The 57,671-nt window shown below is 37.4% G+C and carries 33 protein-coding genes, 1 tRNA gene and 6 pseudogenes (1 of these 40 running past the window's edge); 22 read left to right on the forward strand and 18 right to left on the reverse strand.

Annotation, left to right across the window (positions count from 1 at the left end; translation table 11 throughout):
• Window positions 1–311: 311 nt before the first annotated feature.
• Window positions 312–2,327 (reverse strand): RNA polymerase sigma factor RpoD, encoded by a 2,016-nt coding sequence (gene rpoD / locus BTR_RS07750; RefSeq protein ID WP_012232079.1) that lies wholly within the window; start codon window positions 2,325–2,327, stop codon window positions 312–314.
• A 392-nt stretch (window positions 2,328–2,719) separates the two neighbouring features.
• Window positions 2,720–4,657 (reverse strand): DNA primase, encoded by a 1,938-nt coding sequence (gene dnaG / locus BTR_RS07755; protein WP_012232080.1) that lies wholly within the window; start codon window positions 4,655–4,657, stop codon window positions 2,720–2,722.
• A 136-nt stretch (window positions 4,658–4,793) separates the two neighbouring features.
• On the opposite strand from dnaG, the gene BTR_RS07760 reads away from it, so the two are divergent.
• Window positions 4,794–6,011, forward strand: coding sequence for a mechanosensitive ion channel family protein (locus BTR_RS07760; RefSeq protein ID WP_012232081.1), 1,218 nt, complete (start codon window positions 4,794–4,796; stop codon window positions 6,009–6,011).
• Between the two features lie 68 nt (window positions 6,012–6,079).
• A complete protein-coding gene (locus BTR_RS07765; RefSeq protein WP_012232082.1) occupies window positions 6,080–7,756 on the forward strand; it encodes a Na/Pi cotransporter family protein in 1,677 nt (558 codons plus the stop codon).
• Between the two features lie 98 nt (window positions 7,757–7,854).
• On the opposite strand, the gene BTR_RS13655 is transcribed toward BTR_RS07765, so the two are convergent.
• Entirely contained in the window at window positions 7,855–7,986 is a 132-nt protein-coding gene (locus BTR_RS13655) for a hypothetical protein (RefSeq protein WP_280109576.1), read from the reverse strand.
• A gap of 1,031 nt (window positions 7,987–9,017) precedes the next feature.
• On the opposite strand from BTR_RS13655, the gene BTR_RS07770 reads away from it, so the two are divergent.
• Together BTR_RS07770 and ubiC are read left to right on the forward strand one after the other, a co-directional pair.
• Window positions 9,018–9,269 (forward strand): GlsB/YeaQ/YmgE family stress response membrane protein, encoded by a 252-nt coding sequence (locus tag BTR_RS07770; protein WP_012232083.1) that lies wholly within the window; start codon window positions 9,018–9,020, stop codon window positions 9,267–9,269.
• 1,213 nt (window positions 9,270–10,482) lie between these two features.
• Window positions 10,483–10,992, forward strand: a complete 510-nt coding sequence (ubiC, locus tag BTR_RS07775) for a chorismate lyase (protein ID WP_038473768.1) — start codon at window positions 10,483–10,485, stop codon at window positions 10,990–10,992.
• Between the two features lie 679 nt (window positions 10,993–11,671).
• Here the strand turns inward: ubiC and BTR_RS07780 are convergent.
• Window positions 11,672–12,124 carry a GatB/YqeY domain-containing protein gene (locus BTR_RS07780; protein WP_012232085.1) on the reverse strand — a complete coding sequence of 151 codons (453 nt, stop codon included), beginning with the start codon at window positions 12,122–12,124 and terminating at the stop codon, window positions 11,672–11,674.
• Window positions 12,125–12,382: 258 nt separating this feature from the next.
• Here BTR_RS07780 and carA point away from each other — a divergent pair, with 258 nt between their 5' ends.
• The gene (carA, locus tag BTR_RS07785) at window positions 12,383–13,579 is read left to right on the forward strand and encodes a glutamine-hydrolyzing carbamoyl-phosphate synthase small subunit (protein ID WP_012232086.1); all 1,197 of its coding nucleotides are present in this window, start codon (window positions 12,383–12,385) and stop codon (window positions 13,577–13,579) included.
• Between the two features lie 998 nt (window positions 13,580–14,577).
• Here the strand turns inward: carA and BTR_RS07790 are convergent.
• Window positions 14,578–15,807 (reverse strand): annotated as a pseudogene (locus BTR_RS07790) (MFS transporter).
• A gap of 576 nt (window positions 15,808–16,383) precedes the next feature.
• On the opposite strand from BTR_RS07790, the gene BTR_RS07795 reads away from it, so the two are divergent.
• Complete coding sequence (locus tag BTR_RS07795) at window positions 16,384–17,223, forward strand: DUF1460 domain-containing protein (RefSeq protein WP_012232087.1); 840 nt, start codon at window positions 16,384–16,386, stop codon at window positions 17,221–17,223.
• Window positions 17,224–17,942: 719 nt separating this feature from the next.
• Here the strand turns inward: BTR_RS07795 and BTR_RS07800 are convergent.
• A complete protein-coding gene (locus tag BTR_RS07800) occupies window positions 17,943–18,851 on the reverse strand; it encodes a cation diffusion facilitator family transporter (protein ID WP_038473772.1) in 909 nt (302 codons plus the stop codon).
• 781 nt (window positions 18,852–19,632) lie between these two features.
• On the opposite strand from BTR_RS07800, the gene BTR_RS07810 reads away from it, so the two are divergent.
• Window positions 19,633–20,448, forward strand: a complete 816-nt coding sequence (locus BTR_RS07810; RefSeq protein ID WP_012232089.1) for a TrmH family RNA methyltransferase — start codon at window positions 19,633–19,635, stop codon at window positions 20,446–20,448.
• Window positions 20,449–20,702: 254 nt separating this feature from the next.
• Here BTR_RS07810 and mnmA read toward each other — a convergent pair whose 3' ends face one another.
• Window positions 20,703–21,926, reverse strand: a complete 1,224-nt coding sequence (mnmA, locus tag BTR_RS07815) for a tRNA 2-thiouridine(34) synthase MnmA (protein ID WP_012232090.1) — start codon at window positions 21,924–21,926, stop codon at window positions 20,703–20,705.
• 394 nt (window positions 21,927–22,320) lie between these two features.
• On the opposite strand from mnmA, the gene sciP reads away from it, so the two are divergent.
• The gene (gene sciP, locus BTR_RS07820; RefSeq protein ID WP_012232091.1) at window positions 22,321–22,596 is read left to right on the forward strand and encodes a CtrA inhibitor SciP; all 276 of its coding nucleotides are present in this window, start codon (window positions 22,321–22,323) and stop codon (window positions 22,594–22,596) included.
• A 154-nt stretch (window positions 22,597–22,750) separates the two neighbouring features.
• Here sciP and BTR_RS07825 read toward each other — a convergent pair whose 3' ends face one another.
• Window positions 22,751–23,137, reverse strand: coding sequence for a hypothetical protein (locus tag BTR_RS07825; RefSeq protein WP_012232092.1), 387 nt, complete (start codon window positions 23,135–23,137; stop codon window positions 22,751–22,753).
• 564 nt (window positions 23,138–23,701) lie between these two features.
• Here BTR_RS07825 and ctrA point away from each other — a divergent pair.
• Window positions 23,702–24,403, forward strand: coding sequence for a response regulator transcription factor CtrA (ctrA, locus tag BTR_RS07830; RefSeq protein WP_012232093.1), 702 nt, complete (start codon window positions 23,702–23,704; stop codon window positions 24,401–24,403).
• A 220-nt stretch (window positions 24,404–24,623) separates the two neighbouring features.
• On the opposite strand, the gene chpT is transcribed toward ctrA, so the two are convergent.
• Window positions 24,624–25,262 carry a histidine phosphotransferase ChpT gene (chpT, locus tag BTR_RS07835; RefSeq protein WP_012232094.1) on the reverse strand — a complete coding sequence of 213 codons (639 nt, stop codon included), beginning with the start codon at window positions 25,260–25,262 and terminating at the stop codon, window positions 24,624–24,626.
• Between the two features lie 215 nt (window positions 25,263–25,477).
• On the opposite strand from chpT, the gene BTR_RS07840 reads away from it, so the two are divergent.
• Both BTR_RS07840 and BTR_RS13480 read left to right on the forward strand, forming a co-directional pair.
• Complete coding sequence (locus BTR_RS07840) at window positions 25,478–26,074, forward strand: DUF1134 domain-containing protein (RefSeq protein WP_012232095.1); 597 nt, start codon at window positions 25,478–25,480, stop codon at window positions 26,072–26,074.
• A 26-nt stretch (window positions 26,075–26,100) separates the two neighbouring features.
• Window positions 26,101–26,743, forward strand: a pseudogene (locus BTR_RS13480) (hypothetical protein).
• 304 nt (window positions 26,744–27,047) lie between these two features.
• Here BTR_RS13480 and BTR_RS07855 read toward each other — a convergent pair.
• Together BTR_RS07855 and BTR_RS07860 are read right to left on the reverse strand one after the other, a co-directional pair.
• Entirely contained in the window at window positions 27,048–28,166 is a 1,119-nt protein-coding gene (locus BTR_RS07855; protein WP_012232096.1) for a DegT/DnrJ/EryC1/StrS family aminotransferase, read from the reverse strand.
• A 49-nt stretch (window positions 28,167–28,215) separates the two neighbouring features.
• Window positions 28,216–29,172, reverse strand: a complete 957-nt coding sequence (locus BTR_RS07860; RefSeq protein ID WP_012232097.1) for a Gfo/Idh/MocA family protein — start codon at window positions 29,170–29,172, stop codon at window positions 28,216–28,218.
• Between the two features lie 161 nt (window positions 29,173–29,333).
• Between BTR_RS07860 and BTR_RS07865 the strand changes: the two genes are divergently transcribed.
• Window positions 29,334–29,410 (forward strand) — tRNA-Met (locus BTR_RS07865).
• Between the two features lie 202 nt (window positions 29,411–29,612).
• Here the strand turns inward: BTR_RS07865 and BTR_RS07870 are convergent.
• The 5 genes and pseudogenes from BTR_RS07870 to BTR_RS07890 form a co-directional block, all read right to left on the reverse strand.
• A pseudogene (locus BTR_RS07870) lies at window positions 29,613–31,117 on the reverse strand (replicative DNA helicase).
• Window positions 31,096–32,094, reverse strand: coding sequence for a phage late control D family protein (locus BTR_RS07875; RefSeq protein ID WP_038474635.1), 999 nt, complete (start codon window positions 32,092–32,094; stop codon window positions 31,096–31,098). The pseudogene BTR_RS07870 and the gene BTR_RS07875 overlap by 22 nt, the downstream one beginning before the upstream one ends.
• Complete coding sequence (locus BTR_RS07880) at window positions 32,094–32,348, reverse strand: tail protein X (protein ID WP_012232099.1); 255 nt, start codon at window positions 32,346–32,348, stop codon at window positions 32,094–32,096. Before BTR_RS07880 ends, BTR_RS07875 begins: the two co-directional genes overlap by 1 nt.
• The gene (locus BTR_RS07885; RefSeq protein ID WP_012231550.1) at window positions 32,345–32,830 is read right to left on the reverse strand and encodes a phage tail protein; all 486 of its coding nucleotides are present in this window, start codon (window positions 32,828–32,830) and stop codon (window positions 32,345–32,347) included. Before BTR_RS07885 ends, BTR_RS07880 begins: the two co-directional genes overlap by 4 nt.
• A gap of 160 nt (window positions 32,831–32,990) precedes the next feature.
• Window positions 32,991–34,820 (reverse strand): annotated as a pseudogene (locus BTR_RS07890) (phage tail tape measure protein); the annotation flags it as partial.
• Between BTR_RS07890 and BTR_RS11945 the strand changes: the two are divergent.
• From BTR_RS11945 to BTR_RS07915, 5 genes are all read left to right on the forward strand, one after another.
• The gene (locus BTR_RS11945) at window positions 34,813–35,010 is read left to right on the forward strand and encodes a hypothetical protein (protein ID WP_049776846.1); all 198 of its coding nucleotides are present in this window, start codon (window positions 34,813–34,815) and stop codon (window positions 35,008–35,010) included. The pseudogene BTR_RS07890 and the gene BTR_RS11945 overlap by 8 nt on opposite strands.
• Before the next feature lie 1,739 nt (window positions 35,011–36,749).
• Window positions 36,750–39,971: an autotransporter outer membrane beta-barrel domain-containing protein gene (locus BTR_RS07900; protein WP_482758272.1), complete on the forward strand. Its 3,222-nt coding sequence runs from the start codon at window positions 36,750–36,752 to the stop codon at window positions 39,969–39,971.
• A gap of 1,257 nt (window positions 39,972–41,228) precedes the next feature.
• Window positions 41,229–41,369, forward strand: coding sequence for a hypothetical protein (locus tag BTR_RS12900; RefSeq protein WP_158305293.1), 141 nt, complete (start codon window positions 41,229–41,231; stop codon window positions 41,367–41,369).
• 158 nt (window positions 41,370–41,527) lie between these two features.
• Window positions 41,528–41,734, forward strand: a complete 207-nt coding sequence (locus BTR_RS07910; RefSeq protein ID WP_038473785.1) for a hypothetical protein — start codon at window positions 41,528–41,530, stop codon at window positions 41,732–41,734.
• 438 nt (window positions 41,735–42,172) lie between these two features.
• The gene (locus tag BTR_RS07915) at window positions 42,173–44,650 is read left to right on the forward strand and encodes an autotransporter outer membrane beta-barrel domain-containing protein (RefSeq protein ID WP_012232103.1); all 2,478 of its coding nucleotides are present in this window, start codon (window positions 42,173–42,175) and stop codon (window positions 44,648–44,650) included.
• Window positions 44,651–44,786: 136 nt separating this feature from the next.
• On the opposite strand, the gene BTR_RS07920 is transcribed toward BTR_RS07915, so the two are convergent.
• Entirely contained in the window at window positions 44,787–45,116 is a 330-nt protein-coding gene (locus BTR_RS07920) for a hypothetical protein (RefSeq protein ID WP_038473788.1), read from the reverse strand.
• Window positions 45,117–45,303: 187 nt separating this feature from the next.
• Between BTR_RS07920 and BTR_RS07925 the strand changes: the two genes are divergently transcribed.
• The 5 genes and pseudogenes from BTR_RS07925 to BTR_RS12665 form a co-directional block, all read left to right on the forward strand.
• Complete coding sequence (locus BTR_RS07925) at window positions 45,304–47,727, forward strand: autotransporter outer membrane beta-barrel domain-containing protein (protein ID WP_012232104.1); 2,424 nt, start codon at window positions 45,304–45,306, stop codon at window positions 47,725–47,727.
• 146 nt (window positions 47,728–47,873) lie between these two features.
• On the forward strand, window positions 47,874–49,532 hold the full coding sequence (locus tag BTR_RS07930) for an autotransporter outer membrane beta-barrel domain-containing protein (RefSeq protein WP_012232105.1): 1,659 nt from the start codon (window positions 47,874–47,876) through the stop codon (window positions 49,530–49,532).
• A gap of 131 nt (window positions 49,533–49,663) precedes the next feature.
• On the forward strand, window positions 49,664–52,975 hold the full coding sequence (locus BTR_RS07935; protein WP_012232106.1) for an autotransporter outer membrane beta-barrel domain-containing protein: 3,312 nt from the start codon (window positions 49,664–49,666) through the stop codon (window positions 52,973–52,975).
• 1,060 nt (window positions 52,976–54,035) lie between these two features.
• Window positions 54,036–54,396 (forward strand): annotated as a pseudogene (locus tag BTR_RS07940) (helix-turn-helix domain-containing protein).
• 2,596 nt (window positions 54,397–56,992) lie between these two features.
• Window positions 56,993–57,242: pseudogene (locus BTR_RS12665) on the forward strand (Arm DNA-binding domain-containing protein); the annotation flags it as partial.
• A 369-nt stretch (window positions 57,243–57,611) separates the two neighbouring features.
• On the opposite strand, the gene BTR_RS07960 reads toward BTR_RS12665, so the two are convergent.
• On the reverse strand, window positions 57,612–57,671 hold the 3' portion of the coding sequence (locus BTR_RS07960; RefSeq protein WP_012232107.1) for a hypothetical protein. Its footprint extends 345 nt past the window's final position; 60 of the gene's 405 nt are visible here — the last part of the coding sequence; its start codon lies off the right edge, out of view — the gene reads right to left on this strand; its stop codon occupies window positions 57,612–57,614.

The raw sequence follows: 57,671 nt of genomic DNA on the forward strand, positions 1-57,671 counted from the left end.
TATGAAGTGCAAATGAGTGGTTTTGATTGATGCAAGATAGGCAGATTTGAAATGAGAGAATCTTACGGTATTCGGGTTTCTCATTCAATATGAATAACGCTATATTATCATTATAAATCAATGCCTTATTTTTTAATACAAAGAGATACAAAGCTCCAAAGCTACGAAAAACGTTAAATACCGTAAACTTTTTAGATTATTCAAAGTGTTCCATATTTTTCTTAAAAAACCACCCAAGTATACGGTCACACCCCCTGCCCTCCTCCATGAAGAAAAAAGAGAGAACGATTAAAATACACCAATTCCCTTATTTAAGAATCGAGAAAACTGCGTAATTTTCGCGAGCGGCTAGGATGCTTTAATTTACGAAGTGCCTTTGCCTCAATTTGACGAATACGTTCTCTTGTAACTGAGAACTGTTGTCCCACTTCTTCCAAGGTGTGATCAGTATTCATCCCTATCCCAAAACGCATCCGCAAAACACGTTCTTCCCGTGGTGTTAATGAAGCAAGAACACGTGTTGTCGTATCTCGAAGATTAGCCTGAATAGCTGCATCAATGGGTAATAATGCATTCCTATCCTCAATAAAATCACCCAAATGGGAATCATCTTCATCACCAACAGGCGTTTCAAGTGAAATAGGTTCTTTTGCAATTTTAAGAACCTTTCTCACTTTTTCTAACGGCATAGAAAGCTTGCTAGACAATTCTTCTGGTGTTGGCTCTCGCCCAATTTCATGGAGAATCTGACGTGAGGTACGCACAATTTTGTTAATTGTTTCAATCATATGAACAGGGATACGAATAGTGCGTGCCTGATCTGCAATTGAACGCGTAATGGCCTGACGAATCCACCATGTTGCATAAGTTGAAAATTTGTAGCCACGCCGATATTCAAACTTATCTACAGCCTTCATCAAACCGATATTGCCCTCTTGAATAAGATCAAGAAACTGCAAGCCACGATTAGTGTATTTTTTGGCAATTGAAATAACAAGACGTAAATTAGATTCGACCATCTCTTTTTTTGCAATTGTTGATTCGCGTTCACCTTTCTGCACCTGCATAACAATCCGGCGAAACTCACCAATCGAAATAGCCGTTGCTTGCGCAAGATTTTGTATTTCACTCCGCAATTTTTGAATTTCTTTTGCTTCACGCATTGAAAATTCTTTCCAACCCGGAGCTGGTAAAGTGGCAATATAATTCATCCAATCTGCATCTAATTCACGACCTTGATATTCTCTTAAAAAATCGTCATGACCAATGCCATAACTGTTAGCGATTCGTTTCAGCTTACCTTCATTATGAATCAATCTCTTATTGATATCATAAAGCTGTTCAACCAACGCTTCGATACGATTTTGGTTCAAAGAAAGAGATTTTACCGCTTGAATCAACTCGCCTTTTAATTGAATATATTTTTTCTTTTGAGAAGCTGTAAGAGCTCCCTCTTTACGCTCTGCCAAACTGCTTTCAACATGTTGATCTTGTAATTTGCGTAATTTTACATAGGTTTGAGCAATAAAATCCAATGTTTCCATAACTTGAGGACAAAGCTCATTTTCCATTGCAGCAAGAGATAAGTTAACATCATCATCGTCTTCTTCATCATCTTCTTCAATGCCTCTTTCTCCTATATCTTCTCCTATATTACGTATACCAGAAGATATATCTTCTCCTTTTATCTTATCAACTTCACTTCGCTCAATAACAGGGGCCTGCTTTGCTTCTGGACCAGCGTAAGTGGTTTCGAGATCAATAATTTCACGAAGAAGAATACGCTGTTCTTTTAACTCATCACGCCAGATAATCAGAGCCTGAAAAGTCAAAGGACTCTCACAAAGTCCTGCAATCATTGTTTCACGCCCTGCTTCAATACGCTTGGCAATAGCAATTTCACCTTCCCGTGAAAGAAGCTCAACAGCTCCCATCTCACGTAAATACATACGCACCGGATCATCCGTACGATCTGTTACTTCGCGCTTATTCGTTGTCGTTGCAATTGCGTGGCTAGAAGCCTCGACTAAGTCTCCACCCTCTACCGTAATTTCTTCTTCATAATTTTCAGACTCAACTTCATTCTCATCATCGACAACATTAACCCCCATCTCAGAGAACATCGCCAAGATATCTTCAATTTGTTCAGATGTAACCTCGTCGGAAGGAAGAACAGCATTGAGTTCATCCATCGTTACGTAACCATTTTTTTTGGCAAGTTTAATCATTTTCTTGATGGCATCATCAGAAAAATCAAGAAGAGGACCATCCAAACTCGCTTGGCTTGTTACTTCCGCATTATCTTTCTGTTTAACCTTTGTTGCCATACCATAACTCCACTCGATCACTTCATAGTTTCCATGTAATCATAGTTTCCATGTGACCAGCTTTTTTGCTCTCACTTATAATCAACCAATAGTTTCTCATATATACTTCCTTTTAAGAGATTGCTATTGGAAAGAATACATTTCGTATATGCCCTGATATCCTTATAAACCTGACATCCAGACAAAAACGCGGGAAAACTCCAGAAGTTTCCCCGACACCTCTCAGCCCTTCTGAGATAATCTCTGTACCCTATCGTAAGAACCAATTTCCCGCTTTTCCTAAAATTTATATTGTCATCTTTATGAATTAATCGTTATCCTTATAAAAATGTCACTCTACATAAACTTCCTCATCTAAAACTTAAGTGACTGATTCGCATTAAAAAAGCGAATCATTTTATCGTATCTTGTGTATTCCCGTCTATTTTTTCATCCAACCAACTTCCAAACCCTTCAATTAATGCTTCTGTTGCCTGCATCTGCTCCAGCTCATTTTTTATCTCCCGAAGCAGATCAAAAACCTCACTCTTAGGATTTTCTACAAGTTGCTCTTCAATATCCTGTAACCTCTTATGTAGGTGGTGTTCCTGAAGATGCAAGTAGACAGCTTGTTTTAATATAGCACGTGCATCTTCGATAGAAGCTCCCCCAAAGATAATACGCATACCAATATTTCGCACAAGATGTTTCATACGCTCTAATAGAGCCTTTTGCCCTCTTTTTTCTAAGAACGCAACCATTGTCTCTTTATCATGGAGCGTCTGCTCTCCAAGAATTTCCAACATCGTTTGGTGAAAACAGATCAATTGTGTATTTTTTAATTCTAATTCAGAGAGAATCTCAAAATTTTCATGCCATAACTCAGGATAGTAAGCTAAAGTGAGTAAAATTACAGCTTCACGCAACGGAATAGCTTGCGAAGAATTTCGTACTATTTCAGAATTTGCTAACAAAGAGAAGGATTGATCTTTAAAGATCCTATTGGGTGAAGTCTGTCCATATCGCCCTCCCCCTTTCTTTTTTGAAAAAGGGGGACGAAAAAAATCAAAAAGGCGTTTTTTTACATCTTGCAAATAATAACGACGGATATCTTCATCCTTAATCATAAAAATTTGTTGTTTGAGTTGTTTTTCTAGTGCTGCTCGTGCCTCTGGAGTTTCAAACTGCTTTCCATAAGTAGCACGCCACCATAAAAGCTCAATCAATGGGATTGCTTTTTGCAAAAAAGAAGAAAAAAGCTGCGCACCACCAGCACAAACAATTTCATCAGGATCTTTTCCTTGTGGTAACAACACAAAGCGGACACAAACCCCAACCTTTAAAAGAGGCAACACCCGATCAGCAACGCGAAAGGCAGCCTTTAAACCAGCATCATCTCCATCAAAACACAAAATGGGCTCCTTGCCCATCTGCCATAAAAGCTCAATTTGTGCTTCCGTTAATGCTGTCCCTAAGGGCGCAACAACCCCCTCAAAACCAACTTTAGTCAATGCAATGACATCCATATACCCCTCGACAACAAGAAGTGAATGAATTTTTTCATCGCCAACAAAGCGACTATTTTTGCGCGCTGCTGCCGCGTTATAAAGTATATTTCCTTTATGAAATAGCACTGTTTCAGGGCTGTTGAGATATTTTGCGCGTGTTTCTTTCTCTAACGCACGCCCTCCGAAAGCCACCACACGTCCACGCAAATCTTCAATAGGAAACATAATACGATTTCTAAATCGGTCATAAGAATCTACACTCTCCTCATGCACTGTGAGAAGTCCACATTCTTCCATTTGCTTTATTGAAATACCGCGGGTACTCAAAGCTTCTTTCAAAGCTGTACGCTTTACCGGCGCAAAACCAATTCGAAAACGCTCTATAAGTTTTTGCGTAACACCACGCTCCTCCAGATAACGACGAGCCTGCGCCCCTCCTTTATCGCGTAAATGATATTGAAAAAAGTCTGTTGCAATTTTCATCACATCATAAAGGTCAGCTTTTTCCATTTGACGTTGATGATTTTGAGGATCTTCAATAGGGAGTTTCATTCCTGCAAAATCAGCCAAACGCTCAACACTTTCTGAAAAGTGTAATCCATCAAGCTCGCACAGGAAGGTAAAAATATCTCCGCTTACCCCACAACCAAAACAATAATAACGCCCTTTATGATCATCACAATGAAAACTGGGCGTTTTCTCACCGTGAAATGGACAACAACACCAAAAATCTCCCCGTGAAGGTTTACTTTTTCGCATGTCAAAATCCACCCGTTGACCAATCACTGTTGAAATTGGGAGTCTGCTACGCAGTTCATTCAGGAAATCAGGCGGAAAACGCATTATCTCTCACAGAGTTTGAAAATTCTTTTTTGCATATTTAACGACTTTAGAGCATAATTCCAAGACTTCCTCTTAAAGCAGTTGTAAAATTTTAATCTCTCGACTGCCTATCATTTCAGAAATGGAGAGCAAAAAAGTGATCGAATTTATTGTTCAATATCCGTGGTTAGAAGTTATTTCTTGGTTTATTATTCTCACTATATTTGCCCTTTTAATCAACTTTGTAGGACGAAAATTACTCATTCACGGAGCAAAAAAACTCTCTTCTTTCCTCCCCAAAAATACAACGACCGATATTCACAATGCTATTCAATACCTAGCGAATATCATTTCAGCTTTTATTCTTTCAGTCGGTGTTAATTTTATATCCACATTGCCCGATGCATTCGGAACTGTCATCAATAATCTCGCCAATGCCTTCATTATCTTTTTTGTTGTTCTGACAATTTCTGCCTGCCTCAATATCATTAACATCCTTTACGAACAACGACCAACAGCACGACTAAAACCAATAAAAGGGTATATTCAAATTGCTAAAATTGCCCTTTTTGCCATTGCAGCAGTTTTAATGGTCGCCACGTTAATTGACCGCTCCCCTCTTATTCTTTTCTCCGGTCTTGGTGCAATGGCCGCAGTTCTCATGTTAATTTTTCAAGATACACTTCTTTCTCTCGTTGCCGGTATTCAAATTTCATCCACCGATATGGTTCGTGTTGGTGATTGGATTGAAATTCCCAATCTCGGTGCTGATGGCGATGTTATCGAAATTGCCCTTCATACTGTTAAAGTTCAAAATTTCGACAACACCATCACCTCAGTTCCTATCCGTAAACTTGTGACCGACCCTTTTAAAAATTGGCGTGGAATGCAAGAATCAGGTGGCAGACGCATCAAACGCTCCCTTTTTATTGATCAATCCAGTATCCATTTTCTCACAGAAGAAGAACAAAAATATCTTTCCCGATTTAATTTATTAGAAAATTATTTTACACAAAAAATAGCAGAAATCGATCAATGGAACGCTCAATTAGATAAAAATCATGATGTTGTAGCCAATACGCGCCGTTTAACCAACATTGGAACTTTTCGTGCTTATGTTTTTGCTTATCTACAACAGCATCTCAACATCAATCCCAATATGACCTTTATGGCCCGACAATTACCCCCTACAGAAAATGGTTTACCCTTGGAAATCTATTGCTTTACGAACACCACCGTTTGGATAGACTATGAACAAATTCAAGGTGATATTTTTGACCATCTTTATTCCATTCTTCCTTTTTTTGGTCTAAAGGTTTTTCAAAACCCAAGCGGTTATGATTTTAATCAAGTATTAAAAGTAAAAGCAAAGTAAAAACAATAAACTTCAATTTATCAATTTTGAGTTAACCATATTCATAAACAAGAGAAAGAAAAAGTGTCATGAATGGTTCATTGGTACTCCTCCATCTTGCTGGCGCTGTTTCTTTACTTCTCTGGGCTACACGCATGGTACGCACAGGAATTGAACGCGCCTATGGTGACAGACTTAAATATAACATGCGCCACGTCATTTCAAAACCATTGTTTGCTGTAAGTTTTGGGCTTTTTACAGCAATGATTTTACAGAGCTCTACAGCCGTAACGCTCCTCGTTGGTTCTTTCGTTGAATCTGGTTTTGTCTCTGGAATAGCAGGGCTTATGGCAGTACGTGGAGGAGAATTAGGATCAGCACTCGTTATTAAAATTCTCACCTACGATCTCACACTTGTTGTACCCCTTTGTCTTTTAATGGGCACTTGTATCTTCATGACAACGGAAAAACGTGAATGGCGCCAAATAGGACGTATTGTCATTGGTATTGGCCTTTTGATTTTGTCTTTACAAATGATAAGTACCGCAACAGAACCTTTACGGGATAGTGAAATTTTACCGAGCATCATTCGTTATCTTTCAACCGATCCTGTCTCAACTTTTTTGTTGGCTGCAGCTTTAACCTACTTCTTACATTCATCCATTGCAGGAATCATTTTGCTGATTAATTTTGCCAACTACGACCTTATCCACACACAACTTTGTGTTGTCATGGTTCTTGGTGTTAACTTTGGTTCTTCTCTGATAGCCCCCCTTTTAACACGCAACGCTTCTCCGAATACCCGCCTCGTTCCCTTGGGGAATTTACTCATGCGTGGAGCCGGTTCAATTCTTGTGCTGATCTTATTTCTGTTTTTTCAACCACCCATCACATGGCTTGGCAATAACGCCCCCACGCAAGTGATCAACGCCCATATCGTTTTTAATGTTTTCATTCTCCTAGCTGGAATACCGCTTTCAAAATGGGTTTTAAAATTGACCACTCAAATCGTTCATATGAGTACAAAAAAAACGCAAGCCGATAAAACGCTTAATTTATCGGATCAAACAGCTCTTGATGATAGCGTTCTTGAACGCCCAGCTTTAGCGCTCTCGAATGTCATGCGTGAAGTTATTCATATTTGTGATCTTGTCGACATCATGCTAGAAAAAATCATGGGACTTTATGAAAAACCCGATCCCACTATTATTGCTGAACTCAATCAACTAAATACCATATTAGACAAAAAACATATCGCCATAAAACTTTATCTTGCACGATTAGCAGGACAAAAATTATCGAATGAAGAAGCTCTTCAAACGCAAGAACTTCTAGATGCCTGTATAAAATTAGACCAAGCAGGCGATATCATTATTCACAATATGCTGATGCTGGTTAAAAAGAAACAACAAAAAGGTCTAAAATTCAGCAGTGAGGGCTGGAGTGATCTCCTTCATTTCCATGCCATTGTACTGGCCAACGCGCATATCGCATTTAATGTTCTCGTCTCCCGTGACACCCACACTGCACATCTCTTGGTCCAAAAAAAGGATCAACTACGAAACTTAGAAAAAGAGATGAGTTTAAAACATTTTAAACGCTTACGTGAGGGGGATCTCAAAAATGTAGAATCATCCAGTCTTCATCTGGATACTGTCCGCGACCTCAAACAAATTAACTCTCTGTTGACCTCAATGATCTACCCTATTTTAGAACAACAGGGACTTCTTCAAAGTTCGCGCCTACGCAATCCTGCTGAAGAATAGACAGAAAAGCCTTAAACTTTTAAAATAAATCAAATAAAAAATACATCGCATCAATTATTTAATTTTGAACATTTAAATATCTTGCGTAAAATATTGATTTAATAAAATACTTTATTATTGGATGATTTAAATGAACTCTCTTCAATAGCGTCAATTTCTTTCATTTTTAATCTATTCATAATGAATTTCTCAAAACCATCCGCTTGCACTTCTACAAGCGGTTTCGCCATAGAGAATAAAACTCTTGAAGAAAAAATATCTCCCCATCTCAAAGAAAAAACTGTGTGCAATTCAAGGTAACATATTGATTTATAAAGATAATTTACTTATTTATATTACCCCCCTGAATATCGTAAGATTCTCTCATTCCAAACCTGTTCCATGTTAAATCAATTAAAGCCCTTCGCTTTTACGATAAGAGCAGAGAATCCTGCGTGAGTGAAACTATACAAGAAATATATAAGAAGGGACTTAAAAACACCTCTTATGAACCGTCTGAAAACCCAAGAACTTGTCGCAACATTCTAGGCAAGTGTGTAATGGTATTAGCTTGCTTTTTTATGAAACCTAAAGACGGAGATGCTCAATGAATTGACTACCCCTCACGGGCGTCATTGAAAAATGAAGCTTGGGAAAACCTTGAGAGAGAGAGCAATAAGAAGAAGACACCTAAAAGTATGATACTACCAGCCTAAATTTATCTTTTAAAAAGGCTACCACTTAACAGTGCCAGAAAAATAAAGAAATATCCGATAAGAAATGCAAAACTCCACCTGATTGCAACGTTTATATCAATATCTGTAGAGATTGAACTTATACAGCATTTTATAATGCATTAACAAAATAGTTTTAATCTCATTTCAAATAATATTGATATCGATTGGCAAGCTTCCAATCTCTAGATATCCATTTGACGTATTATTTTAGTCACAATTATTTTTTTCAAAACTTGGGAGAAAATATTCGTTTTAAAAAATATGATAATTATACTTTATACGTTCTTAAAATAGTTTTATAAATATTTTCTTTTTTAATTTATATTTTTCAAAAAATAATTTATTTATAACTTAAAATCTTTATATAAATTAAAAATTATTATATATTATACTGATATATATATGAATATTATTTTAATATATAGGAAAGTAATAAGTAAAACCTCTAATAAAAATATCCTTTCCACTGGGTAAAAAAGGAATAAACCTTGATCTTTACAAAGTTTACTCTAGTTACAATCTAAATTCAGGCAAAGGAGAGTATCATGGAAAATGCAAACATCGGTTGGATTGCGGCTATTATTATCGGCGGAATTGCAGGTTGGGCTGCACAATATATTATGAAAAGCCAAACAGGGATATTGTTAAATATTATCTTAGGAATTATTGGCGCTGCGTTAGCGAGCTTCCTTTTTAGTCTTTTAGGCGTAAGTTTTGCTGGTTGGCTTGGTTATCTTATTTCAGGTTTTATAGGAGCCTGTATTCTTATATGGATAGGACGGAAAATTCGATCATAGGGCATTTATTGATTCAATCACCTTTTGGTGTTCAATAAAACAACTGGAATATTTTTAAATATTTCCCCATAACGCGTTAATACCATTTTTGGTATGATGGTGAGATGCTTAAACTACGATTTCTGGCATACACCATCATGTATCTTAACCGAAAAAGAATAAAGACTTCTATAATACCCCCTTCCGGATCGATATAACTCTATACAGAGCAGGAGGGGTAAGCGCGTTATTTTGATGAAATACAAATTTATTTTTGTACCGTATTTTGGAGCGAATGCGCAAACCTAATTCATCGCACTATCATAGCAATATACAAGGTTACAAAACCAATCATGATGATTAAAGATCCTACCGCGTAACACTTAATGCTATACACTTCATCAATAAGCCCATTTTACTGAAAAAAACCGAAGAATTCTTTTGTATTCTTAAAAGATAAAGATAAGAAGTAGGTGCAAAATAATAAAAATATTTTCTAGCATACAAAATAAAGAATATAACTTAAATATAGTAAATTTTTATTTTTATATTTTATAAATTAAATTTTTTAAAGCATTTAATATAAATATATTAAATGATAATACATTACTTTACATTTATTTTTAACAAAAAACATATTAATAACTACTATTATATTTTATAATTATATCTAAATACTGTTAATATAAGATAGTTTTATTATTCTATAAACGAAATAATATAAGCTATTTTCCCCAAAATGTATTCCTATACAAGTCTATCTTATAAAAAATACGACAACTTTTCCATCTCTATTCAAAAGGTTTGAGTATCCCACTTTCTAAGCTGTAATATTAAGGGTTATTATAATATAAGGGTTTTGCTCCTCTTAAAATTTCCTCTTTATACCATCTGACATAGATGAATTCTTCATTCCTTTTTCGTATGCGTTACAAAAAAGTTTAAAGCTGGAAATACCCCATCCATTCCCCTCGCACTATCAAGAAGATTCTATAACGCATTATGGGAAAGCTCTTTAGATAAAGCATAATAGATTAATTTTGCTCTTTTAATGAAAATAACTCTATAATCTATTTCCATCTATCTTCTTTTAAAGATCTTTGCTTTCGATTTTCCCTTTGATATTTTCCTGTTAAAATCTTGCTGCTTTTATATGCCTGTATTACAATAGAGCCATCTCTTTAGCCCACTCAGCATAACATATGGAATAGGATTTTAGATGTGGAGTAAAACGATGTCTGATCTTGAAGATTCCATCTTACCACCTTTGAAGTGGCTCTTTGATCAAAATCCTCCCATACCAGAAAACATTCGCGATTGGCTCATGGAATCGGGCTCGATGACGCTTCGATTAAAAAAATATTGCACCTGCTTCCAAGTTCAACGACAACGCGAATGTTTTATTATGCGAGATAAATTAAAAGAAGAAGCAGAACATCTCCCCAAAAGTGCGCGGTATTGGCTACGCGAAGTCATATTGATGGGAGATAATAAACCTTGGCTCCTCGGACGCACCGTCATCCCACAAGAAACCCTTCTGCATAATCAGTCCTTGATGCATCTAGGAACGACCCCCTTAGGACACTATTTATTTAACAATGATAAACTAACCCGCGATTACATTCATATCGGTCAACAAGGCGTGCTATGGGCACGCCGTTCCCGTTTGCGGCTAAGGGATAAGCCGTTGTTGCTAACTGAACTTTTTTTACCAGATTCACCACTGTACCTCCACCATAAATAGAGGATATTCATTTTATTCTGCATAATATCTAGATTTTTCATAACTTTCAAAGAAGTATCTGAGAAAATAATTTTCAAAATCGTTTCAAAATAAATTACAAACAAAGGCTTCTTTTCGAAATATCTCTTTATCCCAGCTTTAAAAATACTCCCCATAAAAAATCGTTTTCAAGTTCTGCTTTTCTTATCATAATCATGAAAACCAATGCTTGAATTAAGCAGAGACACACCATATTGATAAGATCATCTGCATTTAAACTTCTTGCCGAATAATCACCACTCTTGAAAAATAACGGCAATTCTCTATCAAAGAAACGCTTTGAATCATCAAAAAAGATGACAATACACGCCTACAAAAAGTTTGAAATTTTTATGAGTTAGCTTTTTCTCATCATCCTATTTTTTATCTCTAACAGTGAAAATAATAAATCCTTTTAAAAGTAAAAATTCCTATAATCTTTTTTCTAATGGTGTAACAGCTTTGAAGAACAACAAAATATAAGATAGAAAAAATATTTTATTACTCCATGAACCTCAAAAAACAGGTTTGTTCATTTCAAAGGATTATTTTTTTAATAAGAGCTTTATGTACAAGATAAATATCATTAACCAAATATTCAGCTTACGGACAAAGCCCTCGTACAATAAAAAAAATTCCAATTCCTTTGAATGGATAAGATCTATTGCAATTTTTTACGAAGACTATTGCAGACTTTAGAAAAATTCATTTGCCCCGCATACCGTTCTTTAAGCCAAGCCATCACCTTACCGATATCGCGTAATTTTTCAGCTTTCGTTTGTTCCAAAGCTTCACAAATAACCTGTTCTACTTCCATCTCCTTAAGCTGATAGGGAAGAAATTCACGAATAACGTCTATTTCGGCTTGTTCTTTCTCTGCTAATTCCAAGCAACCAGACTCTTTATAGGCACGCATTAACGCTTCACGCTGTTGAAGCATTTTAGTGAAAACAGACTGAATCTGCTGATCATCGACTTCCCGCTTCCCTTCATCACAATAAAGAATATAACGATCTCTAACCGCAGCATTCATTAAACGAAGTGTAGCAAGACGTGTACTATCTTGTACTTTCAAAGCAGCTTTAAGAGCTCCATCAATCTGGTCACGCACCATAAATTCATCCAATTTTGTTCAAACGGGAGATGCTTTTAACTAATCTTTATCTATCTTGCAATGGAAGATAAAAAAATAATTGAAGTCTCGATCTTAGAAAAGATAAAAACAAGACTTTACCTCTTCATGGAATATCCTTATACTTTCTGCTTTAGGAAAAACATCACGAGAATAATAGATACAGCATCTGTTAGAGCTATGATTTTTGTGTAAATTTAATCATTATACCTTTCAGAAAATAAATTGTGGATACACACTATGATACAAACAATTTCATCGAGCAGACCTTGGAGTGTCAACACCCCTACAGCCCTCTTAGTCTTAGCTGATGGAACTGTTATCGAAGGAAAAGGAGCCGGTGCAACGGGTATTGCTGAAGCTGAATTGTGTTTTAATACCGCCATCACAGGCTATGAAGAAATCCTCACCGACCCATCATACACACAACAAATCGTTAATTTTACTTTTCCTCATATAGGAAATGTAGGAGCAAATAGTGAAGATATCGAATCTCTCACACCTCTCAGCTGTCACGGTGCTGTTGGCGCTATTTTTAAGGCCGATATTACGCATCCTTCAAATTATCGTGCCAGTGAAAACCTTCATCAATGGCTTAAAGCCCGTAAAATTATTGCACTTTGTGGTATTGATACACGCGCACTTACAATTCTTATTCGTGAAAAGGGTACACAAAATGCTGTCATTGCGCATAATTCTGATGGAAACTTTGATATTCCCTCTTTAAAAAAACGTGCGCAAAAATGGCACGGTCTCGTTAATCTTGACCTTACGGAAGAAGTGACATCTCCATCATCAATAGAATGGGATGAAGAACCATGGTGCTGGAATAAAGGGTATGGCACAAACAATGTGCACAATCTTCATATCGTTGCCATTGACTATGGTATTAAACGCAATATTCTTCGCCTTATGGCAACACAAAAAGCACGCATTACTGTTGTACCTGCCCACACAACAGCAAAAGAAATTTTAGCAATGACCCCTGATGGTGTTTTTCTTTCTAATGGACCAGGAGATCCTGCGGCGACAGCTCAATATGCCATTCCAACAATCAACACATTGATTGATCATAATTTACCAATTTTTGGAATATGTCTTGGCCATCAACTTCTCGCTCTTGCTGTTGGCGCAAAAACCGTAAAAATGCACCAAGGACATCATGGTGCAAACCACCCCGTTAAAGACCTTAATAGTGGAAAAGTGGAAATTGTATCGATGAATCACGGTTTTGCTGTAGATGCTGCTACCTTACCAAAACATGTTCAAGAAACCCATATCTCTCTCTTTGATGGCTCTAACTGTGGTATTCGAATCATTGGAAAACCAGTTTTTTCTGTTCAATATCACCCCGAAGCCTCTCCTGGACCACAAGATAGCCACTACCTCTTTCAGCATTTCTGTGATCTGATTATGAATCACAAAAAAATATCTTAAGACAAAATGCCTCACCTTTTGGCCTCTTTTCTTTGAAGAAGATCATTTTCCTACCCATAATGGTAGTGTTCCCGACAACTTATGGAATAAATATTATTTTCATTATTTTGTAACTTAAATGAGAGTGCTAAATAACGTCAAGTTTTCTCACTTTCCTCCTTGTTCGTTCTCTCATGCCCCTCCTTTTAGGATTATACCATATCAATCAAAATTACTGGCTGCCCCCCCAAGCAAAATGAGTATGTCAATATTTTGAATGCCTAACTAAGCACTATCGTAAGTAACATTGGAAACTGGCAAAGTGAATGATAATGCTACATCTCTTTATAAATAAAGAGAAGTGTGTATTGTGGATCTTATGCCATTTATAGAAATTGTTCCCTTCTATTCTTCGTCGGCACTATCACGAAATTGGGGCAACCCCATTGAAAACTATTCCCTCAAAACAAGTGCTTGATTCACAAGATAGTAGTTCTGAGCATTCTACTATGCATCAGAAGCACCATTCCCATTAAAGGACGAAACAAATAAAAAGTGTGAAACAAGGCAACCAATCTGTACTCTTTAAAAAATATTAGTGTCAATAATAGTTTTGAAAACGGTAAAGCCGAATGAAAAAGGAAAACCTAAAAATGGCTTTACAACTTTATATTCTTCCCAAATGAGATTTTCTTTCGATTCCAGAAATGATGCAAATAAACATACGCAATATTTTACTTCCAATTTGGGTATAAAAAATCTGAAATTATTAGCACAACACTAGTGCATCTAACACTGAAGCATTTTTTTCAACATACTATTTCATGAACACGGGGTGTTGATAAGCAAAAAAACACGAGCTTTATGATGTATAACAATATTCGCAATAAATAAAAAGGATATATCGGTATTTTATATGATATTTTATAAAACAAATCACAAAAAAACTTTCTGCCTATCAAATGTCATTTTTGGTGCATTCTCGAACAAGATATTCTTAACCTGCCCTCTTCAACCAATTAACGTACCCGCAAAGCAAAAATAGCCATTGCAACAACAAGAAGCAAAAAACCTCCAACAAAAGGAGCACCAGAAAAATAAAACAGTGCATTTTTATCTGTAAAACATTCAAAGAGAAAAACATAAAAAACAGAACCAAATATCAAACTCAATGAAACAACAGATGTCATGGCTCCTTGTAGCTCTCCTTGTACATTTGTCGGTACCTGCGCTGAAGCAATAGCACGGATAGGGGCATGAACAAGATATTCAAGCATTGTACACGAACAAACCATATAAACCATCCACCCCTTTGTTGCGAATGTATAACCCAGCATAGCAACGGCTGCAAACAAAAGCCCCACTATAGTTATACGCCAATCACTCCATCGCTTAGAAAAATAAGGCAAAATAAGAACAACGACAATAAATTGGCCTATCCCAAAAACACTATAGGATAGCCCAATAGAAAATGAACTCCAATCATAGCATTCTTTCGCAATGAATGCCCAAATACTTAGCCATATGGATTCCGCAAACCAATAAAGAAAAAAGACCAACAACACCCAAAGAACCATCGGATATTGCTTCAATTGCCAAAAAGCACCTAAGGGATTTGCCCGTTTAATATCAAAAAAGCGCCTATTCCATAAAGAAAGAGTTTCAGGAAGCATAACCCAAGCAAAAATAAAATTAATGAATGAAAAACCAGCAGCAAAATAAAATGGAATACGCGGACCAAACTAACCTAAAAAACCACCAATAAACGAGCCTAAAATAAACCCTAATGCAGATGCAACCTCTAATAGACCAAAATTGCGTGTACGATTTTTTTCATCCGATATATCAGCAAGATAAGCTGTACAAGTTGCAAAACTAGCACCACTTATCCCTGACAAAAGACGCCCGATAAACAACATAGAATAGCTCCATGCTATAGCACATATTAGATTATCAAGAGCAAAGCAGATAATAGAGACAAGCAAAATAGGACGACGACCATAACGATCAGAAAGATTACCAATAACAGGAGCAAACAAAAACTACATCACTGAATAAGCAGCAAGTAATTTTCCTCTTTCTACAAAAGATGTACTAACATCTTTTCCAGTTAAATGAGAAAAATATTCAGGCAAAACAGGACAAATAATTGCAATGCCAAGAATATCTAACAATAAAGTGATGAACACTAAAATAAGCCCCCGCCGAAGAAATTTCGGATTGAGCATGTGATCTTGCATAACATACATACTATTTTACACTCAGTTACTCATTTTACATACACAGTTACGCCCCCGCTCTCTTTTACCCTCCCATCTTTTTTAAGTACTCTATATCGTATAATTTTCACATACAAAATAATAACAAAATAAAAATTACAAAAATATTCAATATAAAAATATAAAATTATTTTTTATATTAAATAAACAAATATTTATGAAAATAAATCATGAATAATTTCTCATAGAATATAGAACATTCCAACAATTTTAGAGAAATTATGATTTATTTTATCAGACATTATTGTCATTTATCGTACCACTACTTTTAAAAAAAACAATTCTATTGAATACATCAAATATCCTATAATAATTAAAACCTTTAAAAAGATAAGCTCTTAAAATTTTTTTCATCTTCAGAATATACGATAAGGTTCAAGAAGCATCACCAGAATAGCTTACCACTGTAAAAACTGATCATATTTATTGAGGACATCAATGATTATATGCTATTATGAAATCCAATAATGATCTAATAAGCATGAGAAAATACCACCTTTAGTGAGGGTTGTGTGTGGTCTGTTAAATTCAAAAATGATGTATAAAATGCAAAAAATATCCCTATTCATTCTCGCTTTAATGTTCGTAACAGGATGTGATGTTCAAAATTCTGATTCACAAGAGAGTGTTTTAAAGAATAAAATAGAAACACAACAAACAACCAACGTAGAGCTAGATCCCTATACTTTAAATAAATTAAATGCTCTTCTCAAAAAACGTTCAGAAACAAATGATCACGAAAAGGGAACTTTGATTGGCTTTCTTTCTGAAGCTTTTTTAGGGACACCTTACCAAGCAAATATGTTACATGGCTCAGAAAAGACGCCAGAAAAACTCATCATTGATTTTAGAGGCTTAGATTGCTTCACTTATCTGGATTATGTTGAAGCATTGCGCAAATCAACATCCCCAAAAGAATTCATAAATAACGTCATAAAAACGCGTTACATTAAGGGTAATATTCATTTTTTAAATCGAAAACATTTTTTTACAGACTGGGCTTATAGAGAATATAAACTCGCCACTGATATTACTGCTGAAATAAGTCCTCATGCAGTCAGCATAGAAAAATATCTCAATAAAAAAGCTGATGGTGGAAACTACCTTCTTGGACTTCCAGTTGTGAAGCGCACAATAACGTATATTCCAAGTAACTTTATTAATGAAGAGGTTATAAGCCGTTTAAAATCAGGGGATTTCATTGGTATTTATACAAAACTTGCTGGATTGGATGTGACACATGTGGGTTTCTTTATCATGACCGATAAAGGACCAATGTTACGAAATGCTTCTTCACGAAAAGAAAATGAAAAAGTCGTCGATTCCCCTTTTATGGATTATGTTATGAAAACGCCAGGAATCATTGTTTTAAGAGCCCTTAAATAACATTGAATAACATCATAGCGATATGAAAGAGCTTTCTATTCTTAATAGATGTACTAAAGTTGTTCAGATAAACATCCACTTCGTATAGGCTACACGAATAAAATCATATTTGGAGAAATGACGGTTATAATTAACTTTACTAACTGAAAGCTGAAAGCAAGAAAAACTCTGTTGCCGTATCACGCTTTCTTTTCATATTCTCAAGCCAAAAATTATCTATAGGCTACCACCACTCTAATCTTTATGAATATGAAAGATTTTTTTTAAGAATAAGTAAAGCCAGTTATGTTATGAGTGTTGTCTCACAAAGTATTTTATATAAAATTTATAATTACGCTTCATGTTTCCTTGCTCTCACAAACAAGAGATCTATTCCTGACAGCCCCATAAACAGTCCATCTTCTTAAGCTAATTTCAGCAGCTCACTATTTCATGTGATTTACTTAAGCTTCATCGACAAGCCTTACTGCTCAATATTGACCGCGCACTCTAAAAACAGTTAATAGATCAAATTTTATAGGCCTTATCTCACTACACCTTAAATGACAGTGTACAGCAACAGAATAGATCTTGCCTGAGAATACTCAGTTTAACCTTTGACTTTATTGATGCAAAAATAAAAGCAACGAAAGAGCATCATTGTATTTTCAAGAAATATGAATTTCCTCACCGTAAAAGATTAGCGTTTGTAACATGATAGCCAATTTGAAAAAATCTTTTTATATAAAAGGTATCATCGTTGTACCGGGAGGCAATTTGGCCTCATCTTCAGGCTCGACATGAATAGAAATACGCACATTATCAAATTCTTTTTGAAGAACAGCTTCAATTTTATCACAAATTTTATGAGCTTCTCCGACCTGCATGACAGCCGGCACAACCAAATGAAACTCTATAAAAGTAACCCTACCAGCAACACGGGTCCGTAAATCATGGATCTCAAGTGCACCATCTGCATTTGCAGAAATCAACTCCCGAATCCGCATAGTTTCATTCAATTCAACGCCAACATCCATTAAGCCTTGAACAGCATTCCTAATTACCTTCCAGCCTTGTAAGAGAATATTAACAGCAACGATTATCGCTAAAATAGGATCTAAAACGCCCCATCCCCCTACAAAACCAGCAATCAGACCAATTAAAATTGCAAGCGAGGTAAAAACATCCGTTATGAAATGCACACCATCAGCTTTAAGAGCCGGGGAGCGATGGCTTTTTCCCTGCCCGATAAGAATCATTCCCCACATGCAATTTATAACAGTTGCAACAAGATGAATAACAAGCCATATCCCAGGTTTCTGCAATACTTTAATAATAGAAAGCGCTATCCATGCTTCTCTTAAAATAACAATTGCCGCAATAATAATGAGGATCCCTTCAAGAATCGCAGAAAAATATTCCGCTTTATGATGTCCAAAGGGATGATCATCATCTGCTGGCTTCATACTCACTTTAACAGCCCACCATGCTGCCAATGACGCAAGGATATTGACGATTGATTCCAATGCATCAGAATAAAGAGCAACCGACCCTGTAATGTGATATGCCCAATATTTCAAAGCAAAAACAATACACGCAATAAAAATAGAGTATAAAGTTAAGCTTTCTATATTGATTTTCACATTCATGAACCCCATCCTTTTCCTCACAAAACAAGGAATAATATCTTCAGCCCTATAATGATATTTTTGGCATACCACCAATATTTTCTCAATATTACAAAAGCTTCATCATACACGAAACGTCTCAATTCACCATTGTTATCGCAGAAACTGCTCAAGTTACACGAACATCAGCAATAAAGGATGAAGAAAACAAGTCATAAACAAACAGCTTTCCCGAGAGAAATATACAGATCAGAAATCAAATACATCCCCCTCTATTAAACATTTTCTGAATAACGTAAAGCCGTCTCACATCTTATGAACGAAAAGCTTGGTTTTTGCTCAAATATATCATGATCATGCATTATTTTTCACATCTTATGATGTGCATTACAACCCATCTATAAACATCTTTTCACCTTAGAAAAAATGACTGAGCGCTCTCCTGTAACCTCACAGCTTAAGGAAATTTCAAAATATGATTGCTAAAAAACCGAGAAAAGATTTACGCCCCAAAAAAGAATCTGGGCATTGGGGACCCAGATTCTTTTCCCTTAATAATTTAAGGGCATACAGAACTTGGGAAATAGCGGGGACCCAAGATACTGCACCCGATACGAAAAAAACACTTATTATCCCGCATCAGTATTTGCACAATACACCTATTAATATATGTTGTCAACATAAATTCTACCATAAGTTTTAAAAAATAATATTTTTTATCTCTCTTTTTAAAAATAAAGCTTAAAACTAAAGCAAATTCTAACATCTGGAAATTGAAAGAAAAAAACATTAAAAATCTCGCATGCATTTGAATATCATAACAATCGACGAAACGAATGACCCACGTCTGAGAGACTATCATAATATCCGTGAAAAAGATCTCGTTGGACGACAACAGCAATTTATTGCTGAAGGTAAAATAACATTGTCCGCATTATTGCATTCGAAAGAGTTCTCTGCTCTCTCGCTGCTTATTGTCGCAAAACGCCTCCCTGGACTTCTACCGCTTTTAGAAAAAACACAGCCTCCATGTCCCATTTATTGCGTTCCACAAAAAGTTATGGATGATATCACCGGTTTCCATGTTCATCGTGGTATTCTGGGTATCGGTAAACGCAAAACGCTCCCATCATTACAAAGTTTTTTAAAAAATCTTCCAGAAAAAGCTTTGATTCTGGTTTTATGTGGTATCTCGAATCACGATAATATGGGATCAATTTTTCGTAATGCAGCAGCCTTTGCCAGTCACGGCATTATTGTTGATAAAACCTCATGCGATCCACTTTATCGCAAATCAATCAGGGTTTCTGCCGGTGCTGCTCTAAAAGTGCCCTATACGCAAAACGCTGATATCAATGACATTATAGCTGCTTTACACGATGAAAATTTTCATCTTTACGCACTCTCCCCTTCTGCCCCGCACACGCTCAGACAAGCACACAAAACCAAAAGAACGGCACTTATTTTTGGAACAGAAGGTGATGGCTTACCACCCCATGTACTACAACAATCAACAGCCTTACGAATTCCCATGACTGACGGCTTTGACAGCCTCAATGTTGCCACAGCCTCAGGGATTGCTCTCGTCCATTTTACCGACTTTGACCACTCAAGATGATAATCCTTTAAGTTGCAACAAATATCCGATGATATATGTTCTTCACCAACCCCAAAGGTTGCTATCCCCTAGCATTTGAGAGCATATAAAGACATTTTTTTAGTTCCCCCACCATCATCCCACTTATAGTGTGTAAGAGACATGGTTTTAATGGATTTGATCATAAAACAAATCTGCAATGAGAAAATCTTACAGAAATCTCTCATTCAAGTTGGAGAATAAAAGTTATCATTATAAATTAATTCACTTTCCCTTTATGAAGCCGTTGTTTTAAGTTGAGAGGAAACAGAATCTTTTGTTTCAAGATTGCATAAAACACGCTTCAACATCACTTCAATGTCAGCCGCACGTTCTGAATGCGTTACAAATCCGCCCCCCAGAATACGCGCCTCATGACCATTTCCATCATAAAGAACGCAAGCTTGCCCTGGTGCCACACCATTTTCACATTCCAACAGATCAACAGAAAAAACACCTTCTTTATAATGCAAGCATGCAAGGTGGGGAGGACGCGTTGAACGCACCTTTACAGCCACCTCAATACCTTGAGAAGGGAAATTATCCAACGACTCATCACCAAGCCAATTCACATCACGTAAAAAAAGCTTATGCGTTTCTAACATTTCACGCGGGCCAACAATAACACGGGCATTTTCCACATCGAGATAAACCACATAAAGCGCTTCACCCGTTGACACCCCAATACCACGACGTTGACCAACAGTATAATTAACAATTCCTGAATGTTTACCTAAAATCTTTCCATCGATATGGACAATAAAGCCCGGATTAGCAGCTTCTGGACGCAGTTTTGCGATAACATCTGAATATTTTCCTTGTGGAACAAAACAAATATCCTGACTATCATGCTTATTGGCAACCACAAGTCCCATTTCTGCAGCTATTTCACGAACACGCGCTTTTGGAAGGTCGCCAAGTGGAAAACGCAAATAATCAATCTGTTCTTGTGTCGTTGCAAAGAGAAAATAACTCTGATCACGATCGTTATCGAGAGGACGAAAGAGTGCTCGATGTGCCCCATGAGAACGCGAACGAATATAATGTCCCGTTGCCAAAGCATCTGCCCCCAATTCACGCGCTGTTGCTAATAAATCAGCAAACTTAACCGTCTGATTGCACGCAATACATGGCACTGGTGTCTCTCCATGAGCATAACTTTCTGCAAAAGGATCAATAACAGCTTCGCGAAAGCGTTTTTCATAATCAAGAACATAATGCGGTATTCCCAACATTTCTGCAACACGGCGCGCATCTTCAATATCTTGTCCTGCACAACACGCTCCCACCCGATGCGTTGCAGCCCCATGATCATAAAGCTGCAATGTAATGCCAATGACATTATACCCTTCCCTTTTCAAAAGGCCTGCAACAACCGATGAATCAACACCTCCCGACATTGCAACAACAATGCGAGAATCCTCAGGTTGTCCTGGTAAATCAAGACTATTTAAAAACATGTACTCATTCTCTATTTCGTGCTCTCTTAATCGATACCCATATGTTAACATCCTAATGCACGCTTCTTCACCACTTTTGTGCTATTGTCTTTATATTGTTTTTTTATCCTTTCCACAACCATAGCATCACTTTCTTAAAAGCAGCTGTAAATAAAAAAGAGTGATAGAAATAAGGCACAATAGTAATCATTAAAAAAAACTTTGTTCTCTTGTTTCAAATCTAGCAAAATAAAATCTAGTAAAATGTTGCAAAAGGCGCTTCTAAACAGTTTTCTCGAGACTCTTTTACACGCTCAATAACTTTATTAATTTTTCCTTTCAACACGCTTAGCTCTTTTTTAAATTTCATGCTTTATAAACGAATCAAGTCCTTGGCGAAAGGTAGAGGATACGAATGACCAATTGGATAAAAACACAAATGAAATATGTTATTGGGCCAGATGGAAGTCCACTTACAATTGCCGACCTACCGCCACAAACAACACGACGCTGGGTGATACGTCGCAAAGCTGAAGTTGTTGCGGCTGTCAGAGGCGGATTGTTAAGTCTTGACGAAGCATGTCAACGTTATACTTTGACTGTGGAAGAATTTCTTTCATGGCAAAGTTTGATCGATGAACACGGCTTAGCAGGGTTACGAACGACCAAGATTCAACACTACAGGCATTAAGCTGCCATTGATTATGATTCGATAACATAAAGCACTTTATGAAAACAGCTAAACTTTATAAAAGTCTAGCTGTTTTTATATTATATTTTCAAAAGATAAATCTGAAAGAATTAATTTGACTTTTCAATAATTTTTTGATCACCCAACCACTGAATTAACTAGCCATTGAATTAGATTGAATCAAGATATCTTCATCATCTGCGGTCGTCTTTTTTTCTCGTGCCTCCAAAAGCTGTGCATGTTGCAACTCTTTATTAGCTTCATGGAGAGCAATTTCAGCATTTGTTTTTTGAAGCTGTAAGTCACGAATGGAATTGAGCAGATTATCACGTCTTTGCCGTGCTGCACGCGCAAAAGCAGAATAAGCAAAATGGTGAACATTATTATTTCCGGATTTACGTTCTTCATGAGAAATCTGTGTTTCCAGTTCTAACACCATTCGTTCAAATTCTGCAATCATCATCTCAAGCTGCGCAATTTCGCGGCGCTTTCCGCGCACTTGAAACATCCTCAATCTCACCATATTTTCCCGTGGCTTCATACTCACTACTCCTTGATTGTGCCAACTCAAAACGCGCATTCATACTCAATTCATATCGTTTAGTTATATGTCTAGCCGAAAAAATAGTCCTTACTTAAGACTATAACTTCGCCCTTCCTTAAAGCATCTGCAAACACAACCTTCTTTAAAGAGCCATAACTATATTCTTTATTTTTCCCTCCCACTATAAAATGAAGAGGTTTAAAGCTCCGTAAATAAACACTAAAATTGTAAAAAAGTAATTTATAAGGCTTTTTTACAAAAATTTTTTTAGCTTAAAATTTATAGAAAAAGCCCTTCATTTCTTATTATGTTAAAAAATATGGGATTTTTTTTAAATAATTTTATAGCCTCTTCCAAAAATAACAATATTTTGTTAACCACTATCATGGATAGTGGGGAATTTGGTAGTGATTGTTACGCGTACTACTGAAATATTCATAAACGCTTTATTACTAAGCGTTTGATTTCATGAATTGTTTTTATCAACAGTGGTTTGACCAACTGTTTATAAAATAGAAATGCTCCTTGTGATTCGGAGAGGAGCGAAGTGAGGGATCTAAAATGCGCGTATTATTAATTGAAGATGATAGAGCGGTTACTCAAAGCATTGAGTTGATGCTAAAGTCAGCCAATTTTAATGTTTATATCACTGATCTAGGTGAAGAAGGCATCGATTTAGGAAAACTCTATGATTATGATATCATTTTGCTTGATCTGAATTTGCCCGATATGTCAGGGTACGATGTCTTGAAAACTCTAAGGTTGGCAAAAATAAAAACACCTGTCCTTATCCTTTCCGGTATGAATGCCATTGAGGACAAGGTCCGTGGTTTTGGCTCTGGGGCAGACGACTATATGACAAAACCTTTTCATAAAGATGAGCTTATTGCGCGTATTCATGCAGTTGTTCGTCGTTCTAAAGGACATGCACAATCAGTTATTGTTACCGGTGATCTCACCGTTAACCTTGACGCAAAAACCGTCGAAGTTGCAGGACGCCCTGTTCACTTAACAGGTAAAGAGTACCAAATGCTAGAGCTTCTCTCTTTGCGCAAAGGCACAACACTGACCAAGGAAATGTTTCTCAATCATCTCTATGGTGGAATGGATGAGCCAGAACTGAAAATTATCGATGTTTTTATCTGTAAATTACGGAAAAAATTGGAAGCGGTTTCTTCGAATGTCAATTACATTGATACCGTTTGGGGACGTGGTTATGTATTGCGTGATCCAATTGAAGAAAACGTAAGAAAAACCGCTTAAGCAGTGAAAATACACATTGTAAAATCTCGGGGTGTAGCGGGCCGAGATTTTTCCCAGATTTTTTTTGTTACAAATAAAAAACTCACATAAAAAAATCTCATATGGAAAGCGCTTAAATCTTAAGAAATAACCACACCCTATTCACAAATATAATCTTATCGCTCGTAAATTTGATCGAAGTTTTTTTCCCCAACACCGACCTTAAGCGCTTCTCTCTTATTCAAAGCTTTTTCACGCTTTCTAAAACAATACAATGATCCTTTTCATCAATATTGATTTTCATCTCTGTCCTCTGAGAAAGTAACATTGTGTAATAAAATTGGATGACATGTGCATCAATAAGCTCTTCTTTAACTTCTCCATGATATAACGCAAGAAAATGAGGAGGTATACGAAGAGTTTTACCGAAAATCTCAAATCGAAAAGAACGTTTATTTTCCTGTTGTACAATCATAAAAACAATTTCACCACCACGAGAAACTGTTGCATTTGCAATCAATAACAAATTAAGCAAAAGTTTAACTTCATCTTTTTGTAACAAAAAGGAGGGAGCCTGCCATTTTAAAGTTGCTTTTTCTTGCTGCATATATTGTTGAGCAACCTGCTCTGCTGCACGTGTATCTATTTGTCCTCCACTTGCACCAGCAAAACCAAAAGCCAATCGCGCAAACTGTAGACGCGCAGAAGCACTCACAACAGATAAACGCACCAATTGCAAAGCCTCTTCTTCAGCACCTCCATCGTCATAAAGCTCCATTGCATTTTGAATAGCCCCCACAGGTGAAATCAAATCATGGCAAATACGACTACAAAGCAAAGCAGCAAGATCCATAGGCTTCAAAGAAACAGCGAACGTCATAACGATTGAAAACTCCTAAATTCAAAAAAAACAAACTTTATTTTAAAGAAAAACTCTTAACATCTAATGCATAAGAGAAAACATTAACAATCATGCTAAAAATTTTCAGAAATAAATTCAAGAATTTAAATAACCTTACATTTTATTTTTATTTGAATAGAATGAAAATTCTAATATTATCTTTTTGTTTGTCACTAATAAAAGGAGAAAACTCCATGGCTCTCTCTCTGCTAAAATACTGGTACAAAAATATTATATCTTTAATTTTCCTTTTATTCGTCACCATAAACACTGCATATGCTCAACTAAAACCAATAGAGCAAAACGAACCCCATTATTCACTTCAAGAAATTATTGATTCTGGTCATATTTTTTTTGGAAAAACAGCCAGTGGTCTGGCAATCGCCATTCAAAATATTTTTTCAAAATACGGTTATCCAAATGCCTATATTTTAGGAGAAGAAGCTTCTGGTGCCTTTTTTGCTGGCTTAACCTATGGCGAAGGAAAAGTTTTTACAAAAAATTATGGTCAGCATAAAGTTTTTTGGCAAGGTCCATCGGTAGGATGGGATTTTGGCGGACAAGGTTCCCGTCTCATGATCTTGGTTTACAATCTTAAAAGCATAAATAATTTATGGAGGCGCTATGGTGGTGTTTCAGGTTCGGCCTATTTAATTGCAGGTGTTGGTTTTCATGTGCTTAAATACCATGATACCTTGTTAATCCCAATACGGACAGGAATCGGTGCGCGCCTTGGTATCAACATAGGGTATTTAAAATTAACACCGAAACCAACATGGAATCCGTTTTAAACGGTTTTTTATTTGAAAGGGGTATTATGCTTATTCAATCGTTTCTTTTTTTTATTCTTGGCGTTGCCTCAATTTCTTGGTTACTGGTGCTTTTATCTCCTTTTATTTGGCGTAAAGCCGTTTATTTTGCATATAAAAATGTTTGTGCGCAAATTCCATTATCACTCACGGAAATACAAGCCAACCATGATTTTATCCGTGCAAAACATGCTGTAGAATTAGCAAAAAACCAACAAAAATACGAATCTTTGCAAAAAAAATACGCCCAACAGAAAATACACCTAAGCCAATTAAAAGAACAAGTTTATCAGCTATATCTCTCAGCACAAAATACTTTTCCCAAAGAAACAGTCACAATCAAACAAAATATCGTCGCAACAAACACCTTCAAGGAAAAGCAAAATGATGCGTGAAAAAATCACACACTATCAGCAATGTTTACAAAAAATCCAAACGCATGGGCTTGACACAAATGCTAAACAGCAACTGCTGGAAGAACTGCGTGAAGAAACAAAAGAACTTGCCGCAACATTAGCCGCTCAAATAGCGCTAGAAGAGGGAAATATATCCCCTATCAACACCCTCATTCAAAACTCAAAAAATAAAAATGACCTAGCATCACGTATTCGCAAAAAAATAACTTGTCTCTCCAACCTCCCCCTTAAATAAGTTGTATTTCAAAAAAACTTTAAAATCAAAAAAGCTTTATTGTAACTTTTATAACTCAAATAATTTTTATTAAATGTAACTTTCTTGTTCAGTTAAAGAAAAGATTTCTTATCCTAAACCGATTTGAAAAAATCCATCTTCTTATCTAGCGATTCCATTTGCTTGTCATATCGACGCCCTAAAGGACAGCATCCCCTGAATCCTAGAAGCAAATATATGCATCACACACTTTAACAAAAAATATCTTCTAAGATAGATCAACTACAAAGCTTTTACCATAAGTTTTAAAGATAAAAGCACATGCTCAAGAATGATAAAAATCTCTTATTTTTTGGATAATCATATCCTGATCTGTTTGCGTCAAATAAGGATGCATTGGCAAACTTAAAACACACTCCCCTAAAGACTCTGAAACGGTAAGGGAATCTTTCACATAAGAAAAGTGTTTATAAGCGGGCTGTTGATGTAAAGGTGTTTTATAATAAATCATTGTAGGGACAGAATTTTTTTGTAAAAAATCTTTTAATTTATCACGCTCTTTGACCTTAATCGTATATTGTGCATAAGCAGAACGAATATTTTCTCCTATTTCTGGAACTGTAACAACATCTCTTAAACCATTGGAATAACGTTGAGCAATTTTTACACGCTTTTCCATTTCATCTTCAAAAATCACAAACTTTTCGAGTAAAATTGCAGCCTGAATACTATCAAGACGCGAATTCATACCAATCCGTACATTATCATATTGTGTTTCACCTTTACCATGAAACAAAATAGAGCGTAAAAGTTCTGCCAAATAATCATCATTGGTCATCATAGCGCCTCCATCACCATAACAGCCTAATGGTTTTGCAGGATAAAAACTTGTGGCGGCCACATCACCAAAAGCACCGCACATAGTATTACCACTTCTTCCACCCATAGATTGAGCAGCATCTTCAATGACAAAAAGATTTTCCTTTGCGGCGACTTGAGCAATTTGCCCATAGTCAGCAGAAAGCCCAAATAAATCAACAGCAATAATAGCCTTTGGCTTTAGCCGTCCCTCTTTTTTAACCATTTTGATAGCGTGAGAAAGTTTTTCAACATCAATATTAAATGTATTGGGTAAAACATCAACAAAAACAGGCTCAGCCCCCACCAAAGCAACCACTTCGGCCGTTGCCGAAAATGTAAAGCTAGGACAAAACACAGCATCCCCTGGACCAATATTTTTAGCCATGAGAGGCATCTTCAAAGCATCCGTTCCATTAGCACATGCAATCACATGTTTAACACCAAGATACTCTGCCAATTTCTCTTCAAATTCTGTTACCTTCGGCCCCAAAATATACTTACCACTCGCGACCACATGCGCAATTGCAGAATTAATTTTATCTTCAATACGCGCACGCTGCGCCCCAAGGTCGATGAATTGCATATTAGCTCCATTGATTATCACAAGAGTGCAAAAACGCTACCTGTCTCTTTTATCTATCATAATTGACACCAGCAGCTGTTAAAATCCGTAAAATCGCAATAGCATCACCACCATTTGTACAAGGTGATTGACGCGTTTCAATACAATGAAGAAAGTGCCGTAATTCGCGAGTAAGCGGCAAATCTTCACAAACATCAATGTAATTCAGCTCATCCATGCTAAAAGCCCACTCTTGATTCTCTTTCCAAATGGCAAAGTGGTGCATTGCCAATTTACGGCTCCACGGTTCCATATCATCAAAAACGAGCATAGCCTTTGTTCCAACAACAGTTAAACGCCTTTCACGATAAGGACTCAAGCGTGAAGCAAAAAGATGACTCTGTACACCATTTGGAAAAGTCATATGAATATGGGAAAAATCGGAAATCTGATCAACGACAGCAGCCCCCTCACCGAGAATTTTGGAGGGTTCACATCCTGTCAATGCCAAAATCATTGAGAGATCATGAGGGGCAAGATCCCATAAAGCATCACTGTGTGTATGAAATTTTCCAAAGCCTAACCGATGAGAATAAATATATCGCACCTCCCCCAATTCCCCCTTTTTCACCAATTCATACATTTTTTCAAAAGTCGGATGAAACCGTAAAATATGGCCCACCATAAAAATCCGCCCATAGGCATCTGCTTCCTGAACCTGGCGTTTAGCATCAGCAACATTTAGAGCTATTGGCTTTTCCACCAAAACATCTTTACCATTTTTAACAGCACGCAGCACATTTTGTGTATGAAATTGTGGAGGCAACGCTAGCACTAGCGCATCAATATCTTGCTGAGCAAAAAGATCATCTGGTGCAACAACCTCTACATCATACATCGTGGCAAAACGAACAGCACGATCGCTATCAATATCAGAAACTGCTGCTAAAGCCCCAAGAGAATGGAGTGTCTTTATATGATTTCCACCCCAATGGCCGCATCCTAAAACCGCTACACGTGGCACCATTTTTATGCCTTACCTTACTTTGATCTATAAAATTACACTTTTACATATCGAGGATAAAATAGAATGACAAGAGAAAAGCTTAAAAACGATGCTTGACATCTCACTATTCTACCCCTTATATCCGCAGAAGATGTAATTATTTGCAATTATAATTTTATTTTGGCGGAGTAGCTCAGTAGGTTAGAGCAGAGGAATCATAATCCTTGTGTCGGGGGTTCAAATCCCTCCTTCGCTACCATTTTTTCAGAATTGTATGTGTATGTATGTAGCTTGTCATCGGGTTTTGCACAATTTGACAGCAGGTTTTGCATCAATTTATTTTTTTTCAAAGGATTTTTAAGAGGTTCTCAAAGGGGTTTCAAAGACCTTTCAAAGGCTGTTTTAAGATTCGTAATTTTGAATGTGAATCTATGGGATTTTACGCCTCTACATCTTTTATCCTACAAAGCATGATAATCACGCGTATTCTCTAAGACGCTCCCATTGTCTTCTAGATCGCTAAAGCGTGTAAAATCGGCTTGAAAGGCAAGAGGAACTATTCCTGTTGAACCATGGCGTTGTTTAGCTATAATAACCACAGCTTTGCCCTTGGCTTTCTCCATTGTCTCTTGCCATCTGCTATACTCAGCACTGCCTTCTTTTGGTTCTTCCTTTTTGAGATAATATTCTTCACGATAAACAAAAAGCACAATATCGGCATCTTGTTCAATGGAACCTGATTCTCGTAGATCGGAGAGCTGTGGACGTTTATCTGTTCGGTTTTCAACTTGGCGTGAGAGTTGTGAAAGAGCAATGATGGGAATATTAAGTTCTTTGGCCAAAGCTTTAAGCCCCATGGTAATCGCTGTCATTTCTTGAACGCGGTTCTCTGAAGAATGCTTTGAACCGCTTGTCATGAGTTGAATATAATCAATAATCAAAACATCTAGACCATGTTGTCGTTTGAGACGCCTTGCACGAGCGGCTAATTGGGCAAGGGATATCCCCCCGTTTGATCGATGTAAAGGGGGGCGGTTTGTAACTGATGCGTTGTATGGATAATTTTTGCAAATTGTTCTTCTGAGAGATTTCCTCGTCGAATATCAGAGGAAGAAACCTCTGTTTGTTCAGAGATAATGCGGGTTGCAAGTTGTTCGGATGACATTTCTAATGAGAAAAAGCCAATGATTCCTCCTTCATTTTGTTGTGTATTGGTATCACGCTTGCAAGCATTGGCGATGTTAAAGGCAATATTGGTAGCCAGTGCGGTTTTTCCCATACTAGGGCGCCCCGCTAGAATAATCAAATCGGATGGCTGCAACCCTCCCATTTTTTCATCCAATGTGTTTATATGGGTCGCTAACCCTGAAAGCTGTGAGGAACGCTTTTTGGCAGCACTTGCCATGTCCAGTGCTTTTGCAATGGCTGTATCAAAGTTTTCAAACCCACCCCCATATTTGCCTTTGTCGGCGAGTTCAAACAATTGATGTTCAATCGTTTCAATTTGTTGTGTTGGTGTAAGCTCTAAGGGAGCCTCAAAGGCTGTATTGACAACTTGATTGCCAAGATTAATCAAAGAGCGTCGGATAAAAAGATCATAGATGACCTGCCCATAATCTTCAGCATTAATGATTGTCACCGCTTCTTTGGCTAAACGAACAACGTAATGGAAGATGGTGATATCGCCAATTTTTTCTTCGGCTGGAATAAAGGATTTAAGGGTAACAGGGTTTGCAACTTTACCTTTTTTGATCATATGCAAAATAGTAGAAAAGATCTTTTGATGGAGAGTTTCAAAAAAATGTTCTGCTTTGAGAAAATCAGAAACGCTCTCAAGTGCATCATTATTAATCAGAATTGCTCCAAGCAATGCTTGTTCGGCTTCTATATTATGCGGGAGTTGGCGAACAGAAGGGGAGAAGCCGTCTTTTGGATTTTCCATTTTTAGTCGGTTTCCTTTTTCCATGTTTCTTTTCCCTCGATCGGTGCCTCAAAGGTAATTTCTGTTGTGTAACCGCTTTGCTTTTCATAGCGGTGGGTGACGGTAGCGGCTTTCCATGACCCATTAATTTCTTTACGGAACCCTTGAAGCAGCAACGGTTGATCCGCCATGATTTCAGGGCGTCCCGCAAGAGTTAAGGAGCCACTGCCTACAGCACGGCATAAGCGATCCGACTCGGAAGCCGCCGCCGCTTGTGCTTCTTCTTGACTTGGATAACAACTGCGCAGACGACGTACGGGACCGCTAAAACCTGTTTGATGCTTGACTTGGCATTGTTGCCCTGTTGAGCGATCAAAATAAGAAGTTTCAATGGTGCCGTATTGGGTGCGCGGCTCTAGGGTAAATTCCCAGCTGGAACAGTCATGCTTATGGAGGGTGAGGGCTGGTAAATTGTCACCGCTTAAAAATAAAAACTTATTGTCCTTGATTAAAAAACGTGCCCGCATGCGGTCGGCAAGGCGGGTTAAAAAGTCAACCGCCGATTGATCGGTGCGCACCACATAAGGCAAGGTTTGTTTGGTAAATTGTGGACTGACCTTTGCTTGATAACCATGGCGTTTGGCAAGGGCCTCAACAATCTCAGCAATGGTTTTGTGGTCAAAATGTTCACTCGCTTGTTCTTTAAGTTCTTTACGCATCGAAGCACTTTTGCCACAAAGCCGTAAAATCTCTCCATCACTGCCCCCAATACTCACCACCGACTCAACAACAAAACGCCCCATAAAGGCTCGGATGCTGTTTTGATAGCCAAAGGTGACATGGAGTGCGCTGTTACTGGAGGGAATCTCTAAATCATTGCCACTATCATCAAACTCCGCTTCAAATGTATCGGCTTCATTGCCCGCATGGTCCGTAATGGTTGCCGTTAAAAGACGCTGGTAAAAAACCTCATGGACAAGATTCTCCCCCACCCTCACCTCAATAAAAGGATGTGTGCGCATTAATCCCATAGCCTTTTGACCACGCTGTTCTTTTCACATGATACAAATTCAGGCAGAATGACCTTTAAGCCCCGCGGCAACAGAGCACCATACCCTGCAATACCTGGATTGGCTTGCAAAGTAGCCTCACAATACCCTTTGATCGCTCCAACTTGAAAACGATCCCCTAACACAGCCATAGCATGTTGAAAGCAGATTAGATCAAGACTCATATCCTCTAGCTCTACCACGAGATGCTTTTCTGGTATCTTCATGGCGTTTCTCCTCCTTGGGAATATTGATCATATCCCTCTTGATATTGTCCCACCTGATATTGACCTTGTGGTTTTCCACCATCGAAAAACGGTAACAAGCTAATGGCATAGCGAATACGCCCCGATTGACCAGAGCGACTGATGTAATCATGGTCTTTCGTCACACTGGTGATCACTACAGATCCATGGAGAATGGCACTATAGCCGTTGTCACTCATCCAACGAATCATCTGAACGGGCTTGGCTGCACGAATGGTTCTGGTGATAGCATCTATCGCTACCCGGTCCCCAAACTCTTCTGGAAACAACACCCCGTGAATGGTCTTGGGATCATTGCCATAACCGGTAAATTGCAAACCGGGCGCCTCTCCAAAACGCTCTAGGCAAACCCAGGAGGCAGAGAACTCTTCCTCAAACGATTGGAAATTAAGCCAGTCTACATAAAAGAGATGTGGACCTAACATCAGCAAAGGATCTCTCATAGACGCCCTCCCATTGATTGTATCCCTTCCAGCACGTCATTTCTTTCGAAACGTATCATTGCATCTCTCCTACCATTGCGCCATCCTAGCACTTCATCCCTCCCCTCATTGAGAGTATCCCTTCCAGCACGTCGTCTCTTCCCTTATTCTGTCGTCCTTATCATTCTGTGCCACCATGCAGCGCATTGGCGCGTGCCCGTTGCAAAGCATGAGCAACCGCACGACCGGTGGCCATGGGGTCACGCGCCCCATTAACATGCACTGTGACATTTTGATTGTGGGTGATGGGGGAACGGTCTTTGTCTCTTGGTTCTCTGGCAGATGAATTTACAGGAGAAGCCCCCGCAAATTGTACTATGGGTTGGATGGACGTTTTGCCTCCTAAAAAACTTGGCAAAAACTCTCTTACATCAATCGACCCAATCCACCCCTTTATGCGGTGAGGTAAAGATTTACAATAATCCATCAATTGTGAGATGGACGACATAAAACCATCAACAATCCAACTCGCTAAATCTTCACCGGCTTGTTCCATACCAACCTTGGCACTCTCTGTGAGCTTTTCGCGGACAAAAAAGCTTCCCAACCATTGCCAAAAGTTGGAAAAGCTTTGTTTAACACCCTCCCACAAACCAGCAAAGCTTTGAGAAACAGAGGAAAGTCCTTGTTTAAACTTTTGCCAATGGGAAGAGAGATCAAAAGCAGCAGCAATGATATTTTTCCATTTGGTGATGGTTGCCGTATCGGCACCAAAAAAGCGCATGACGGCTTCAAAGGCTTGGCCCCAAGCCCGTGTTATCCCCCGTGCAAAACCTTTGACAAAAGAAGAAAAACGATCCCAATATTTCCACAAAGCAAAACCAGCAACAAGAATGACAGCCACAACAGCAGCAATGAGAGCCCCTATTGGGGTAAAAATCCCCCCCACAACAGAGGCAATAGCTGCCCCAACCACTTCGATGACTGTCCCAATAAAGCCAAAAGAGGCAGAAAATGCCGCCCCTGAAACGGCTATCCCTCGTAAAGCCCCCACCAGTAAAGTCATGGGGTGAAGAAGACGCAGCGCACTCCCACCAAGCCCTGCTGCCATTAAACCCAATGAGCGCCCTGAAGCGACTAATCCGCGCCAACTTGCCTTCAGCGTGCGGCTCACAACCCTCATCTTGATAAAAGAGCCCATCAATTGAAGAAGCCCAAGGCGGGTTCCCGCCAGGGTAAAACGTACAACCCGCAAAGCAATATTAAAAGCCATCAGGGCGGCAATGGTTTTGATGATCACACCGGTTAAAACAGGGTGTTCATTAGCCCACGCCATCAAACCATTGACAAATCCCCCAACACTTTCCATGAGACTGTTCACATGGGGCAGGAGCACTTCACCAATGGTGATACCCAGAGCTACAATACGGTTTTGCAACAGTTCAAATTGCCGCATGGCACCGGTTGCTTGTTTGTCAGCCTCTTGTTCTACAGAACCTTTAAAGACTTGTGGATCTTTCACATAATCTAAAGCTTGCCCTAACAATTGGGGGTTCCCCACCAATTTGGCAAAATCACCGGTAAAATCCCGCCCTGCAATGGCAATCAGAGAGCGCATTCCCTGTTCGGATTGACCCAACACATTAAAAAAGCGCACCAAGGTACCGGTGGCATCTTTCTCCAAATCTTCTATAAATTTTTCGCGGGAAAGACCAATATTGCTAAAGGCATCTTCAATATGTTTGCCCCCTGCTTGAATACGCGCACTCATCGCATTAAACCCACGCGCTGCACTCTCTGGTACAATACCAGCAGAAATCATCGCCGTACCAAAGGCTGCTGTTTCACGCGCAGTCAGCTTAAACATGGTTGCCGCACCGGTGGCACGATTGGTAAAATCAGACACCTCACTTGCCTTTGCTGCCATGTGGTTAGAGAGATGATTGATCGCATCCCCTAGATCTTCAATACCTGCTTGATTAAGCTTAAAGACATTGCGTAATTTGCAAAAAACACTTGCAAATTATGAGCTCGGTGTAAGTGAACCATTCACCTCTATCATAATTTCCTATTACACAATTTATAGTGTAGAGTTACATTGGATTCTCTCTGCTAAAAAAGAAATGTTTACAGACATGGGAAAAGCAACGGATTTAAAAACACCTACCATTCCTACTGATCTCATGAAAAAACTTGGATAAATAATCTATACGAACCTATCATGATGCAAAAATAACCCCCTCTTCTGAAAATATAGCGAAATTCGCGACGAAACTTATAGAAAAGTGCAAGAGCTTATTCAAAACATCAACGATAGCGAAGAAATAGAGCTTACCTTGCCTCTTTAAAATTGCATTTAAAACATCAAATCGAGGCTAAAAAAGAACCCTCAACAACTACAAAAAATCCAACCTAACCATTATTTACAATGAAAAATGAAGGCATATGCCTCCTTATATTAAGAACTTTTATTTAATAATTTATTTTTATATTTATTTGATAATAAGTAATATTATTGGATGTGTAATAAATCATTATGTATTTTATTATAAAATTTATAATTATACTTTACATGAAAATAAAAACAATCTATTCGTCTCACAGCAGAAAACCATTCATTTAATGTCCTTCTTATAAGCGGGGGAGGAATGTATGGGGCTTATAAGTTAAGGAAAAATCAATGTATAAAAAATCTCTGTTACTCTGTACAGCGGCTATAGCTGTTACGCTGTTTGGCACCCATTTCAACGCATATGCTGAAAATCTTGAAGTCGCTGATGGGAAAGTAGAAAAAATATCCCAAAAAACTTATGAGACTATTCATGCAAAACCAGGTGGAAAAATTACTGGTGAAAAGTTAACAATAACCGGAAATAAAGACACGAACAAAGATACCTATGTTGTAAAAGCTGAAGGCGATAACAGTGAAATTACATTAACTGGTTCGACCATTAAAAGTAATGATAACGATTCTGATATTCACTTAGGTATTAAAGCCAAAGATGGAGCTAAAATTAAAATGACAGGAGGACGCATTACAGCTATTGAAAGCGGTGCTTCTTTTGAAAATAGTCGTAGTGAAAACGAGCTAACAACTGTAATTATAAGCGGTAAAGATGATCACTTTATTGACAAAGGAATAAATGCTACCCACAGCAACCTCACTTTGAAAGACACAACTGTTTCTTTAGCAAACAACGGTATATTTGCAGAAGATCACTCGGCAATAAAAGTCTCTAGCGGAGTATTTAATGGAAAAACTAATGGAGTATATGCAAAACAAGGTAGCTCCATCACTTTAGATGGAAAAACAACAGTCACATCATCTGAAGGCAATGGAATTCATACAGAAGATTCAGGAGCCAAAGTCACAATGGTGGAAGGAACTGTGAGTGGGAAACAAAATGCATTATTTGCAGAAAAAGGCGGAAAAATCGATGTCTCAAATATCACTCTAACAGCAAATGGTACCGGAACCGGTGCAAAAGCCGATGGTTCTAATAGCACGGTCGAATTACATAAAAATACCACGATTAAAGATGCTTTTATTGGTCTTCAAGCAAACGGCGGTACCATCAAGATGACCGATGGCTCTATTACAGCGTCTATAATTGGTGCTGTTTTCTCTGACAGTAAGAGTAATGAAAATGAAAACAAACTGGAAAATGTAACGATATCAAGTGGCCAAAGTGGACGCTTTATTGACAAGGGAATAAATGCCGAAAAAAGCACTGTGACTTTAAATAAGGTAACCGTCACAAATGCAAACACAGGTATATTTGCAAATGACGACTCCACAATAACAGTATCCGAAGGGTCATTCGATGGAAAAACTAATGGAGTATATGCGAAACAAGGTAGCTCCATCACTTTAGACGAAAAAACAACAGTCACATCATCTGAAGGCAATGGAATTCATGCAGAAGGTTCAGAAGCCAAAATCACAAAGACGGGAGGAACTGTCAGTGGGAAACAAAATGCATTATTTGCAGAAAAAGGCGGAAAAATCGATGTCACAGATGTTGCTTTAACAACAACAGATGGCAAAGGAACTGGTGCTAAAGCAGATGGCACTGACAGCGTGATTACATTAAAAGGCAAAACAACCATTGAAAAAGTTGCAAATGGGCTTGAGATAGAAAATGGTGCTACAATCAAGATGACCGATGGCTCTATTACAGCCTCTCAAATTGGTGCTGTTTTCAATGCTAGTAAGAGTAACGAAAACAAGCTGGAAAATGTGACGATATCAAGTGGAAAAGGTAATCCCTTGATGGATAAGGGAATAAATGCCGAAAAAAGCACTGTGACTTTAAATAAGGTAACCGTCACAAACGCAAACACAGGTATATTTGCAAATGACGACTCCACAATAACAGTATCCGAAGGGTCATTTGATGGAAAAACTAATGGTGTATATGCGAAACAAGGTAGCTCCATCATTTTAGACGAAAAAACAACAGTCACATCATCTGAAGGCAATGGAATTCATGCAGAAGGCTCAGAAGCCAAAATCACAAAGACGGGAGGAACTATCAGTGGGAAACAAAATGCATTATTTGCAGAAAAAGGCGGAAAAATCGCTGCCACAGATGTTACGCTGACAACAGATGGTAGAGGAACTGGTGCATTTGCACATGGTGAGAAGAGCACAATTGAATTGCATGGCAATACAACGATTAACAATACTTTTAACGGTCTTGGAGCAAGCGTTGGAGGCAAAATCACCAGCGAAAATTTAACGATCACCGGTGGAAAAGCTATCAATCTCGAAACCCCCGAAGTACAGTCAGCTGTATGGGTAGGAGAATCCGGTGAAATTAATTTAACAGGTACAACAACCATTCGCCATTTTGATGAAGGTCTTTATGCAGACAGTGGAGGTAAAATTGTCAGTGGTGATTTAACAATAATCGGTGGCGAATCCAAAAAAGCAACCATTGGTGTAAGCACTTGGGAATCTGAAAGCAAAATTGAATTAAATGGTAACACAACTATTCAAAATACTGATATTGGTCTTGGGGCAATTGAAGATGCTACAATTAAAATGAAGAATGGCACTAAAAATGAGATAAAAGCAAAAAAAAATGTCTTAGCCGTAGTAAATGGCGGTCATATGGATCTCACAAATCTTTCTGCAACAGCAGAAATTGGCGGCTTACAGTTTGCAAATTCTACTGATAATGACCCACATGAACATAATGATCCACAAAAATACCGTAGCAATGAAATCAATTTAAACCATGCAATTTTTAACATTGACAATGGTAGAGGAATCCTCATTGGAGCTATTGTTGAAAAAAGCATTGAAAATAGTCCTGCTTTATCAATCGGTACACTCAATCTTAAAGATTCAGAAATCCATGCCGATATCTTATTAGATGATGGTATTTTTTGGAACAAAATTTCTTGGCAAGATAAAAATATGTGGGATGGGAAAGAAGTTAAGGAGATAGCCAACGGTAGCTTCACCTTAAATGCAGATCATTCTACTTTAGAAGGCAGAGCAAACATTGCAAAAGAGAGAAATGTAAGCTTCAACCTAACAAACGGTACACAATGGTTCTTAAAAAACAGCACACAAGAAAAAGATACTGATGGTAATCTGCTTGATATCGCTCAAAGATCACGCTCTGATATTTCTGTTCTGAGTCTCGAAAACAGCTCTGTCGTTTTTAAAGAGCCAACAGAAGATCATTATCACACATTGCATATAGGTTCGGGAAAACCAGACACCCAAGAAGTCTATAATGCAACAGGCGATGCAAAGATTTACTTCAACGCTGAATGGAGTGATGGTGTTGCAATAGCCGATCAAAAAACTGATAGACTTTTGATCAATGGGAACGTGGCAGGAACTACAGCAGTTTATGTTACAGGGCGCTTAGAAGACAATAATGTTAAACAAAATATCTCTACTGCCTCTAATATACGTGGTCTTTCACTCATCCAAGTTTCAGGAAAAGCAACCGAAGACTCTTTTAAACTGGTAAATGGCTATACCACAAGAGATGGTTTACCTGATAAATATACACTACGTGCCTATGGACCAGAGTCAAGCCATGGACAAGCCAATATTGAACAAAACCTCTTTGATGAAAAGAACGAAAATTTCTGGGATTTCCGTTTGCAACCAGAACTTCTTGGAACTGATTCCGGTTCTGGTTCTGGAACTGGCTCTGGTTCTAGTCCAAGTGTGATCGCCCCTGTCCCACAAACAGCAAGCTATTTGGTTATGCCAAATGCTCTCTTTCACGCTGGTTTAACCGATATAGCTAAACAAAATGCACTTTTAGCCACTATGAGAACATCTGTCTTGGGAAAAGAAGAAGAAAAACAAACAGGTTTCTTCCTATACACTTACGGTAACACAGCAACCTTATCTTCTGAGCGTGGGCCTCTCAAATACGGTTATGGCGCTGATATCCGTTATGCGGCTCTACAAGCCGGTGTTACATTGGCAGCAATTGAAGGACAAAACACCTCAACACATCTGGGTTTCGTAGGCACCTATGGACAACTGTCTTTCACCCCGAAAAATATCGCAGATGCTGGAAAGAGCACGTTGGATAAATGGGCACTGACAGCTTACGGTAGCATACAACATAGCAGCGGTTTCTATATTGATACACTCTTGTCCTATGGTATCCTAAAAGGACATATCGCTAACGCTCTTATTGGAAAAACTGCAAAGTTGAATAATGCCAAAATGTTCAGTATCTCCACCACCGTTGGCAAAGAATTTGCAACCGGAGTAGAAGGCTTAACCTTCGAGCCACAAGCACAAGTTGCTTATCAACACTTGATGTTTAACACCATTGAAGATGCTGATAACTTTACCATTGATATGAAAAATCCTTCTCAATGGTTGATCCGTGTTGGCGGACGTTTGACAAAAACCATTTCTACTGAAAACAATCGTCCTATGTCTTTCTATGGAAAAGTAAACTTGATCAAAACCTTTGGTGATGATGGTAGCATTCATATTGGAAGAGACTTTGAGCTAGATCCTATGGGACCTGCAATTGAAGGCGGCGTTGGCATCAATGCACAACTGTCTCACAATTTCTCCCTTCACGGTGATGTGAGTTATCAACAAAAACTGCAAAAAACAGGTATAAGTGGTGCAAGCTTTTCAGGCGGCATACGCTATCAGTTTTAAATCAAGGATGTAAAAAACAGGTATATTGTTATTCTGTACACTTCATCAAACCAAAAAGGCAGCACAATACGCTGCCTTTTTTATTCTTGATACTCTTTCATTAAAAGATCACTCGAATAACATTGTTCTTTATTCCTTTAAAGTCATGTCCATCAAGATTTATTAATTTACAAGGTTGAATATTTTGTTTGAAACATATCAGATTAAATGCGTTCATCTCTCTCAAACAAAATATCGCAAAGCACTTCATCTCCAAGTGAAAGAAAAACTCTCAGAAAAAAACACCTAGAGATGACTATGCTCAATCCAGATGTTATTGATAAATCTCGTTTGCTTCATAAAATCCCCTACCCTTTTTCTCAAGAAAAAATGTCAAGTATTTTTATCGAGAATATGTCAAAAGCCCAAAATAATGAAAGCGGAGACCTTTTAATAAAAGCACAATTTCTAAAAAAGTGGAATTTTATGAACCAAATCATCATTCACTTCAAAGCTTTCAACATGAGGCTCTTTATGAATTGCGTTTTTCCACTTTAAATAGGATTTTCTGCCTTTTCACACGAGTCCCGGAGCATATATTCTATTAGCGAATTTATCCATAAAGCTAAGAAAAGTGCATTTTAGACAATAAACAGATAACAATATTTAAAAAGATAATAATAAAAAGCTCTTTCTTTGCACCCTGCTATGTTTATACCCCCCCATTCTTTCAATCAACGAGCTTATTACACCCTCTATAAGGCTTCATTGACACTTTCCTGTATCGTTTTAGGTAAACAATTTTGAGAAAGCTCATACCTCTCATAGCCAAGCTCATCTCACTGAAAGAAAAATAGAACGATGGAAAAGCCATAAAAATTCGTATCATAGAAATGATTTTTTTAGCGCAATAGAATGCTTACCAATTTAGAGATGATACCATGAAAAAAATATCTATTTATTCTATTTTCCTTATTTTTTAACAAGAAGCGCTATTTTCATAATAATTTATTAAGCCATAAGAATATACAAGTTTATAAAATAGTAGCATCTTTAAATAATTTTTCTTATATAATTAATATATTAAAATATACTAAATATAATTATTTATTTTTTAATCACAAATAGAAAATAAGAAATATCGGTAGTTAAAAAATATTCTATTGCACACAGTATCTGTAAAAAATTTTACTATTTTAAACCTATAATCTAAAAAACTAAATCTCTTGCAATTTTGAGTACAAAAAAACATATCTAACGAAACTTATGAGAGACTTCATGCAAAAAATGATAAAAGCTTATCGACGAATATTGAACAATAACAAGAGAAGAGAAATACAAATCGCTGTTCCTAAAACTGTTTCTACGACTGTAAAACTGAAGGCGCCAACAGAGAAATCGAATTCCTGGAGAGCATAACTATTATAAGTATGAGTCAACTTATTAATTTATAAAGAGTATTCAATGTTTGCATGTTAAATGAGAGTCCCCAATACCGTAAGATTCTCCATGTTGAATCAATTCCCCCTGTCTCTTGCACGTCACAAACGAAGCCTGGCGTATGAAAAAAATTATACATGCCTTTTTATGAACCATTTCAAGAATCAAGAGCTGTCGCAACATTAGAAACTGGTAAAATATGCAATGGGCTTACTGTTTTATCAAGTGTCAAGGCCGCCAACTTGCTCCTTCACAAGCATAAAGATGGAGGGCTCAATGGTTTTACCATTATATCATTCATGGGCCGCCGTCGCGAAATGAGTTATACTGCCTTAGGAAAATGAGCTTTAGCGCCTTATCTCTTTGAGAAAACCCCGTCCCCTTATCTCTTCTTCTTATAGCAGATCTTCTCCTATAACAGAGAAGATTGACTGAAATTTTTCTGAGTGCCTAAAACAATTCATCTCAACGCTATAAAGCTTTTATAACGATTATCCTGAAGTGACAATTTTTAAATAGCCTGCTTTTTTTAATAGCGTGCTTCATCGTGGTTTTAGCAAAAACTTACCAAGTTAGATCTTATGAAATCCATTGTTTCATTGCTTTTTATGATCATAAAAAAAGCTTTTCTGAAGCAAAACTTCAAATTATAGAGAACACCACAATATAATTTGTTTTGTTATTTACAATAAATACATAATGATATAAAAGACGATCGGGTACTTGCGCCATCAGGGGAATGAAGTAAGCATCAAAGCATACCAAATACTAAAGGCATATCTATGTGTAAGAAATATATTTATAAAAAAAATTTTTTGTTATGTACAATTGCTGGAACTTTCATTTTTTCTTATTTTGCTCCAACTTATGCAAATACACAACCTCCTGAGATTATTGATGAGTTTAAACTTGAGAAAGGAGAGGAAAAGACTCTTAATAATGTTTTCATTCGCAATGGATTGAGCGCAGTGTACGCCTCTGAAAAAGCAATTGCCACAATTACGAACTCGACAATACATTCAGCTTCATTTGCATTTGCTGTATCAAAAGGTGGACGTGTTAATGCTAAAGGCATGAAAGTCAATGCCTTGTATACTGGTCTATCAATTTCAAACGGTATCATTAATATTGAGGATTCAGTCATAGAAACCAAAAGACAGTCTGGTATTATTTTTCATACTATTTTAGATGCTTTTCTGAAAGAGGGTGAAGAAGTTGTCAATAAGGCCATTCTTACCAATACAAAACTCCTTGTGAGAGATGGTGTTGGTATTTGGGGGCCATCATCTTCAAAGTCTGTTGCCGAAGTTCAACTTAGAAATTCAGAAATTCGTTCTGATGTATTATTAAAAAATAGTGTAAAAAAGAAAACAGATTCAGATCCTCACCCCGTTAGTTTTGTATTGACTGCCGATAATTCAATTATGGAAGGAAGAGCAAGAACCTTAGAAGTAAATACAACTATTTTTAATTTAAACAACAATAGCAAATGGTATTTAAATGTAAGTCAATACGACGTAAATAATGATTTTAGTACATTGAATTTTGCACTCCATGACATTAAGCAACGAGCACTGTCTACCGTTTCAGTACTGAATCTTCGTAATAGCTCTATAGTGTTTAATGCGCCACATACACTGGCAAGGGGTCAATATCAAACTTTGAGTGTAGGACGAACCATTGAGGTTCCTAATTCACAAGCAAACAGGGACTCCACTAGAGAAACCGTTTACAATGCAACAGGCAATGCAAGGATTTATTTTAATACAGAATGGAGTGATGGCTTAGAAAAAGGACAACAAAAAACAGATCGCCTTCTTGTCCACGGAGATGTATCAGGTACCACAACAATTAATTTCAATGGTCTTTCAAAAGGTGAGCCATCAGAAGCAGACGCTTCTATTCCCGCGAATATGCGTGGTCTGTCACTCATTCAAGTATCTGGAAAAGCAGATAAAAATTCCTTCAAACTAGCAAATGGCTACGTCACAATGGGTGCTTTGCCTTATAAATATGTCTTAAATGCCTATGGACCAACATCGAGTCTTGGGAAAGCAGAGCGTGCGCAAAGCCATTTAGGAGAAGTATCTCAACAATCAAAAGAAAAGGATTCAAAAACCGATACACCCCCCGTTGTATTAGGAGGAATGGTTTTAGGAATTGAGAATAATATAAAAAGTGAATCAACATCAAGTTCTGAGCAAGCAGAAAGCATACAAAGCCATTTGAGAGAAAATCAGAATTTCTGGGATTTCCGCTTGCAAAGTGCAACGCTCGATGATGAAGGAAGGATCAGAGCTCTTGTTCCTCAAGTGGCAAGCTATTTAGTCATGCCTACCGCTCTATTCTCAGCTGGATTGGCTGATGTAAACAATCAAAACACTTTACTGAACACGATGCAAGAAACAAGCTTTGAGACAAAAAATCATAAAAACAAAGGAATCCTTTTCTCGGCTTATGGCAATAAGATGACATTATCCTCTCACCGTACGCCATTACAATATGGCTATGGTGCCGATATTCACTATGCTGCTTTACAAGCAGGCATTACATTAGCAGCTCTAGAAGATCAAAACATGACCACCAATTTTGGTCTTTTAGGGACATATGGGAAATTAGCTTTCACTCCAAAAGGTATGGAAGGTGCTGACAAGAGTACACTCGATAAATGGTCACTGACTGCATATAGTGGCCTGCGTCATAATAATGGGACATATGTCCATGCACTCTTCTCCTATGGAATGCTCAAGGGGAATATCACCACAGCTCTCATAGGAAAGACTGCAGAATTGACAAGCGCTGATACATTCAGTGCATCGGCAACCATTGGACAAAAGTTCGAAACCAGCACGAAAGGATTGGTCTTTGAACCACAAGCACAAGTTATTTATCAACGTCTTATGATTGACACGTTCTCAGATGTTGATGGTTTTGATGTGAATATGGGCAATCCTCATCAATGGTTGGTGCGTATTGGTGGACGCTTAATGCAAACAACAGTTCCGACTGAAAACAGCAGTATTTTTTCTTTCTATGGTAAATTGAATATTGTTAAAGCTTTTTCTAATAATGCCACCATACAGATTGGTGAATCGTTCCATCTTGATGCTATGGGAGCTTCCCTTGAAGGTGGGCTTGGTGTGAATGCACAATTATCACAAAATATCGCCCTTCATGCTGATGTTCATTATCAACAGAAACTTCAAAAAACGGGTATATCTGGAACAAGCTTTTCAGGCGGAATACGTTATCAGTTTTAAGAAAAAGAAAAAAACAACTTATAATCTATTTATTTTAACAAAAAGCAGTACGAATGTACTGCTTTTTTTTTGCAATCTTTCGGCAAAAGCCATCAATAATGGTCCTTTCTATCCCCCCTTCTTGAAAGGATTAATTTCATCCAAACCAAATGCCACAAAACCCTTTATCTCTTAACGATTGTTGAGTTTTCAAAAGAGCAGCCTTTTTGAGGTATAAAAATCGCATGGATTCAATAAAAAATACAAAATATTTTGGCTTTTTTACATCAAAAAATTCATCGTGAATAATTCTATATGCAAGAAAACCAACTAAGCTTTCTGCAAACGCATGACAAATTTTCTCCAAAAACTTTGTAGAGTTTTTATGATAACAGCTCTTAAGCAATAAGCATCCTTGCAAAATGTTTTGATTGTTAGCGCTTAAAACAAAAATACTTATCAAGCTAGATTTTTTGAAATTCATCATCGCTGGATTGCATTTTCTATTTCAGAATCTCTTCCAAGACCAATTTTTTAAAAGATAAATAACAAAACACAATATTTCGTTTTGTTATTTACAATAAATACATAATGATATAAAAGACGATCGGGTACTTGCGCCATCAGGGGAATGAAGTAAGCATCAAAGCATACCAAATACTAAAGGCATATCTATGTGTAAGAAATATATTTATAAAAAAAATTTTTTGTTATGTACAATTGCTGGAACTTTCATTTTTTCTTATTTTGCTCCAACTTATGCAAATACACAACCTCCTGAAATTCCTACGGTCCAAGTAGCTAATGGAGAAGAAAAGGGCCTTAATAACGTTTTTGTTCGTGGTAAGTATGATGCGGCAGTTGCTAAGAAAGGCCACATTACCATTACAAACTCAATAATGCGCTCAGATTTTACTTTGCTTTCTGCAACGTCAGGTGGTCAAATTAATGCTAAAGGAATCGTGGGAACAGCTAAAGAGCGTGGTTTGTCACTCACAAACGGCATAATCCATGTTGAAGATTCAATCATAAATGTCATAGGTCACAGCAAAGTCTATGGTATCAATTTTGGTTATATTCTAAGCTCCACAATAAAAGAAGGAGAAGAAGTTGTAAACAAAGCCATTCTTAATAATACAAAACTTCTTGTAAAGGATGGTGTAGGTATTTTCGGACCTTATTATTCCAAAGCTGTTGCTAATGCGGTATCCCTTAAAAACTCAGAAATTCGTTCTGATATGTTATTAAAAAACGAAGGCTCACCGTTCACCACAATTGGACCGACTACTTTTACATTAGACGCTGACAATTCAATTATGGAAGGAAGAGCCAAAACGCTTCCTCAAAATACAACGGTCTTCACCCTGAACAATAACAGCAAGTGGCATTTAAAAATTAGTCTATTTGAATTGGAAAATAGTTTTAGTATATTTGATTACAAGCTTCTTGATCTTAAGCAACGAGCACAATCCGTTGTTTCAGTCCTAAACCTTAACAATAGCTCTATCATATTTGATGCGCCACATGAACTAGTACACGGTCATTATCAAACCTTGCATGTAGGAAAATACCCACAAAAAGAAGAACAAAACAGAAGCTCCAATGCAACAGCAGTTTACAATGCAACAGGCAACGCAAGGATTTACTTTAATACAGAATGGAGTGATGGTCTTAAAAAAGAACAACAAAAAACTGACCGTGTTCTCGTTCATGGTGACGTCTCAGGTATAACAACGATCTACTTTAACAATCTTTCAAAGCGTGTATCATCTAATGAGGAATCAAAAGAAAAAAAATCTATTCCTTTGAATGTGCGTGGGCTCTCACTCATTCAAGTTTCTGGACAAGCCAATGAGGATTCCTTCAAACTTTCCCATGGCTATACCACATTGGGGGGCTTACCTTATAAATATATACTCAATGGCTATGGACCAACATCCAGCCGTGGAAAAGCCGATAGGGCACAAAGTCATTTAAGCGGAATATCACAAGAATCACAACAGAAAGATGTGCAAAATACCAATGCATCATCCCCTGGAAAAGAAAACAACAGGCAAGCTCCCTTGGAAGAAAATGAGAATTTCTGGGATTTCCGCTTGCAAAGTGCGACTCTCGATGAAGAAGGAAAAATCAAAGCTCTTGTTCCCCAAATGGCAAGCTATTTGGTCATGTCTAACGCACTATTCTCTTCTGGACTTTCTGATGTAAGCAATCAAAATACACAGTTAGATAATATGCACTCAACAGTTTTTGGATTAGAAGGTCATAAAAAGAAAGGGATCTTCTTATCGACTTATGGCAACAAGGTGACGTTATCTTCCAGTCGTAGTCCATTAGAGTATGGTTATGGTGCGGATGTTCGTTATGCTGCTTTACAAGCAGGCATAACGTTAGCAACGTTAGAAAATCAAAACATTACTGCGAATTTTGGTCTTTTAGGCACCTATGGAAAGCTTTCTTTTACGCCAAAAGATATGGACGGTTCTGATAAAAGCACACTGGATAAATGGTCCTTGACAACCTATGGGAATCTCCACCATGACAATGGCCTCTATATTAATGCACTTTTCTCTTACGGCATTTTTAACGGACATATTACAACAGCCCTTATCGATAACACCACAGAGTTAAAAGATACGGATACATTGAATATATCGGCAACCGTTGGACAGAAACTAGCAACTGGTGTTGAAGGATTAGCCTTTGAACCACAAGCGCAACTGATTTATCAACATATTGCGTTTGGCACGCTTTCAGATGTTGATGGATTCCACGTTAATATAAAGCCCTCCCATCAATGGTTGGTCCGTATTGGAGGGCGTTTAACGAAAACAATGCTGCCTATTGAAAATGATCGTGTTCTTTCCTTTTATGGTAAATTGAACATTATCAAAGCTTTTAGTGAGAAAAACACGATTGATATTGTTGAATCTTTCCATCTCGATTCTATGGGCTCTTCCCTTGAAGGAGGACTTGGCATTAACGCGCAGCTTTCCAAAAATATTGCACTTCATGCTGATGTTAATTACCAACATAAACTCCAAAGAGCTGGATTCTCTGGAGTAAATATTTCTGGTGGAGTGCGTTATCGCTTTTAGAAGTCTTAGTTTTCTTTTTTGACACATAAGCAGCGCTGAAATGTAAGCAGTGCTGCTTATTTTGGCACATTACGAAAAACCGTGATGTGTCAAAGAGTGGTTCACTTTTTTATCAAAACAAAGAAAATATCTTAAGGAATATCTCTATGCATAAGAATCTTTTGTTATGTACAGCCGCTTGTGCTTTGTTTTTTTCTTCTTTTACCTTCACATCTACCAGTACTGCCTCTGGCCTAACCCCTGAAACACGCCATGCTCTTGAAGAAATTATCAAATTACCTCAACAATATCGCTATGCCAATGCATCCTCTCTTAACATACGCCACCAAAATACTTCAAACACCAATGGAATAACCAACGTAGAGAGAAAAGGATCCTCTCTTACTCATAAAGAGGATAAACACCCTGTTATTGATTCCAGCACAAGACAAAAACGTAGTAGTAATCTATTACCATCCGCTAATGTTGTTTCACAACACAAGGACAATTCATCCTTAAGAACAGGTTATGAAATTACACAGCCTGAAATAAACAAAAATGCGCAATCTGATATGGAGCCCAAGACGAACACTGCTTCCTCAACATTGAAAACGGCTCTTAACACGTCCACAGAAACTCATGTGAAATTGCCCACAAAGATTGATAGCATCCCCACCGCTAATGCCGAGAGCACGTATAAACTTACAGATGGTAAAGCATCAGAAGCTTCTTCTTTTCTCGATGAAGCAGTAGACAGCAAAACGCTTACATCACAAATAGAAAACTCTCTAATCATGCCTATCGCGATGTTTGCTGTTGGGATTTCTGATGCCAACAATCAAAATATCTTGTTAGACAATATGCAAATAACAATGTTTGAACCCAAAAATTATCCAGAGAAAAGCATTTTCTTATCGACTTATGGCAATAAGAATACGTTTTTCTCCCGCATTCAAACAGAACAAGATAGCGCTCAGACAGAACAAGATAGTGTTCAAACAGAACAAGTTGAAGTTCAAGCAGAACGAGATGAAACTCAAGAAAAACAAGAAGATGTTCAAACAAAACAGGAGAGCGTTCATGCCGATATTCGCTATGCTGCATTACAAGCAGGGGCAATATTAGTAGCGTTAGAGCACCAGAATATCAGCACCAATTTTGGTTTTTTCGGCACCTATGGGAAATTGTCTTTTGCTCCTAAAAATGCAGAAAGCTCTCATAAGAATATGTTTGATAAATGGTCACTCACCGCATATGGAAACATTCAGCATGACAGTGGCATCTATGCAAGTGCATTTCTCTCTTATGGAATTTTTAAAGAAAATATGGATAACAATTTCATCAAAGATACCCCAAAAATGAATAATAGTAAAATATTAGGGGCTGCTGCAACTGTTGGTCAAAAGCTATTAACCAGTTTTGAAGGTGTCATCCTAGAACCACAAGCACAGCTTGTTTATCAGCGTCTCATGCTTGGCTCTTCCTCAGATAACAACTCTTCTTCAGATGATAGCTCTCCCTCAGATGAGGATACCTCTAAAATAAACATAAGCAAACCTGATCAATGGTTGCTCCGTATTGGCGGGCGTTTAACGCAAAATAAAGGCCATGCCCTTTCCTTCTATGGCAAACTGAACATGATCAAAACTTTTAGTAAAAATTTTCAGCTCGCTGCTATGGGATCTTTAGTTGAAGGTGGTTTTGGTATTCACGCACACTTATCGCAAAATATCGAACTACATAGTGATCTCAGCTATCAACATAAGTTCAAAAAAGTTGGCATCTCTGGAATAAATATTTCCGCTGGAATGCGCTATCACTTTTAAAAATACTTGTATCCTATCTTGAAATATAAAGAGCCCTCATTATGTTTCGTTTTGTCGCTTACAAAAGAGACATAATGAGGTCAAATTTTTATATTTTATGAGAGAGGGGGAATATTTAGGAATACATCTATATGAAAAAAAGCTTCTTACTATACACCGTTTCTGGAGTTCTATTTTATTCTTCCACCAGTTTGTCTTATGCTCTTCGTAGCGTGACGCCACCAACAATGGATTCTTCTTCTTCACGCCCTGTTCATGCTGAGTGTCCCACAAATACATCTGGAGTTTTTAATCCATATAATGATCTATGCGATGGAATGGGAGAACGTCGTCCATCTCACCCCCCTCATTCATCTTCAGAAGCTAATGTTCCCACTCCCTCTACAGCACCTAGCTCCTCAAGATTAACGACTGGAAATACAACTTCTTCCCCGAGTCAAAAGCCCGATCATGCTCAAGAAACAGAAGGTGTGCAATCTCATACTACAACCACACAAAACACGCCTATTACACAATCTTCACCAACAGAAATGGCTTCAACAACAGGGACAGCTCCAACAACAGAAATGGAAGTAAAATCCAGAAGACGTTCAGGTGTTTCCACCTCTTCTACAGATTCTTCCAGTGAAAAAACATCTTCGAATTCTGCTATTTCTTTACAATCAGAAGCAACACAATCTTCACCAAATTTACAGTCAACATCTGCAAACTCTGAATCTACAGGATCGATACTTACAAGACCAACAACAGGGCAATCACCGGCACCTCAAGAATCAGAACTCACACAGTCAATATCTGTAAAACCAGCGCCCGTGCAATCTGCATCTACACAAGAAGTATCTGAAAAATCTAAACCTACAAAACCGGTTTCTGAAAAAACAACGACAAAACTATTGTCAACGCCTAAAGAATCAGAAACCAGGCAGCGAATACTTTTAAGGCCAGAAGCGGATACACAAAAAGTATCTAAAAACTCTGAACCTCAAAAGCCAGAATCTACAAGACCAACAGTAGAGCAATCATCAACGTCTAATGTATCAGAGCTCTCAGCAATATCTGTCAGACCAGCAGCTGGAAAACTAACATCACAGGAAACATCAGAATCTTTAAAACCAGCACCGGTGCAACCAATATCCCCCATAAAACAGTCTGAAAAGCCTGCACAAATCGAAAATATAAGTGCTGGAGTTGAGATTCAAAACGGTAAGACTGTAACTTTGCATAACAAAAAAATTCAAGACAGAGGTTTTGCTGTACATGCAGATGGAAATAACTCAAAAATTCTAATGAACGGGGGAACCGTTGATGCTGGTTTTGTTGCACTGAGTGTATCCAATGGTGGAGAAATTGATGCCACAGATATTACGGTAACATCAGAAACAACTGGTTTGGCCAACATAGAGGGTACAATTAATCTTAAAGATTCAAGCGTCCATGTCACAGGAAATTATGAAGCAAATGGTATTATTTTCCGAAATAATCCGTATCGTGCCCCTCAAAAACGATATACACGCAATGCTGAAAGAAATACCAATGCCGTAAAAAAACAAGAAATTGCTGGTAAAGTAAATCTAGAGAATACAAATCTTTTTGTTGATCATGGGGTTGGTATCAACCTTTATGGAAGAAACACAAACGGTGTTGTCAGCCTTAAAAATTCAAAAATTCATGCTGATGTTTTATTAAAAAATATCAAAAATGAGAATGAATCCACAAACACTCTTACACTGGTTACGGATCACTCTTCTTTAGAAGGTCAAGTAAAAACTTCTAAAGATAATAGAACAATTTTTGATCTAAAAGAAGAGACGAAATGGCTCTTAAAGCCAAATAAAAACGCCGTAAATAATGATAGAGTCTCGGATGATGATAATATTTTAGATGACTACAGACAGTTTGGTCTTGATGAAGAATCATTCTCTAATCTTTCTGTATTGCACCTTACAGACAGTGCTATCGTGTTTGATAAACCAGTGGAGGGACTTTACCAAACCTTGTTGATAGGACCTAACCTTTCACAAGGAAATAAAACAGCTCCTACGGCGGCAGTTTATAGTGCAACAGGTGTTGCAGAGATTTATGTTAACACGCAATGGGACAAACATTCTCCTATCACGGAACAGAAAACCGATCGTGTTGTGATTAATGGTGATGTCTTAGGGAGTACTGTTGTTCACATCACTCTCCAAGAAACAGATAAAAAAATGACCGATAACTCTGCTGTTTGGGGAGAACACATGGCATCACTTCCTTTAGGGACACATGGCATTTCAATCATTCAAGTTTCCGGACAAGCAAACGAAAATTCCTTCACCTTAGCAGGAAACTATATGACCATAGGTGGACAACCTTATAAATATGTACTCAAAGGCTATAAACCTGGAACATCTCATGAGAGTCAAAGCCTTTTGGGCAACGATAGTAATTTCTGGGATTTCCGCTTACAGAATGCCTATATTGATAACGATAAAAAAGTTCGAGCTCTTTTACCACAGGTGGCAAACTATTTAACCCTGCCGAATGCTTTATTTTCTGCTGGATTTGCTGATGTAAACAATCAAAATACGTTACTCGACGCTATGCGATCAACGGTATTTGGAGCAAATGATAATAAAAAGAATAATCTCTTTTTCTCTTCCTACGGTGAGAAAGTCACTTTATCTTCCAGCCGTGGTCCACTGCACTATGGTTATGATGCTGATGTAAATTATGGCGCTTTACAATTGGGGATCATATTAGCCGCCTTAGAAAGCAACGACATAAGCACACATTTTGGTCTTTTAGGAACGTACGGAAAGCTTGCCTTTACGCCAAAAGAAATGCAAGATTCTGAAAAGACAATGCTTGATAAATGGTCACTTACCGCTTATAGCGGCGTCCAGCATAGCAATGGTCTATATGTCAACGCTCTTCTTTCTTACGGAACCTTAAAAGGGAATATTACCACAGCTCTTGTTGGAAATGCCGCAAAATTGGATGGTACCGAGATCCTTAATATATCTGCGACCCTTGGTCAGAAATTAGCAACTGATACAAAAGGGCTGGTCTTTGAACCGCAAGTGCAATTTATTTATCAAAATCTCATGTTTGATATTTTGTCAGATGCCAATGGCTTAAAAGTAGACATGGAAAATCCACATCAATGGTTGATCCGTTTTGGTGGACGTCTAACAAAAACGATAATGGCTACTGAAGAAAACAAAGCTGTTTCCTTCTATGGAAAAATGAATGTTATCAGAACTTTTGGTGATGGTAAAACAATAAAAATTGCTGATACTTTTCATCTTGATCCTACCGGCTCTTCAATTGAGGGCGGTATAGGTGTAAATGCCTATCTTTCTCAAAGTATTGTGCTGAATGGCGATATTAGCTATCGACAAAAACTGCAAAAAGCCGGTGTAACCGGCACCAATGTTTCTGGCGGAATACGGTATCGTTTTTAAAGCAAAAGCGCTTTTAACTTAAATAAAATAAAAGGGCAGTACAATGTGCTGCTTTTTTATTTAAACGTATATTTTTAAAATTCTCAAAAGTCATGATTTCATCAAATAATATATTGATTTATAGTATTTTTACCTATTGAATAAAAAACTGAATACCATCGCATTCTCTACATTTCCAACCTATGCCCCTTGAAACAATCAGAACTCTTCACTTGCACATCGCAAGCAGAGACGTTGATGTATAGATAAAAATTATTTAAGAAAAGCGTAAAAAAAACTTCTTACGAACCATAACAACAAAAGGAATATTAAAAATTGGCAAAGTGAATAATAATAACCTGCTTGCTTCCTTCATAGGCAAAAAATAGCAGCCTTTGTACCATTCTTTTGCACCACTCATAGAGGCTTTATACACTTCACAAAGCATCCTATACTATTCATGAGTACTATTCTGAAATGAATGTGAGCTTTGAGAAAGTTCTCTTTAAAACAAACACATAAATTGGCAACAACAAACCTATTCTGTTTTAAATATTTTGTTTTGTATGAAGCGTATTCCCTCATGAAAGCTCTTTCCTATCATCATGATGCCCCAACCGTGTCAAAAGGACAAAACAATCCTTTTGGGGTATTCGTCAAGGACGCCATAAAGCCAAACTATAAGAGGTTCCTTAACTTTAAAAACTAAGGCTTGTTGCTCCCTTTGCATAAAGCAGATCTGATGTCATGATTTTGACAAGCGAATATTTAAAATTTGAAAGGCAAACAGCTTCTCATTAAAAAAATTTACCCGTCTTAAGAAAAACTATTTTTATTGCCAATCTCCTAAAATTACTTTACACATTAAAGGGTGTTTTGGTCGTATACGCAACGACCAATAGGGATTAAAAGCCTGAAGACTCAAACATGAATTTATCCCGCTTTGCGGGTATCCCGGAATTCCGGGAGATTTTGCTATGTCCAAGTGCATCTCAGCACTAAAAGCAAAATGCTGATTTGAGTTCAGTGCTTTTAACTCCCGGAATACTCATGCGAGGGCGCTCGCAACCGGAGGGGGCAAATGCAAACTCAGAACCTTAATATTGATCTTTTTGTCGGCAAAAAAATTCGCTTGAAGCGAAAAATGTTGGGAATGTCTCAAAAAACATTAGGAGATGCTTTAGGGGTAAGTTTTCAATAAATCCAGAAATATGAAAAAGGCTTAAATCGTGTAAGCGCAGGACGTTTAAAGGAAATTTCCGATATCCTAAAAGTTCCGGTTTCCTTTTTTTTATGCGGATATTATCACAAAAGAAAACACCCCATACCCTCATGAAGAAATTGCATCAAGCAAAGAGGAATTTTTGCTTTTAAAAAGTTTTAGAGTTCTGACCTCTGTCAAACAAAAAGCCATTTTAAAATTAATTTCTGATCAAGATTAAAATGTTTTAAACGATCTCTATACTTTACTATTCTTGATCCTACCCTGAAATAACCAAGCACTGCAATCTGTAAATAACTTAGTTTTTAGAAAATCTTACTTGGCTGATTTCATATGATATGGAGCCCGACAGTTTCTCCTTATATGTTTTATGCTCTTCATAAATATTCCTGAAAATGTCTTAAAATGCACCATGACAATAGCGTTCTTTTTTCTCCTTAACTCCCTCTTAGATCTATAAACGATCCAAATTCTTATCTAGTGGATTTTTACTGCTGACCACTCCTACAACTGTATCTCCTAAACGTATCTTCACTTATCATTTTCTTAATAATTAACATATTGATTTATCGTGATAAATTATCTTTTTCAACTTTAATACCGAATAGTGTAGAATTCTCTCATATTGATAAATCAATCAAAATCACTTGTTTACGCACACAGGCAAGGGGATGGGTAAAAAAGAATAAAAATGTCCCAAGAATCTCAAGTGCCAAAAGCTATCGCAACATTGGAAACTGAAAAAGTGCATGACGTTGCTGAGAAATATGACAATGCCAATTTTCTCCTTCATTAAGCATAAAGATGGTTGTACTTTATAGATTTTATATTATTCCATGGGAGTTTTATCATTATAATACTATAGGCGCCGTCGCATCACAAACGCCGTCGCATTACAAGCGCTGTTGTGAAATGGGCTTACCTTGAGAAATATTTCTTTAAAATAGCACGTGAATTGACAACCCAAGTACATTCCGTTTGAAGTATTCTATTTTGCGTAAAGGATGTGCCCCCATTAAAAGTCACATTACAGCCGCAGTCCCCCAAATAGGCGCTATTGTGAAATGGTGGGCTTACCTTGAGAAATATTTCTTTAAAACAGCACCTACATTGGAAACAATAAGTGTATTCTTTTTGAAGCGTTCCGCTTTGCATGAGAGCGTAATCCCGTTAAAAAACGCAATAAACAAAAGCATAAAGCAATATCTTCATTATTTAAAGACAATGCTTTAGATATTTTTGAAAATCATAACTTTAAACAAAAAAGAGACGGTAACGATATCACCTTTACAACTTTATAATTCTCTCCCAATAGGGTTATTTTCTCATTTTAAAGATAGAGAAAACACCTTAACAAAATAAAAATACACACACCTTCTCTCTTCAACGCCCCTCTTTGTAAGAAACAGATTTTTTGCAATACAAAAATCAAATTTTACCAATTATGATAATTTTCTTCTCTTCTCAAAGAACAAAGATGCTTTCCCCAAACCAATCTGTAAACAATCCGTTTTCTACTAAGTCGCATCAAATTGATTCATAAGGATAATTTATTTTTTCATCTCAAATGAAAGTCCCTAATATCTTAGGATTTTCTCATTCCACATCTACTCCATGTTCTATCAATAAAAACCATTTGCTTACACATCACAAGCAAGAATATTAAATAAAAACATTTAAAAATTGCCTAAAAATACCTATAATGAACTGTCTAAAATACCAAAAGCTATCGCAACATTGAATGCTAGCAAAGTGCATGACCATGCCAACTTGCTTCTTTATAAGGATGGGAGGATTCTGTAAATTTTATATTATTTCCATGGGAGCTTTATACCTTCACGGGCGCCATCGCGTCATAGACCACCGTCACGAAATGGGTGTGATGAGCTTTGAGAAATATTTCTTTAAAACAAACACGTACATTAGAAACAATAAGTGTATTTTTTTTGAATCGTTCTGCTTTGTATGAGAGGCATGATCCCATTAAAAAACGCCATAAACAAAAATATGAAGAAATGTATCATCTTCACTATTTAAAGGACAGTGCTTTAAATTCTTTTAAAAGCCGTAAATCTAAAAAATGATGGTAAAAATATCACCTTTACAGCTTTATAATTCCCTCCCAATGAAGCTGCCTCCCCTTTTCAAATATTAATCCCAACAGAAATACCCTCGCTCCCTGGCATACAAAAGCTATAACAGAAGAGAAAATACTAAACCACCTTAATCTTTATCTCAAACATAGAGCTTCCAGCGACTAATCGCTTCCATATCATCACATCTCAAACAACGGCACTCCATGAAAATTATAAGCAATATTCATCAAATACTCTAAAAAGGCTTAATGTATAAAACTTTACATCACCAGGAAGCTTTTTCATAAAGCATCACGGACTGGTCTAAATATCCTCTTAAGAACCTCCTCAAGCTAAAAAATGAAGCTCCCTACAACCTACTCTGTAAACAATCCACCTTCTTTAAAGCCGCTTCTACTTGGCTTCCCACAATGTGCGGTTCATATCACCACACCTCAAACAGTAGTGTTTCATAAGGTTTATAGGCAATACGCATCAAATACTCTAAAAAGATTTAATGTGCAAAACTTTGCATCACTACACCTCAAAGGAGGCTGCTTCATAAGGCATAACATTGATTTATAATGATAATCTAGCGTTATTCATATTGAATGAGAGTCCCGAATAACCTAAGATTCTCTCATTTTAAATCAGTTTATCTTGAATCAAGCAGCATCACTTGCTTGCACGTCAAAAGCGGGGCTGGCGTGTGGGTAAAATTTATACAAGAAAGGACTAAAAATGGCTCTTATGAACGCTCTCAAATGCAAGGGCTGTCGCAACATTGGGGGCTGGCAAATAGTGTGATGGTGCCGGCTTGCTTCTTCATAAGCGTAAAGATGGAGGTGCTCAATGGCTTTATCGTTATACCATTCACGGACGCCGTCGTGAAATGGGATTGGGTGCCTTAAGAGATGTTTTTTTTAAACAAGCCCGTGAATGTGCAAATCAATGGCGTTCTATTTTACGTGAGGGTCGTGATCCCATTAAGGCATCATGGGATGATCTCAATATCTTCTTTTCCCCTTCCTCGAACGAAAAAACGACGCGCCCCATCAATCCAATCTTTAAAACAATATTCTGTAAATAATCTCAATGCTCTGTAAACAATCCGCCTTCTCTTAAAGCAGACTGCTTCCACTTGACTCCCCATAGATGCGTGCGCTTCACATCACCTTACTTCACGCCACCTTAAAAGAGACTGTTTTAAAGACTCTGTTTCACAGCAAAATAGAATGATAATTTACAAAAACATGCTTAAAATATAGAGACTTAACAAACACACTCTCTATTCAAATCAATGAATGCTCTACCTCATCATTACAATCACATAGAACAGCCGATATGAATCAAATTTAAATTATTCCTCTAATTCTTTTGCAAGCCCAGATAATTGCATAGCTTGCGAAAGATCATTGAC

The sequence above is a fragment of the Bartonella tribocorum CIP 105476 genome (assembly GCF_000196435.1).
Classification (GTDB): domain Bacteria; phylum Pseudomonadota; class Alphaproteobacteria; order Rhizobiales; family Rhizobiaceae; genus Bartonella; species Bartonella tribocorum.

Excerpts from the sequence above, each read along its gene's own strand:
- rpoD (WP_012232079.1), bottom strand. The coding sequence starts at position 2,327 with ATGGCAACAAAGGTTAAACAGAAAGATAATGCGGAAGTAACAAGCCAA.
- dnaG (WP_012232080.1), bottom strand. The coding sequence starts at position 4,657 with ATGCGTTTTCCGCCTGATTTCCTGAATGAACTGCGTAGCAGACTCCCA.
- BTR_RS07765 (WP_012232082.1), top strand. The coding sequence starts at position 6,080 with ATGAATGGTTCATTGGTACTCCTCCATCTTGCTGGCGCTGTTTCTTTA.
- BTR_RS13655 (WP_280109576.1), bottom strand. The coding sequence starts at position 7,986 with ATGGCGAAACCGCTTGTAGAAGTGCAAGCGGATGGTTTTGAGAAATTC.
- BTR_RS07770 (WP_012232083.1), top strand. The coding sequence starts at position 9,018 with ATGGAAAATGCAAACATCGGTTGGATTGCGGCTATTATTATCGGCGGA.
- ubiC (WP_038473768.1), top strand. The coding sequence starts at position 10,483 with ATGTCTGATCTTGAAGATTCCATCTTACCACCTTTGAAGTGGCTCTTT.
- BTR_RS07780 (WP_012232085.1), bottom strand. The coding sequence starts at position 12,124 with ATGGTGCGTGACCAGATTGATGGAGCTCTTAAAGCTGCTTTGAAAGTA.
- carA (WP_012232086.1), top strand. The coding sequence starts at position 12,383 with ATGATACAAACAATTTCATCGAGCAGACCTTGGAGTGTCAACACCCCT.
- BTR_RS07795 (WP_012232087.1), top strand. The coding sequence starts at position 16,384 with ATGCAAAAAATATCCCTATTCATTCTCGCTTTAATGTTCGTAACAGGA.
- BTR_RS07800 (WP_038473772.1), bottom strand. The coding sequence starts at position 18,851 with ATGAATGTGAAAATCAATATAGAAAGCTTAACTTTATACTCTATTTTT.
- BTR_RS07810 (WP_012232089.1), top strand. The coding sequence starts at position 19,633 with ATGCATTTGAATATCATAACAATCGACGAAACGAATGACCCACGTCTG.
- mnmA (WP_012232090.1), bottom strand. The coding sequence starts at position 21,926 with ATGTTTTTAAATAGTCTTGATTTACCAGGACAACCTGAGGATTCTCGC.
- sciP (WP_012232091.1), top strand. The coding sequence starts at position 22,321 with ATGACCAATTGGATAAAAACACAAATGAAATATGTTATTGGGCCAGAT.
- BTR_RS07825 (WP_012232092.1), bottom strand. The coding sequence starts at position 23,137 with ATGAAGCCACGGGAAAATATGGTGAGATTGAGGATGTTTCAAGTGCGC.
- ctrA (WP_012232093.1), top strand. The coding sequence starts at position 23,702 with ATGCGCGTATTATTAATTGAAGATGATAGAGCGGTTACTCAAAGCATT.
- chpT (WP_012232094.1), bottom strand. The coding sequence starts at position 25,262 with ATGACGTTCGCTGTTTCTTTGAAGCCTATGGATCTTGCTGCTTTGCTT.
- BTR_RS07840 (WP_012232095.1), top strand. The coding sequence starts at position 25,478 with ATGGCTCTCTCTCTGCTAAAATACTGGTACAAAAATATTATATCTTTA.
- BTR_RS07855 (WP_012232096.1), bottom strand. The coding sequence starts at position 28,166 with ATGCAATTCATCGACCTTGGGGCGCAGCGTGCGCGTATTGAAGATAAA.
- BTR_RS07860 (WP_012232097.1), bottom strand. The coding sequence starts at position 29,172 with ATGGTGCCACGTGTAGCGGTTTTAGGATGCGGCCATTGGGGTGGAAAT.
- BTR_RS07875 (WP_038474635.1), bottom strand. The coding sequence starts at position 32,094 with ATGCGCACACATCCTTTTATTGAGGTGAGGGTGGGGGAGAATCTTGTC.
- BTR_RS07880 (WP_012232099.1), bottom strand. The coding sequence starts at position 32,348 with ATGAAGATACCAGAAAAGCATCTCGTGGTAGAGCTAGAGGATATGAGT.
- BTR_RS07885 (WP_012231550.1), bottom strand. The coding sequence starts at position 32,830 with ATGAGAGATCCTTTGCTGATGTTAGGTCCACATCTCTTTTATGTAGAC.
- BTR_RS12900 (WP_158305293.1), top strand. The coding sequence starts at position 41,229 with ATGCAAAAAATGATAAAAGCTTATCGACGAATATTGAACAATAACAAG.
- BTR_RS07910 (WP_038473785.1), top strand. The coding sequence starts at position 41,528 with ATGCCTTTTTATGAACCATTTCAAGAATCAAGAGCTGTCGCAACATTA.
- BTR_RS07915 (WP_012232103.1), top strand. The coding sequence starts at position 42,173 with ATGTGTAAGAAATATATTTATAAAAAAAATTTTTTGTTATGTACAATT.
- BTR_RS07920 (WP_038473788.1), bottom strand. The coding sequence starts at position 45,116 with ATGATGAATTTCAAAAAATCTAGCTTGATAAGTATTTTTGTTTTAAGC.
- BTR_RS07925 (WP_012232104.1), top strand. The coding sequence starts at position 45,304 with ATGTGTAAGAAATATATTTATAAAAAAAATTTTTTGTTATGTACAATT.
- BTR_RS07930 (WP_012232105.1), top strand. The coding sequence starts at position 47,874 with ATGCATAAGAATCTTTTGTTATGTACAGCCGCTTGTGCTTTGTTTTTT.
- BTR_RS07935 (WP_012232106.1), top strand. The coding sequence starts at position 49,664 with ATGAAAAAAAGCTTCTTACTATACACCGTTTCTGGAGTTCTATTTTAT.